Source organism: Pseudomonas sp. Larv2_ips, assembly GCF_963879675.1.
GTDB lineage: Bacteria > Pseudomonadota > Gammaproteobacteria > Pseudomonadales > Pseudomonadaceae > Aquipseudomonas.
Genome location: NZ_CAWOAW010000027.1, coordinates 768222 through 825892 on the forward strand (window position 1 = coordinate 768222; position 57671 = coordinate 825892).

General features: G+C 63.9%; 28 protein-coding genes and 1 riboswitch (1 of these 29 only partly in view). Of the genes, 19 read left to right on the plus strand and 9 right to left on the minus strand.

What is annotated here, in order from left to right; translation table 11 throughout:
* Positions 1-506 precede the first annotated feature (506 nt).
* Positions 507-711, plus strand: a riboswitch (cobalamin riboswitch).
* 93 nt (positions 712-804) lie between these two features.
* The 8 genes from cobW (at position 805) to AACV02_RS20620 (ending at position 35661) form a co-directional block, all read left to right on the plus strand.
* The gene (gene cobW, locus AACV02_RS20585) at positions 805-1872 is read left to right on the plus strand and encodes a cobalamin biosynthesis protein CobW (RefSeq protein ID WP_106580323.1); all 1068 of its coding nucleotides are present in this window, start codon (positions 805-807) and stop codon (positions 1870-1872) included.
* Between the two features lie 3 nt (positions 1873-1875).
* Entirely contained in the window at positions 1876-5637 is a 3762-nt protein-coding gene (gene cobN / locus AACV02_RS20590; RefSeq protein ID WP_119741626.1) for a cobaltochelatase subunit CobN, read from the plus strand.
* A 290-nt stretch (positions 5638-5927) separates the two neighbouring features.
* Complete coding sequence (locus tag AACV02_RS20595; RefSeq protein WP_119741628.1) at positions 5928-6926, plus strand: ATP-binding protein; 999 nt, start codon at positions 5928-5930, stop codon at positions 6924-6926.
* A 53-nt stretch (positions 6927-6979) separates the two neighbouring features.
* Positions 6980-7582, plus strand: a complete 603-nt coding sequence (locus AACV02_RS20600; protein ID WP_106580325.1) for a vWA domain-containing protein — start codon at positions 6980-6982, stop codon at positions 7580-7582.
* A 214-nt stretch (positions 7583-7796) separates the two neighbouring features.
* Positions 7797-20702: a non-ribosomal peptide synthetase gene (locus tag AACV02_RS20605; protein ID WP_119741630.1), complete on the plus strand. Its 12906-nt coding sequence runs from the start codon at positions 7797-7799 to the stop codon at positions 20700-20702.
* Positions 20699-32023 (plus strand): non-ribosomal peptide synthetase, encoded by an 11325-nt coding sequence (locus tag AACV02_RS20610; RefSeq protein ID WP_119741632.1) that lies wholly within the window; start codon positions 20699-20701, stop codon positions 32021-32023. The genes AACV02_RS20605 and AACV02_RS20610 overlap by 4 nt, the downstream gene beginning before the upstream one ends.
* 524 nt (positions 32024-32547) lie before the next feature.
* On the plus strand, positions 32548-33699 hold the full coding sequence (gene macA / locus AACV02_RS20615) for a macrolide transporter subunit MacA (RefSeq protein ID WP_106580318.1): 1152 nt from the start codon (positions 32548-32550) through the stop codon (positions 33697-33699).
* 3 nt (positions 33700-33702) lie between these two features.
* On the plus strand, positions 33703-35661 hold the full coding sequence (locus AACV02_RS20620) for a MacB family efflux pump subunit (protein WP_106580317.1): 1959 nt from the start codon (positions 33703-33705) through the stop codon (positions 35659-35661).
* A gap of 56 nt (positions 35662-35717) precedes the next feature.
* Here AACV02_RS20620 and AACV02_RS20625 read toward each other — a convergent pair whose 3' ends face one another.
* Together AACV02_RS20625 and AACV02_RS20630 are read right to left on the minus strand one after the other, a co-directional pair.
* Positions 35718-36395 carry a response regulator transcription factor gene (locus tag AACV02_RS20625; protein ID WP_119741634.1) on the minus strand — a complete coding sequence of 226 codons (678 nt, stop codon included), beginning with the start codon at positions 36393-36395 and terminating at the stop codon, positions 35718-35720.
* A 232-nt stretch (positions 36396-36627) separates the two neighbouring features.
* Positions 36628-37875, minus strand: a complete 1248-nt coding sequence (locus AACV02_RS20630) for a methionine gamma-lyase (protein WP_119741636.1) — start codon at positions 37873-37875, stop codon at positions 36628-36630.
* A 123-nt stretch (positions 37876-37998) separates the two neighbouring features.
* On the opposite strand from AACV02_RS20630, the gene AACV02_RS20635 reads away from it, so the two are divergent.
* Positions 37999-38469, plus strand: coding sequence for an Lrp/AsnC family transcriptional regulator (locus AACV02_RS20635; protein ID WP_106580315.1), 471 nt, complete (start codon positions 37999-38001; stop codon positions 38467-38469).
* Positions 38470-38590: 121 nt separating this feature from the next.
* Entirely contained in the window at positions 38591-39028 is a 438-nt protein-coding gene (locus tag AACV02_RS20640) for a carboxymuconolactone decarboxylase family protein (RefSeq protein WP_106580314.1), read from the plus strand.
* Between the two features lie 4 nt (positions 39029-39032).
* On the opposite strand, the gene AACV02_RS20645 is transcribed toward AACV02_RS20640, so the two are convergent.
* On the minus strand, positions 39033-39803 hold the full coding sequence (locus AACV02_RS20645; RefSeq protein ID WP_106580313.1) for an AraC family transcriptional regulator: 771 nt from the start codon (positions 39801-39803) through the stop codon (positions 39033-39035).
* A gap of 97 nt (positions 39804-39900) precedes the next feature.
* Between AACV02_RS20645 and AACV02_RS20650 the strand changes: the two genes are divergently transcribed.
* Entirely contained in the window at positions 39901-41031 is a 1131-nt protein-coding gene (locus tag AACV02_RS20650) for an MFS transporter (protein WP_119741638.1), read from the plus strand.
* Here AACV02_RS20650 and AACV02_RS20655 read toward each other — a convergent pair.
* Together AACV02_RS20655 and AACV02_RS20660 are read right to left on the minus strand one after the other, a co-directional pair.
* Positions 41021-43183 (minus strand): TonB-dependent siderophore receptor, encoded by a 2163-nt coding sequence (locus tag AACV02_RS20655; protein WP_119741640.1) that lies wholly within the window; start codon positions 43181-43183, stop codon positions 41021-41023. The two genes, AACV02_RS20650 and AACV02_RS20655, sit on opposite strands and share 11 nt — an antisense overlap.
* 97 nt (positions 43184-43280) lie before the next feature.
* Positions 43281-44177 (minus strand): helix-turn-helix domain-containing protein, encoded by an 897-nt coding sequence (locus AACV02_RS20660; protein WP_106580310.1) that lies wholly within the window; start codon positions 44175-44177, stop codon positions 43281-43283.
* A gap of 139 nt (positions 44178-44316) precedes the next feature.
* Between AACV02_RS20660 and AACV02_RS20665 the strand changes: the two genes are divergently transcribed.
* From AACV02_RS20665 to AACV02_RS20675, 3 genes are read left to right on the plus strand one after another with little or no spacing between them, the layout of a single operon-like run.
* Positions 44317-45675 (plus strand): glutamine synthetase family protein, encoded by a 1359-nt coding sequence (locus AACV02_RS20665; protein ID WP_119741642.1) that lies wholly within the window; start codon positions 44317-44319, stop codon positions 45673-45675.
* 23 nt (positions 45676-45698) lie between these two features.
* A complete protein-coding gene (locus AACV02_RS20670; protein ID WP_106580308.1) occupies positions 45699-46787 on the plus strand; it encodes a polyamine ABC transporter substrate-binding protein in 1089 nt (362 codons plus the stop codon).
* Positions 46784-48079 carry an NAD(P)/FAD-dependent oxidoreductase gene (locus AACV02_RS20675; RefSeq protein WP_119741644.1) on the plus strand — a complete coding sequence of 432 codons (1296 nt, stop codon included), beginning with the start codon at positions 46784-46786 and terminating at the stop codon, positions 48077-48079. Before AACV02_RS20670 ends, AACV02_RS20675 begins: the two co-directional genes overlap by 4 nt.
* 106 nt (positions 48080-48185) lie before the next feature.
* Here AACV02_RS20675 and AACV02_RS20680 read toward each other — a convergent pair whose 3' ends face one another.
* Positions 48186-49079 (minus strand): LysR substrate-binding domain-containing protein, encoded by an 894-nt coding sequence (locus AACV02_RS20680; RefSeq protein ID WP_106580306.1) that lies wholly within the window; start codon positions 49077-49079, stop codon positions 48186-48188.
* 113 nt (positions 49080-49192) lie between these two features.
* Between AACV02_RS20680 and AACV02_RS20685 the strand changes: the two genes are divergently transcribed.
* Genes AACV02_RS20685 through AACV02_RS20695 form a run of 3 tightly spaced genes read left to right on the plus strand, consistent with a single transcriptional unit; the run spans position 49193 to position 51456 of the window.
* Positions 49193-50197 (plus strand): aldo/keto reductase, encoded by a 1005-nt coding sequence (locus AACV02_RS20685; protein WP_119741646.1) that lies wholly within the window; start codon positions 49193-49195, stop codon positions 50195-50197.
* 15 nt (positions 50198-50212) lie between these two features.
* Positions 50213-51010 (plus strand): SDR family NAD(P)-dependent oxidoreductase, encoded by a 798-nt coding sequence (locus tag AACV02_RS20690; protein ID WP_119741648.1) that lies wholly within the window; start codon positions 50213-50215, stop codon positions 51008-51010.
* Between the two features lie 29 nt (positions 51011-51039).
* Positions 51040-51456, plus strand: a complete 417-nt coding sequence (locus AACV02_RS20695) for an SRPBCC family protein (protein ID WP_119741650.1) — start codon at positions 51040-51042, stop codon at positions 51454-51456.
* Between the two features lie 133 nt (positions 51457-51589).
* Here the strand turns inward: AACV02_RS20695 and AACV02_RS20700 are convergent, their stop codons facing one another.
* Positions 51590-52984 carry a sensor histidine kinase gene (locus AACV02_RS20700; protein ID WP_106580302.1) on the minus strand — a complete coding sequence of 465 codons (1395 nt, stop codon included), beginning with the start codon at positions 52982-52984 and terminating at the stop codon, positions 51590-51592.
* Entirely contained in the window at positions 52962-53645 is a 684-nt protein-coding gene (locus tag AACV02_RS20705) for a response regulator transcription factor (RefSeq protein ID WP_010564812.1), read from the minus strand. The genes AACV02_RS20700 and AACV02_RS20705 overlap by 23 nt, the downstream gene beginning before the upstream one ends.
* Positions 53646-53968: 323 nt before the next feature.
* On the opposite strand from AACV02_RS20705, the gene AACV02_RS20710 reads away from it, so the two are divergent.
* Positions 53969-54874, plus strand: a complete 906-nt coding sequence (locus tag AACV02_RS20710) for a hypothetical protein (protein WP_106580301.1) — start codon at positions 53969-53971, stop codon at positions 54872-54874.
* Between the two features lie 102 nt (positions 54875-54976).
* Here the strand turns inward: AACV02_RS20710 and AACV02_RS20715 are convergent, their stop codons facing one another.
* On the minus strand, positions 54977-56188 hold the full coding sequence (locus AACV02_RS20715; RefSeq protein WP_119741652.1) for a multidrug effflux MFS transporter: 1212 nt from the start codon (positions 56186-56188) through the stop codon (positions 54977-54979).
* A gap of 92 nt (positions 56189-56280) precedes the next feature.
* Between AACV02_RS20715 and pdxR the strand changes: the two genes are divergently transcribed.
* A protein-coding gene (gene pdxR / locus AACV02_RS20720) for a MocR-like pyridoxine biosynthesis transcription factor PdxR (RefSeq protein WP_119741654.1) crosses the window boundary here: on the plus strand, positions 56281-57671 show its 5' portion. 31 nt of this gene lie beyond the right edge of the window; the window shows 1391 of its 1422 coding nt (coding positions 1-1391); its start codon is at positions 56281-56283; the stop codon falls past the right edge of the window.

The following is a 57671-nucleotide window of genomic DNA, read 5'->3' on the forward strand; positions in this document are numbered from 1 at the left end:
TGATTGAGTTCAGCCTCCAAGATCAGGCCGGCTGTCAGGCCGCCTCGCGTCCGCTTTTGATCTAACCACTCAGGTCGGCTACTAGGCCGCCGTGCTCTGCTGTTGATCTTGATCTTGATCTGCTTTTGACTTTGATCTTAGGCGCCCCGTTAAACCACGCTGGCCGAACGCAGGTTTGAATCCGTGGGTAACCCGGCAGGACGCCGGGTTAGCCGTGTTGGGCCATGGATGGCCCGTCACGGCGGCCCACGGATTCAAGCCTTCGTTCGGGCACACCGAGCCTAAGCGAGGTGCCGAGTGGTGGGGCAAGAGCCCTTTGGTTACTTTGGGGCTTTTCCAAAGTGACCCGCTGTAAGAGCGGAACCTATAGCCGCCGTGACCGCAGCAACGGATGTGTACACCAACCAACCAACCAACCCAGCCCAGCCCAGCCCAGCCCAGCCCAGCCCAGCCCAGCCCAACCCAACCCAACCCAACCCCATCATTGACCATCCCCCACGCACTGCGTAGCCTTGCACCCTCGAGGTTCTTCGGCCCACGCCGAAGCTAAGAAGGGAACGCGGTCCAAGCCGCGGCTGCCCCCGCAACTGTAAAGGGTTCAACTGCCTGCCACGCCACTGCCATTAACCCATGGCGGGAAGGCGCAGCCAGCGCCGGTCGCAAGACCCGCAAGCCCCAAGCCAGGAGACCTGCCTCGTAACCGATTTTCTACTTCAACCGGGCGGGGTGATCCGGTGACGAAATCCGCTCCTGCGCGCCGCCGCAGGGCCTATCGTCCCGTATGCCCGCCCCAAAGGGCATCCGATGAAAACACTGGCCAAACTCCCCGTCACCATCGTTACCGGCTTTCTCGGCTCGGGCAAAACCACCTTGCTGCGCCACATGCTCGACAACGCCCAGGGCCGTCGCATCGCCGTGATCGTCAACGAGTTCGGCGAGTTGGGCATCGACGGTGAAATCCTCAAGCAGTGCTCCATCGGTTGCACCGAAGAAGAAGCCAACGGCCGCGTCTACGAACTGGCCAACGGCTGCCTGTGCTGCACCGTGCAGGAAGAATTCTTCCCGGTCATGCGCGAACTGGTCGCCCGTCGCGGCGACCTCGACCACATCCTCATCGAAACCTCAGGCCTGGCCCTGCCAAAACCGCTGGTGCAGGCCTTCCAGTGGCCGGAAATCCGCAGCGCCTGCACGGTTGACGCCGTGATCACCGTGGTCGACAGCCCAGCCGTGGCCGCCGGTACCTTCGCCGCGTTCCCGGACCAGGTCGACGCCCAGCGCAAACTCGACCCGAACCTGGACCACGAGTCGCCACTGCACGAACTGTTCGCCGACCAACTGGCCAGCGCCGACCTGGTGATCCTCAACAAGTCCGACCTGATCAGCCCTGAAGACCTGGCCCGCGTGCGCCTGGAAGTCGCCGAAGAGCTGCCGCCCGCGGTGAAAATCATCGAAGCCAGCAGCGGTCGCCTGCCACTGGATGTGCTGATTGGCTTGGGCGCCGGCTCCGAAGAACACATCGACGGCCGCCACAGCCATCACGATCATCACCACGACGGTGAAGACGACCATGACCACGATCACGACGCCTTCGACTCCATCTCCATCGACCTGCCGCAAGCCGACGAAGCGCTGCTGCTCGACGCCCTGACCCAGTTGGTGGTGCAACACGGCATCCTGCGCGTCAAAGGTTTTGCGGCAATCCCGAACAAGCCGATGCGCCTGTTGATTCAGGGCGTGGGCACGCGTTTCGACAAACACTTCGACCGCGCCTGGGGCGCCGACGAAGCGCGCATCACGCGCCTGGTGCTGATCGGCCAGGAACTGGATGCGGCGGGTCTTGAAGCGCAACTGCGCGCCGCCCTCAGCGTTTAACCCATGCACCTGCTCAGGACCCAGCCCGGTGGTTTCGTCTCGGACGACAATATCGCCGACTTAGGCCAAACCCCCGCTGAACTGGTGATCCTGTGCAGCGGCGACTCCAGCCTGGCGCTGCTGGCCGAAGCGGCTCAGCAGTTGCCCGACGACTACCCCAGCGTTCGCCTGGCCAACCCGATGCAGGTGCAAAACCATGCCTCGGTCGACCTGTACGTCGATGAGGTGCTGCGCCACGCCAAGGTCATCCTGATTTCGCTGCACGGCGGCATCGGTTATTGGCGCTACGGCATTGAACGCCTGGTGGAGCTGGCCGAGCGCGGCGTGCAACTGATTCTGGTGCCGGGCGATGATCGCCCAGACCCGGAACTCAGCGGCTTGAGCACCGTAGACGCTCAAGCGCGCGATCGGCTCTGGCACTTCCTGCGCCAGGGCGGCCTGGGCAATGCGCTGGATTTCTATCGCTGCCTGGCGAGCAGCTACCTGGGCCGCGACTACGCCTGGTCCGAGCCGCAAACCCTGCCGCGCACCGCGATTTATCACCCGCATAAAGCCAACGCTCGCCTCAATGATTGGCTGGCGGACTGGCAGACCGATGTTCCGGTGGCGGCGGTGCTGTTCTACCGCTCGCATTTGCAGGCGGCCAATACCGGTTTTATCGACGTGTTCTGCCAGCGCTTGCAGGCGGCAGGCCTCAACCCGTTGCCGATAGCGGTGGCCAGTCTGAAAGAGCCCGGCTGCCTGAAAGTGGTCGAGGACTTGCTGGATGAAGTGCAGGCGGCGGTGATTCTGAATACCACCGGCTTTGCCCAATCCAGCCCCGAAGCGCCGCACCTGCGCCCGTTTCGTCGCAATGTCCCGGTGATCCAGGCGATTTGCGCCCAGGACAACCAGCCCGGCTGGGAGGCCAGCGAACAAGGCCTCGGCCCGCGCGACCTGGCCATGCACATCGCTTTGCCGGAGCTGGACGGGCGCATCATCAGCCGGCCGATCAGCTTCAAGGACCTGGCCTGGCGCAGCGAGCGCAGCCAGTCCGACGTGGTGTGCTACCGCGCCGCGCCCGAGCGCATGGATTTTGTCGCCGAGCTGGCACGGCGCTGGGTCGAGCTGGCGCGGGTGCCGAATGCACAAAAACGTATTGCGCTGATCCTCGCCAACTACCCGACCCGTGACGGCCGCATCGGCAATGGCGTGGGGCTGGACACGCCGGCAGCAGCGCTGAATATCCTGCGCGCGCTGCAAGCCGAAGGTTACCCGGTGCCGAGTGAATTGCCCGACAGCGGCACCGCGCTGATCCATGAACTGCTCGGTGGCGTCACCAATGACCTGGACAGCCTCGACCTGCGCCCGTGTCATCAAAGCCTGGGCCTGGACGACTACGAGGCAATGTTCAAACGCTTGCCCGAGGCCAATCGCCAAGCGGTCATGGAGCGCTGGGGCACGCCGCACAACGACCCGATGTGCCGCGACGGGCGCATGATGATCGCCGGCCTGCGCCTGGGCCAGACCTTCGTCGGCATCCAGCCCGCGCGCGGTTATCAGGTCGACCACAGTGCGGTGTACCATGACCCGGACCTGGTGCCGCCGCACGGCTACCTGGCGTTTTACTTCTGGTTGCGCCACACCTACGGCGCCCACGGCGTGATCCACGTCGGCAAGCACGGCAACCTCGAATGGCTGCCGGGCAAAGGCGTGGGACTGTCGGAAAATTGCTGGCCCGATGCGCTGCTGGGGCCGCTGCCGAACATCTATCCCTTTATCGTCAACGACCCGGGCGAGGGCGCCCAGGCCAAGCGCCGCACCCAGGCGGTGATCATCGACCACCTGATGCCGCCGCTGACCCGCGCCGAAACCTACGGCCCGTTGCGCAACCTTGAGCTGTTGGCGGACGAGTACTACGAGGCGCAATTGCTCGACCCGCGCCGCGCGCTCGAACTGCAAAAAGACATCCTCAAGCTGGTACGCGAAACCCGTATCGACCAGGAACTTGAGCTGGATAACGACGCCGACGCCGCGGTCTGGCTGCCGCGCCTGGACACCTACCTGTGTGACTTGAAGGAGTCGCAGATCCGCGACGGTCTGCATATCTTTGGCGAGTCGCCCGACGGCCGCTTGCGCATCGACACCTTGTTGGCCTTGCTGCGCATTCCGCGCGGCGATGGCCGTGGCTCGCAATCGAGTTTGCTGCGCGTATTGGCCAAGGCCTTCGAGCTGGGTTTTGACCCGCTCGATTGCGCCCTGGCCGAGCCCTGGACCGGGCGCCGACCCGAGGTCTTGCAAAAGATCGATCAACAGTTGTGGCGCACCGCCGGTGATACCCGCGAGCGCCTGGAGCTGTATGCCGCGCGTTTGATCGAACAGGCGCTGGAAGGGCCGCTTGAGCAGCTTGAAGAGCCCGGCTGGGAAGACGTGAAGTCGGTCATCGAGAGCCTGCGCATCGTCGTCGCGCCCCGCCTGGACGCCTGCGGCCCGGCGGAAATGCGCGGCTTGCTGGATGCCTTGAGCGGTCGCTTCGTACCGGCCGGCCCCAGCGGCGCGCCGAGCCGTGGACGCCTGGACGTGCTGCCCACCGGGCGCAATTTCTTCAGCGTGGATGTGCGCAACCTGCCCACCACCACGGCCTGGCGTATCGGCTTCCAGTCCGCCAACCTGATCCTTGAACGGCACCTGCAGGACCACGGCGATCATCTGCGCCAGCTCGGCCTGTCGGTATGGGGCACCGCGACCATGCGCACCGGCGGCGACGATATCGCCCAGGCCATGGCGCTGATGGGCGTGCGCCCGGTCTGGGCCACGGGCAGCCAGCGCGTGGACGACTTTGAAATCCTGCCGATCAGCCTCCTGGACCGTCCGCGCGTTGACGTAACGCTGCGCGTGTCCGGGTTCTTCCGTGATGCCTTCGCCAACCTGATCCGCCTGTTCGACGCGGCGGTGCAGGCGGTGGCGGCGCTGGATGAACCGGATGACATGAACCCGCTGGCGGCCAAGGTGCGTAGCGAACGTGAGGCACTGCTCAGCGCCGGTCTGGATGAGAGCGCCGCTGCAAAACAAGCCGGCTGGCGCATCTTCGGCGCCAAACCGGGGGCTTATGGCGCAGGCGTCCAAGGCGCGATTGACGCACGGCTGTGGCAGAGCCGCGAGGATTTGGCCGAGGTCTACTTGAACTGGGGCGGCTACGCCTACGGTGGTTCCGATGAAGGCACCGCCGCCCGCGAACAGTTCGCCCAGCGCCTGAGCCAGGTGCAGGCGGTCTTGCAAAACCAGGATAACCGCGAGCACGACCTGCTCGATTCCAATGACTACTACCAATTCCAGGGCGGCATGCTCGCCGCCGTGGAAACCCTGAGCGGCGACAAGGCCGCCAGTTACCATGGCGACCACAGCCAGCCTGACTTGCCCAAGATCCGCACCTTGAAGGAAGAGCTGAACCGGGTGATCCGTGCCCGCGCGGCCAACCCCAAGTGGATCGAAGGCGTGAAGCGCCATGGCTATAAAGGTGCGTTCGAAATGGCCGCGACGGTAGACAACCTGTTCGCGTTCGATGCCACCACGGCGCTGATCGATGATCACCAATACGCTTTGCTTGCCGACGCTTACCTGCTTGACGCTGACACCCGAGCCTTCGTGCAGCAGCACAACCCTGACGCGTTGCGCGACATGACCGAACGCATGCTCGAAGCCCAGCAACGTGGCCTGTGGCAAGAACCCGGCGCATACCGCGAGGCGTTGGAAAACCTGTTGCTGGACATAGAAGAAGACAGCTAGCGTACGAGCACCGACTGTTGTCGCGAGCAGCTTTGTTGTGGCAAGCAGACATGTGGCGATCGGGCTTGTGGCAAGCGGGCTTGTTGTGGCGAGCGGGCTTGCCCCGCATTGGGTCGCTAAGCGGCCCCAAAACCGCACGCCCGGTTCTTTCAGAAAAACCGCGTTGTTTGTATTAGGGCTGCTTCGCAGCCCAACGCGGGGCAAGCCCGCTCGCCACAACGAGCGCTAGCCACGATAAGCCCGGCCACCTCAGGGGATTGCCTGTGCCGCAGAATTTAACGAGAACTTGCATGACCGACATTCCACATTTCCCGCTGTCCGCCGTGGTCGGCGCCGATGAACTGAAACTGGCGCTGTGCCTGACCGCCATCGACCCGAAAATCGGCGGCGTGCTGATCGAAGGCCCGCGCGGCATGGCCAAGTCGACGCTGGCGCGTGGTCTGGCGGACCTGCTCGCCAGCGGCCAGTTCGTCACCCTGCCGTTGGGCGCCACCGAAGAACGCCTGGTCGGCACGCTGGACCTGGACGCCGCATTGGGCGAAGGCCGCGCGCAGTTTTCCCCTGGCGTACTGGCCAAGGCCGATGGCGGTGTGCTGTACGTCGATGAAGTCAATTTGCTCGCCGATCACATGGTGGACCTGCTGCTGGACGTCGCCGCCAGCGGCACCAACCTGATCGAGCGCGATGGCATCTCGCATCGGCATTCGGCGCGCTTCGTGCTGATCGGCACCATGAACCCGGAGGAGGGCGAGTTGCGCCCGCAACTGCTCGACCGTTTCGGCTTCAACGTGGCGTTGAGCGGGCAAACCCTGCCCGCCGAGCGTGGGCAAATCATTCGTCGGCGCCTGGATTTCGACAGCGACCCCGCCGCGTTCTGCGCCCAATGGGCCGAGCAGCAAGGCGCCTTGCGTGAGCGTTGCACGCAGGCGCGGGCGCGGCTCGACAGCATTGAGCTGGATGACCGATCCCTGGCGCAGATCACCGAGCGCTGTTTCGCCGCCGGTGTCGACGGCCTGCGCGCAGACCTGGTGTGGTTGCGCGGCGCACGCGCCCATGCCGCCTGGCGTGGCGCGACCGCCATCGCCGAGCAAGACATCGAAGCCGTGGCTGAGTTTGCCTTGCGCCATCGGCGGCAAGAGCAATCCCCACCGGCGAGCCCGCCCAATCAAGGCCAGGCTCCCAAACCTTCCGACTCTTCACCCGGCCAGGGCCAGTGGGGCGACATGCCCGCGCCAGCCTTGCCCACGGGCGCACGCCGGGAAGTGCCTGCCTGGCCAAAAAAGCCTTAGGCATTCGCCCTCGTCCTGACGCGGGGGCGGATGCCCGGCCCAAGGCGGGGCGACTGGACAACGGCAGGCACGGCAAGGCGCGCAGCGCAAAACACGGCACGATCAACTGGCCGGGCACCTTGCTCGGCGGGCGGCCGCACTGCCGTGAGGATGTGCGCTACCACCTGCGCACCCGCGCGGCCCACGAGTTGTGGCTGGTGATCGTCGATGCCTCGGCCTCCACGCGGCGCCATGGTGCGTTGAGCGACGCCAAAGGCCTGCTGGCGCAGCTGTTCGACGATGCCTACCGCCAACGCGCGCGCATGGCATTACTCACGGCCAGCGGGCCGTCGCCCACCTGGCAAGTGCAGGGCTTGAAGGCCGCCAAAGGCTTGACCGGATGGCTGGCGCAACTCGGCGCGGGTGGCGGCACGCCGTTGCTGGCGGCGCTGTCCGAGGCGGGGCATTGGCTGCAGGCGCGACGCCAGCGTTACCCCGCCGAGCGACAGCGTCTGCTGGTGATCACCGATGGCCGGCTCAAGGATATTGCCGGTTTGCCAGCGCTCGATTGCCCGGGGCTGCTGGTGGATATCGAGCGCGGCCCGATCACACTTGGGCGAGCAGCACAGCTGGCGCTGGCGCTGAACCTGGACTATCGGCATATCGACAGTCTGTAGCGTCAATAAAACTGAACTCTGGCCGATTTCCGCTTGTCCCCGCTTCCCATGTCACCCCCCGCCTGCCAAATCCCTTAATTTTCCAAGCCTGCCGGAAGCCTCTTCAGGCTTGCGGCTGCGCCTGCTTTTTATCAGGCGCCCAGCACACCCGATCCTAACGGCAGCTGAAAACGGACTTTCTCCTTCACCGTGACTTATCAGGCAGGTTACCCCCATGCAGTTCAGCGAATTATTGGCAGCGATTTCCACCCACGCGATCCGTCTGCAACTGGAAGAAGGCGACCTGATCATCCTGGGCGACGACGAAGCGCTGGATGATGCGCTGTGGGATCAACTGATCGCGCACAAGCCGCGCTTGCTTGAGTGGGTGGCCGAGCAGGGCGGCGACTGGCTGAGCCCGGCCTACCGGATTACCCCGGACATGCTGCCGCTGGTCAGCCTCGACCAGCCGGCCATCGACCGTATCGTCGCGGCCATCCCCGGCGGCGCGGCGAATGTGCAGGACATCTACCCGCTGGCGCCGCTGCAGGAAGGCATGCTTTACCATCACCTTTCGGCGCAGCAGGGCGACCCTTACGTGCTGCACGCGCAGTTTGTGTTCGACAGCCGCGCACGCCTGAACGCCTTTGCGCAAGCGTTGCAATGGGTCATCGACCGTCACGATATCCTGCGCACCTCCATGGCGTGGGAGCGCCTCGACGAGCCGCTGCAAGTGGTGTGGCGCAAGGCAAACCTGGTGTGCGAAGAAGCGCACTTCAAGGGCGGCGACGCCCTGGCCCAGTTGCTCGCGCGCTACGACGCACGCACCTACCGCATGGACCTTGGCCAGGCGCCGCTGCTGCGCCTGGTGTTTGCCGACGACCCGGCCAACAGTCGGGTGGTGGCGATGCTGCTGTTCCACCACACCATCCTCGACCACACCGCCCTTGATGTGGTGCGCCATGAAATCCAGCTGTACCTGGCCGGCGAGCAAGCCCAGGCGGGTGCGCCGGTCGCGTTTCGCGGCTACATCGCCCAGGTGCGCCACGGCGTCAGCGAGCAGGCGCACGAGGCGTTCTTCCGCGAAATGCTGGCCGATATCGATGAGCCGACCTTGCCCTTCGGCTTGCAGGATGTGCAAGGCGATGGGCAGGGCATCGACGAGGCACGCATCCCCGTGGACAGCGCCCTCAGCCGGCGTCTGCGCAGCCTGGCGCGACCATTGGGCGTGAGCGTGGCGAGCATGATGCACCTTGCATTGGCGCGTGTATTGGGCGTGGTGTCCGGTCGTGACGCGGTGGTGTTCGGCACGGTAATGCTTGGCCGGATGGGCGCCGGCGAAGGCGGTGAGCGGGCCCTGGGCATGTTCATCAATACCTTGCCATTACGCGTGGATGTGGGCGAGCAGGGCGTGCGTGCCGGGGTCAAGGCCACCCATGCGCGTCTGACGGCTTTGCTCAACCACGAACATGCGTCCCTGGCCCTGGCTCAGCGTTGCAGTGGTGTGGCGGCGCCGACGCCGCTGTTCAGCGCCATGCTCAATTACCGTCATAGCGCCGCTACCGATATGGCCGCTGTCATCGACGTGGCCGAAGGCATCCAGGTGCTCGGCGCCCAGGAGCGCACCAACTACCCGCTGACCGTCAACGTGGATGACCTGGGCGAAGACTTTGCACTGACGGTGATGGTCGATGCCGTCATCGGCGCACAACGTGTTGCGGCTTACCTGCACACCGCGCTGCACAGCCTGGCCGATGCGTTGGAGCAGCGACCGGATCAGCCGCTGAGCGGCCTGAACATCCTGCCTGACACCGAGCGCCACCACCTGCTGCACCGCCTCAATCAAAGCCCCGCGCACTACGCCGACACCGCCCTGATCCATCAGCAAGTCGAAACCCATGCCGCCGCCCGTCCCGAAGCCATCGCCGTGCGCTTCGACACTCAGCGCCTGACCTACCGCCAACTCAATGAACGCGCCAACCAGGTCGCCCACCGTTTGCTTGCGCAGGGTGTGCGCCCGGATGACCGCGTGGCGATCTGCGTTGAACGTGGCCCCGAGATGATCATCGGTCTGTTGGGCATCCTCAAGGCCGGCGCCGGTTATGTGCCGATTGACCCGGCCTACCCGCTGGAGCGCATCGCCTACACCCTGGCTGACAGCGAACCGCTGGCCGTGCTGGTGCAAGCCAACACCCACCACTTGGTGGGCGAGCTCGCGCAGATCGACCTCAACAGCCTGCGCGGCGAATCCATCGTCAACCCGCGCATCTCCCTCAGCCCGGCGAACCTGGCCTACGTGATCTACACCTCAGGCTCCACCGGCCTGCCCAAAGGCGTGATGATCGAACATCGCCAGGTCGCACGGCTGTTCACCGCCACTGACCACTGGTTCGGTTTCAATCGCAATGATGTATGGGCGCTGTTCCATTCCTTCGCGTTCGATTTCTCGGTGTGGGAAATCTGGGGCGCGCTGATGCACGGCGGCCAATTGCTGATCGTGCCGCAACTGGTCAGCCGTTCGCCGGATGAGTGCTACGCGCTGATCTGCGACGCGGGCGTGAGCATTCTCAACCAGACGCCCAGCGCGTTCCGCCAGTTGATTGCGGCCCAAAGCGCCCAGTCGCACTCCTTGCGTCAGGTCATTTTCGGCGGCGAAGCCCTTGAGCCCGGCATGCTCAAGCCGTGGTACGCCCGCGCCATCAACGCCGGTACGCAACTGGTCAACATGTACGGCATCACCGAAACCACCGTGCATGTGACCTATCGCGCGCTGGAGGCCGCGGACGCGCAGTTGGTCGGCGTCAGCCCGATTGGCGTGCGCATTCCCGACCTGCAGCTGTACGTGCTGGATGAGCGTCGCGAGCCGTTGCCGTTTGGTGTGGTCGGCGAGCTGTACGTCGGCGGCGCCGGGGTGGCGCGGGGTTACCTCAACCGTGACGCGCTCAATGCCGAGCGTTTCCTGGCCGACCCGGCCACCGGCCTGCGCATGTACAAGACCGGTGACCTCGGCCGCCTGCTGCCCGACGGCAGTGTCGAGTACCTGGGCCGCAACGACGACCAGGTGAAGATCCGTGGTTTCCGTATCGAGCTGGGTGAAATCCAGGCGCGCCTGGCCACCGCCGACGGCGTGCGTGATGCGGTGGTGATTGCCCGTGAAGACGCACCGGGCGACAAACGCCTGGTGGCGTACGTGATCGCCGAGCGTGAACTTGGGGCTGCCGAGCTGCGTGATCACCTGTTGCTCAGCCTGGCCGAGTACATGGTGCCCAGCGCCTTCGTACGGCTGGATCAATTCCCGCTGACCACCAACGGCAAATTCGACCGCAAGGCCTTGCCCGCACCGGACGCCGACGCGCTGGCGCGGCGTGACTATGCCGCCCCGCAAGGTGCGGTTGAAGCCGCCATCGCCAGTATCTGGCAGCAGTTGTTGAAGCTCGACAAGGTCGGCCGCGACGATAATTTCTTCGAACTCGGCGGCCACTCGCTGCTGGCGGTCAAGCTGATCGAACGCATGCGCCAAGTGGACTTGAGCTGTGATGTGCGCGTGCTGTTCGGCCAACCCACGTTGGCTGCACTGGCCGCGGCGGTGGGCGGGCAGCAGGAGGTGCAGGTGCCGGCCAACCTGATCGTCGACCCCTGCGAGCGCATCACACCGGACATGCTGCCTCTGGTGGCCCTGGACCAGGCCGCTATCGACCACATCCTCGAAAGCGTGCCTGGCGGCATTGCCAACGTGCAAGACATCTACGGTCTGGCGCCGTTGCAGGCCGGCATTCTTTACCACCACCTGGCAACCACCGAGGGCGACCCCTACGTGTTGCAGGTGCAGTTGCGCTTTGCCGACCAGGCGGCGGTGGATGCGTTTATCCAGGCGCTGCACAGCGTGATTGAACGCAACGACATCCTGCGCACCGGGATTGTCTGGGAAGGCCTGGATGAACCGGTGCAGGTGGTGTTGTGCCAGGCGCCCTTGGCGGTTGAGCGCATTGACGCGCACGGCCTTGATGCCCTGGCGCTACTGCAACAACGCTTCGATCCACGCCATTATCGCCTCGACCTGTCGCGCGCTTCACTGATGCACTTTGGCTACGCCGAGCAGCAGGGCGGTTACGTCGGCATTCTGCTGCTGCACCACATCCTGCTCGACCACACCGCCTTGCAAGTGCTGGTCGAAGAAATGAGCGCCAGCCTCGCCGGCACCAGCGCGCAGCTGCCGGACGCGGTGCAGTACCGCAACTACGTGGCCCAGGCGCGCTTGGGGGTGACGCAGGCGCAACACGAAGCCTTCTTCAGCGACATGCTGGGCGATATCGACGAGCCGACGCTCGCGTTCGGTTTGCACGACGTGAATGGCGACGGCAGCGGCATCGTCGACGCGCACGTGCCACTGGAGCCGGCGCTCAGTCACGGCCTGCGCGAACAGGCGCGACAACTTGGCGTGAGCACCGCAAGCCTGGTGCACCTGGCTTGGGCCCAGGTGTTGGCCCAGGTCTCCGGCCAGCAGGACGTGGTGTTCGGTACCGTGTTGCTGGGCCGTATGCAGGGCGGCGAAGGTGCCGACCGTGCGCTGGGGATGTTCATCAATACCTTGCCGCTGCGCGTCAGCCTTGGCGCCGTCAGTGTGCAAGCCGGCGTGCGCGCCACCCACGCACGCCTGGCGCAGTTGCTTGGGCATGAGCATGCCTCACTGTCGCTGGCACAGCGTTGCAGCGGCGTACCGGGTTCGTTGCCGCTGTTCAGCACGCTGCTCAATTACCGCCACAGCGCGCCGGGCGAAGCCCCGGGAGACAGCCCGTTCGCCGCGTCCGGGATCGAGATTCTCAGTTCGCAAGAACGCAGCAACTATCCGCTGGTGCTGAACGTCGATGACCTGGGCAGCGGGTTTTCCCTGACCGTGCAGGGCGTGAACAGCCTGGATGTACAGCGCGTAGGCGCCTACATGCTCACCGCGTTGAGCCATCTGGTGACCGCGCTGCAGCAAGCGCCGACCACACCCTTGCAGGCCGTGTCGATCCTGCCGGCTGCCGAACGCCACCAACTGTTGGTGGCGTTCAACGCCACCGCGCGTGACTACCCGTCGCAGCTCACGGTGCACCAACTGTTCGAAGCTCAGGCGCTGGCCCGTCCCGACGCTGTGGCGGCGGTGCAGGGCGCGCTGTCGTTGAGTTATCGCGACATCAATCGCCGTGCCAACCGCTTGGCCCACCACCTGATCAGCCAGGGCGTGCAGCCGGGCGAAAGCGTGGCGATCGCACTGCCGCGCTCGCTGGATTTACTCGTGTGCCAACTGGCGATCCTCAAGTGCGCGGCGGTGTATGTGCCGCTGGACGTCAATGCGCCGGTCGAGCGCCAGGCTTTCATGGTGCAGGACAGCGGTGCGCACCGCGTGCTCAATACCCTGGCCGACCTGAACCTGGACGCGCAGTCGCCGCGCAACCCCGACCTGGCCCAGTCGGCGCAAAGCGTGGCGTACATCATGTACACCTCCGGTTCCACCGGTGCACCCAAAGGCGTGCAAGTGCCGCACCGCGCGATCTCGCGCCTGGTGCTGAACAACGGCTATGCCGACTTCAATGAGCGCGACCGCGTGGCATTCGCCTCCAACCCGGCCTTCGATGCCAGCACCCTCGACGTGTGGGCGCCGTTGCTCAATGGCGGTTGTGTGGTGGTGGTCGAGCATGCGGTGCTGCTGTCCCAGGCGGCGTTTGCCTCGCTGTTGCAGGAGCAAGCCGTCAGCGTGTTGTGGATGACCGCAGGCCTGTTCCATCAATACGCCGATGCGTTGCTGCCGGTGTTCCGCCAACTGCGCTACCTGATCGTCGGCGGCGATGTGCTCGACCCGCAGGTGATCGGCCGTGTGCTCCAGCACGGCAAACCCCAGCACCTGCTCAATGGCTATGGCCCGACCGAGGCCACCACGTTCTCCACCACCTTTGAAATCACCGCGCCGGGTGCGGGCAGTATCCCGATTGGTCGCCCCATCGCGAATGCCCAGGCCTACGTGCTCGACGCGCGCCAGCAACCGCTGCCGCTGGGTGTGGTTGGCGAGCTGTATATCGGCGGCGCCGGTGTGGCCAACGGGTATTTGAACCAGCCGCAATTGACGGCAGAAAAATTCATCCCCAACCCCTTCGGCGAAGGCCTGCTGTACCGCACCGGCGACCTGGCCAGCTGGCAGGCCGACGCTACCTTGCTGTATCAGGGGCGTAACGACCTGCAAGTCAAGATCCGCGGTTTTCGTATCGAGCCGGGCGAAATCGAAACCTGCCTGGCCGCGTTCCCCGGCGTAAAAGACGCGGTGGTGCTGGCCCGCGAAGACGAGCCGGGCGACAAGCGCCTGGTGGCGTATTACACCGCCCAGACACCCTTGGACATCCAGGCACTGCGCGCTCATCTGCAAGGCCGGTTGCCGGACTACATGGTGCCGTCGGCTTACGTGTGGCTGGCACTGTTGCCACTGACCGCCAACGGCAAGCTCGACCGCAAGGGCCTGCCCGTGCCCGATCAGAGCGCGCTGCTCAGCCGGGGTTACGAGGCGCCGGAGGGCGAGGTGGAAACCTTGCTGGCGCAGATCTGGCAGGACGTGCTCAAGCTTGAGCGTGTCGGCCGGCATGACCATTTCTTCGAGTTGGGCGGGCATTCCTTGCTGGCGGTGAGCCTGATTGAGCGCATGCGTCAGGTGGGCCTGAGCGCGGATGTGCGTGTGCTGTTCAGCCAGCCAAGCCTGGCGGCGCTGGCAGCGGCAGTCGGCAGCGGGCGTGAGGTCGAGGTGCCGGCCAATGGCATTCCAGCCGGCTGCGCCCAGATAACGCCGTCGATGCTGACCCTGGTGCAACTCGACCAGGCAGCGATCGAGCGCATCGTCGCCACGGTGCCGGGTGGCGCGGCCAATGTGCAGGATATCTACCCGCTCGCGCCGCTGCAGGAAGGTATTCTTTATCACCATATCAGCGCCGAGCAGGGCGACCCGTACCTGCTGCAGTCGCGCATAGCGTTTGACAGCCTTGAGCGTTTGCACGCCTTCATGGGCGCGCTGCAACAGGTGGCGGCCCGTCACGATATCCTGCGCACCGGCGTGGTCTGGGAAGGTCTGGACAGCCCGGTGCAAGTGGTCTGGCGCGAGGCCCGGCTGGTGGTGCAAGAGGTTGTTCTGGACCCGGCTGAGGGCGGCGTCATCGAGCAACTGCACGAACGTTTCGATGCCCGCCACTATCGCCTGGACATCACCCAGGCGCCGCTGCTGCGCATGGTCTATGCCCAGGACCCGGCGAATAATCGGGTCGCGGCAATCCTGTTGTTCCATCACCTGGCGCTCGACCATACCGCCATGGAAGTGGTCGGCCAGGAGATGCGTGCGTTCCTGTTCAACCAGGCCGAGGCACTGCCCGACGCTGCACCGTTTCGCAACTACGTGGCCCAAGCGCGCCTCGGTGTCAGCGTGGCGGAACACGAGCAGTTCTTTTGCGACATGCTCGCCGATGTCGATGAGCCGACCTTGCCCTTTGGCGTGCAGGACGTGCAGGGCGACGGCCGCGCTATCGAAGAGGCCGAACAGCCGCTGGACGCCGCGTTGGCAATGCGGGTGCGTGAACAGGCGCGGGTGCTGGGGGTGAGTGCGGCCAGCCTGATGCACCTGGCGTGGGCGCAAGTGCTGGGGCTGGTGTCCGGGCGCGATGAGGTGGTGTTCGGCACGGTGCTGATGGGGCGTATGCAGGCGGGTGAGGGCGCTGACCGTGCGTTGGGCATGTTCATCAACACCTTGCCGCTGCGCGTCGATGTGGCGTGCGCTGCTGCGGCGGCCGTCAAGAAGACTCATGCCCGCTTGAGCGCGCTGCTGGGGCACGAGCATGCGTCGTTGGCCCTCGCCCAGCGTTGCAGCGGCGTACCGACGGCCGTGCCGTTGTTCAGCGCCTTGCTCAATTACCGTCACAGCACCCCCGGCGAAATGGCCCGCGATGGCCATGGCATCTGGGAAGGCGTGCAACTGCTGGGCGGTGAGGAGCGCAGCAATTACCCGCTGACCCTCAGCGTCGATGACTTCGGCACAGGCTTTGGCCTGAGCGTGCTGGCACTGCCGCAGATCGGCGCCCAGCGCTTGTGTGGCTACATGCACGGCGCCGTGGAGCAGTTGGTTGCGGCGTTGGAACGCTCGGTGAGCACCCCGCTTAATCAATTGCCAGTGCTGCCGCCGGCAGAGTGCGAAACCCTGCTGCGCGAATTCAACGCAACGGCCGCAGACTTCCCGACCGGGCACACCGTGCACGGCGCCTTCGAAGCCCAGGTCGAACGTCAGCCTCACGCGATTGCCGTGCAGCAGGACGGCGAAGTCCTGACCTATCAGCAGCTCAATCAACGCGCCAACCAGGTGGCCCACCACCTGTTGACACTCGGCGTGCAGCCGGACGACCGCGTCGCGATTTGCTGTCGCCGTGGACCGCAGATGCTGGTCGGGCTGCTGGGCATTCTCAAGGCCGGCGCCGGCTACGTGCCTATCGACCCGGCTTACCCCGCCGAACGTATCGCCTACCTGTTGCAGGACAGCACGCCGGTAGCGGTCTTGGCCGAGGCAAGCACCCGTGACCTGCTGGGCACGCAGGCCACTGTCGACCTGTTCGACGAGTGCTTGCGACACCACGCCGTCAGCAACCCGCAGCTGGCCGGCCTGACCCCGGCGCACCTGGCTTACGTGATCTACACCTCCGGCTCCACCGGCCAGCCCAAAGGCGTGATGGTCGAACACCGCACTGTGGAAAACCTGGTGCACTGGCATTGCGAGGCCTTCGGCCTGGACGCGCGCAGCCACACCAGCAGCGTCGCCGGGTTTGGCTTTGACGCGATGGCCTGGGAGGTCTGGCCGGCACTCTGTGCAGGCGCGACCTTGCACGTGCCGCCTGCGGAGATCGGCAATGAAAACATCGACGAATTGCTCGCCTGGTGGCTGGCGCAGCCACTGGACGTCAGCTTCCTGCCCACGCCAGTGGCCGAGTACGCCTTCAGTCAGAACCTGCACCACCCGACCTTGCGCATCCTGTTGATCGGCGGTGATCGCCTGCGTCAGTTCACCCAGGAGCGGCGCTTTGCGGTCATCAACAATTACGGGCCTACCGAGGCCACGGTGGTCGCCACCTCCGGCCGCGTGCGCGCCGGGCAGGCGTTGCATATCGGCCGACCCATCGCCAATGCCAGCGTGTATGTGCTCGACGCGCAGTTGCGCCCGGTGCCGGTGGGTGTCGCCGGTGAGCTGTATGTGGGCGGCCGTGGCGTGGCGCGGGGGTATTTGAACCGCCCGCAGATGAGCGCCGAACGCTTCCTGCAGGACCCGTTCAACCCTGGGCGCATGTACCGCACCGGTGACCTGGTGCGCTGGCTGCCCGACGGCAATATCGAGTACCTGGGCCGTAACGACGACCAGGTCAAAGTGCGCGGTGTGCGCGTCGAACTCGGCGAAATCGAAAGCCGCCTGGCCGCGCTGGACGGTATCCGCGAAGCCGTGGTGCTGGTGCGCGAGGGGCGTCTGGTGGCCTGGTTCACCGAACACTGGCCGCTGGCGATTGAAACCGTGCGTGCGCAACTGCAGCAACAGCTGCCCGACGCGCTGGTGCCAGCAGCCTACGTCAGGCTCGACACGCTGCCGCTGACCGCCAACGGCAAGCTGGACCGCAGGGCCTTGCCGCAACCCGACCAAGCCGCGTTGCCGAGCCGCGATTACGCAGCGCCGGAAGGCGCGGTGGAAACCACCCTGGCGCGGATCTGGGCCGAGGTGTTGCAGGTGGAGCAAGTCGGCCGGCATGACCATTTCTTCGAATTGGGCGGCCATTCGTTGTTGGCGGTCAGCCTGATCGAACGCATGCGCCAGGTCGGCCTCAGTGCTGACGTGCGGGTGCTGTTCAGCCAGCCCACGCTCGCGGCGTTGGCCACCGCCGTGGGCAGTGGCCGCGAAGTGCAGGTGCCGGCCAACCGCATCACCGCCGACTGCCAGCGCATCACTCCGGACATGTTGCCGTTGGTGGAACTCGACCCCTCAACCCTCGACGACGTCGTCAGCCGCGTGCCCGGCGGCGCTGCCAATGTGCAGGATATCTACCCGCTGGCGCCGTTGCAGGAGGGCATTCTCTACCACCACATCACCGCCGAGCAGGGCGACCCTTACCTGCTGCAATCGCACCTGGCGTTCGACAGCATTGAGCGCCTGAACGCCTTTGCCCAGGCGCTGCAACAGGTCATCGACCGCCATGACATCCTGCGCACCGGCGTGGTCTGGGAAGGCCTGGCGCAACCGCTGCAAGTGGTGTGGCGCAAGGCTGAACTGCCGCGTGAAGAGCTGCACCTGCAAGGTGATGTACTGGCCGGCCTGCATCAGCGTTTCGATGCGCGACGCTACCGCCTGACGCTCAGCCAGGCGCCGTTGATCAGCCTCAAGTACGCCCAGGACCCGGCCAACCAGCGTGTGGTGGTGGTGTTGCTCTATCACCACATCGCCCTCGACCACACCGCATTCGACGTGGTGCTGCGCGAAATGCAGGGCCACTTGCTTGGCCACGCCGCGCCAACAGCGGCGCCGATGCCGTACCGCAACTACGTGGCCCAGGCGCGTCTGGGCGTAAGCGAGCAGGAACATGAAGCGTTCTTTCGCCAGATGCTCGGTGACGTCGATGAACCGACCTTGCCGTTCGGCTTGCAGGATGTGCGCGGCGACGGCAACGCGATCCAGGAACACCGCTTGCGCCTGGACACTGACCTCAACCGCCGGCTGCGCGCCCAGGCGCGCTTGCTGGGGGTAAGCACGGCGAGCCTGTTCCACCTGGCGTGGGGCCAGGTACTGGCGGCCACCTCGGGTCGCCACAGCGTGGTGTTCGGCACGGTGCTGGTGGGTCGCATGCAAGGCGGCGAGGGCGCCGACCGCGCGCTGGGGGTGTTCATCAATACCTTGCCGCTGCGCCTGGACATCGACGCACAAGGTGCGCGCGCTGCGGTGCGGGCCACCCATGCACGGCTTACCGCGCTGCTGGGGCACGAACACGCGTCGCTGGCGCTGGCCCAGCGCTGCAGCGGCGTGGCAGCCCCGGCGCCGTTGTTCAGCTCAATGCTCAACTACCGCCATCGCGGCGCCGCCACGCGGTCGGCCGAGGCGCAGCAGGCCTGGGAAGGCATGCAGACGCTGGTCAACGACGGGCGCACCAACTACCCGCTGACCTTGAACGTGGATGACCTGGGCGATGGTTATGACGTCACCGCGCTGGCGCAAATCGACGCGCAACGCGTGTGCGCTTACATGCAGACCGCTTTGTCAGGGCTGGTTGAAGCCCTCGAGCAGGCGCCGCATCAGCCGCTCAATCGCCTGCCGATTGTGGGCAGTGAGGAACGGCAAAAACTGCTGGTGGAATTCAACGCCACCGACGTCAACTACAACCTCGACCAAACCCTGCACGGCCTATTCGAAGCCCAGGTCGAGCGCACGCCGCAGGCCGTGGCGGTCAAGTCCGGCGATCAGCAACTGACCTACAGCGCGCTCAACGAGCGCGCCAACCGCCTGGCCCATCACCTGCGTGAAAGGGGCGTGCAGCCGGATTCGCGCGTAGGCATCTGCGTGGAGCGCGGCCTGGACATGGTCATCGGCCTGTTTGCGATCCTCAAGGCCGGCGGCGGCTATGTGCCGTTGGACCCGGCCTATCCTCGCGAGCGCCTGGCCTACATGCTGCAAGACAGCGCGCCGGTGGTGGTGCTCGCGCAAGACACCACCCGCGCGTTGCTGGGTGACGTGCCGGTGATCAACCTGGACCACGCCACCTGGCAGCACCAACCGGCTGGCAACCCCCACGTGCCAGGCCTTACCGCCCGGCACCAGGCCTATGTGATCTACACGTCCGGCTCCACCGGCCAGCCAAAAGGCGTGATCAACGAGCACGCCGGGGTGGTCAACCGCCTGCTGTGGATGCAGGACGCGTACGGTCTCAAGGCCAGTGATAGCGTGCTGCAGAAAACCCCGTTCAGCTTCGACGTGTCGGTGTGGGAGTTCTTCTGGCCGCTGTTCACCGGCGCACGCCTGGTCATGGCGCGCCCGGGTGGCCATAAAGAGCCTGAGTACCTGTGCGAAGTGATCGAGGCCGAACAGATCACCACGCTGCATTTTGTGCCCTCGATGCTTGACGTGTTCCTGGCCCACGGCGATGTCAGCCAGGCGAACGGCCTGGTGCGCGTAATGTGCAGCGGCGAAGCCTTGCCGGGCAGCCTGGTGCGGCGCTTCAAGCAGCAACTGCCGGGCATCGGCCTGTACAACCTGTACGGCCCCACCGAAGCGGCCGTGGACGTGACCGCCTGGAACTGCGCGCGTCCCGAGGTGCCGGACAACACGCCGATCGGCAAGCCGATTGCCAACACGCGCATGTACCTGCTGGATCCGCAATTGCAGCCGGTGCCGTTGGGCGTGGTCGGCGAGCTGTTTATCGGCGGCGTGCAAGTGGCGCGTGGCTACTTGAATCGCCCCGAGCTGACTGCCGAACGCTTCCTCAAGGACCCCTTCACCCATGGGCGCCTGTACCGCACCGGCGACGTTGGCCGCTACTTGCCCGACGGCAATATCGAGTACCTGGGCCGCAACGATGACCAGGTGAAGATCCGCGGCCTGCGCATCGAGCTGGGGGAAATCCAGGCGCGACTGCTCGAACATGCGCAGGTCAACGAGGCTGCGGTGGTGGCCCGCGAGGACCGGCTGGTCGCTTACTACACCGGCGTACCCACCGACATCGAGCAACTGCGCGCGCACCTGCTGCAGCACCTGCCGGACTTCATGGTGCCTGCGCTGTTCATGCACCGTGACGCGCTGCCGCTGAGCCCCAACGGCAAGCTCGACCGCAAGGCCTTGCCTGCGCCGGGCATGGACGCGCTGATCGTGCGCGAGTACGCGGCGCCAGAGGGTGATACCGAGATCCTCCTGGCCAGGCTGTGGGCCGAGTTGCTCAACGTCGAGCGGGTCGGGCGTCATGACAACTTCTTTGAACTGGGCGGGCACTCGCTGCTGGCCGTGAGCTTGATCGGACGCCTGCGCCAGGAAGGCCTGGAAGCCGATGTGCGGGCGTTGTTCGAACAGCCGACGCTGGCCGGCTACGCCGCCATAACCGAACGAATGGAGATCGTCCTGTGAGCATTTCTGAGCTGTTGGCGACGCTGAAAACCAAGGATGTGCAACTGGCGCTCAAGGGCGAACAGTTGTCGGTGCAGGGCAATAAACAGGCGCTGAGCGACCCGGCGATTCTTGCCGCGTTGCGCGAGCACAAGCCGGCGTTGATCGAGCTGATCAAGGCCGGTGAGTATTCGCCGACCAAGGCCGGTGAAGTGACGGTGCCGGCCAATGGCATCCCGGCGGGCGCCGAGCGCATCACGCCGGCCATGCTGACCCTGTCGACCCTGAGCCAGGACGAGATCGACCGCATCGTCGCCACAGTTGATGGCGGTGTGGCGAATATCCAGGATATCTACCCGCTGGCGCCGTTGCAGGAAGGCATTCTGTTCCATCATGTCAGCGCCGAGCAGGGCGACCCGTACGTGATGCAGTCGCAGTTTGCGTTCGACAGCCTGGCGCGTTTTGAGGCCTTTGCCCACGCCCTGCAAAGCGTGATGAACCGCCACGACATCCTGCGCACCGGCGTGGTCTGGGACGGGTTGCAGGAACCGTCGCAAGTGGTCTGGCGCCAGGCGCAACTGCCGGTGCAGGTGTTGGCGCTGGACCCGGCTGAGGGCGATATCGCCGCGCAGTTGCACGCGTTGTTCGATGCCCGCCACTATCGCCTCGACGTGACCCAGGCGCCGCTGCTGCGCCTGGTGCGTGCCGAAGATCCGGCCAATCAGCGCATCGTCGCCACCTTGCTGTTTCACCACATGGCCCTCGACCACAGCGCCCTGGAAGTGGTGTGCCATGAAATGCAGGCGTGCCTGCTGGGGCAGGGCGCAGCGCTGGGCCAGGCGGTGCCGTTTCGCAACTATGTGGCGCAGGCGCGGTTGGGGATCAGCGAGCAGGAGCACGAGAGTTTCTTTCGCCAGATGCTCGGCGACATCAGCGAGCCGACCTTGCCATTTGGCCTGCAAGACGTGCAAGGCGATGCCCGCGGGATTGCCGAAGTCAGCCTGCCGCTGGCAGCACAGCTGGGCCAGCGCCTGCGTGCGCAGGCCCGGCAACTGGGGGTGAGCGCCGCCAGCCTGTTCCATATGGGCTGGGCCCAGGTGCTGGGTGTACTGGCCGGTAAAGAGCACGTGGTGTTTGGCACCGTATTGATGGGCCGCATGCAGGGCAGCCATGACACCGATCGGGCACTGGGCATTTTCATCAACACGCTGCCGTTTCGCGTGGACGTGGGCGCCGAGGACGTGCGCGCCGGGGTCAAGGCTACCCACGCGCGGCTGACCACCTTGCTGCGCCACGAACACGCCGCGTTGGCCCTGGCCCAGCGCTGCAGCGGCGTGGTCGCGCCGACGCCGCTGTTCAGCGCGTTGCTCAACTACCGCCACAGCGCCCCGGCCGCCAGCGCCGCTGCCGTGTCGGCCTGGCAAGGTATCGCGGCGCTCAGCGCCGAAGAACGCACCAACTACCCGCTGACCCTGAGCGTGGATGACCTCGGCGAAGGCTTTGCCTTGAGCTTGCTCGCCAGCACCCAGGTGGACCCGCAGCGCGTCTGCGCCTACCTGCAAACCGCGCTGGAAAACCTCGTGACTGCGCTGGAGCAGGCGCCACAGACACCGCTCAATCAAGTCTCGGTCGTGCCCGCCGCCGAACAACAACAAGTGCTGGAGCAGTTCAACGCGACCCACGCCGACTTCCCTCAAGGCACCACGTTGCACGGGCGTATCGAAGCTCAGGCGGCCTGCACGCCCGAGGCCATCGCCGCCGTGCAGCAAGGCCGCCAACTGACCTACGCCGAGCTGAACCAGCAAGCCAACCTGTTGGCCCATCACCTGCTGGCGCTGGGGGTCAAGCCCGACGATCGCGTGGCGATCGTCGCCCGCCGTGGCCTGGATACCCTGGCCGGGTTGCTGGCGATCCTCAAGGCCGGCGCCTGCTATGTGCCGGTGGACCCGTCCCACCCGGCCGAGCGCCTCAATTATTTGCTCACCGACAGCGCGCCGGTGGCGGTGCTGACGCAACAGGGGCTGCTGGACCGACTGCCCGCGCTGCCAGTGCCGGTGATCAACCTGGACCGCTTTACCTGGCAGCATCATTCGGCGAGCAACCCCACGGTCGATGTCACGCCCTCTAACCTCGCCTATGTGATCTACACCTCCGGTTCCACTGGCCTGCCCAAAGGCGTAATGGTCGAACACCACACCGTGGCCAACCTGGTGGACTGGCATTGCCGCGCCTTTGACCTGTGTGCCGGGCGCCACACCGCCAGTGTCGCCGGTTTCGGCTTTGATGCGATGGCCTGGGAAGTGTGGCCGGCGCTGTGTGTCGGCGCGACCCTGCACCTGCCGCCGGCCCATGACGGCACCGAAGACATCGACGCCTTGCTCGCGTGGTGGTGCGCGCAGCCGTTGGACGTGTGCTTTTTGCCCACGCCGGTGGCCGAGTACGCCTTCAGCCAACAGATCGAACACCCGACCTTGCGCACCTTGCTGATCGGCGGTGATCGCCTGCGCCAGTTCGCGCGGGCCCAGCGTTTTGAGTTGATCAATAACTACGGGCCTACCGAGGCCACGGTGGTCGCCACGTCCGGCAAGGTGGAGGCGGGCCAGCCGCTGCATATCGGCAAGCCTGTCGCGAATGCCACGGTGTACTTGCTGGATGAGCAGCAACGGCCGGTGCCGCTGGGGGTTGCCGGCGAGCTGTACGTGGGCGGCAAAGGCGTAGCGCGCGGTTACCTGAACCGCCCTGAGCTGACGGCCGAGCGCTTCGTGCAGGACCCGTTCAACGCTGGGCGCATGTACCGCACCGGCGACCTGGCGCGCTGGCTGCCGGACGGCAATCTCGAGTACCTGGGGCGTAACGACGACCAGGTGAAGATCCGTGGCGTGCGCATTGAGCTGGGCGAGATCGAAACCCAGCTCAACCAATTGCCGGGTATTCAGGAAGCGGTGGTGCTGGTCCGTGAGGATCGGCTGGTGGCGTATTTCACTGAAAACCCGTCGTTCGCGCCGTTGGCGGTTGGCGATATCCGCGCCCATCTGGTGGCGCAGCTGCCGGACTACATGGTCCCGGTTGCCTACGTGAAGCTCGAGGCATTGCCGCTCACCGCCAACGGCAAACTCGACCGCAAGGCCTTGCCCGCGCCGGACATGGCTGCGGTGTTTACCCGCGAGTACGAGGCGCCCCAGGGCGAGATCGAAAGCGTGCTGGCGCAGATCTGGGCCGATGTACTGCACGTGGCGCGCGTCGGGCGTCGCGACCATTTCTTTGAGTTGGGCGGGCACTCGTTGCTGGCAATGCGCATGGTCTCCCAGGTGCGCCAGCGTCTGGGTGTCGAGCTGATCCTTGGCGACCTGTTTGCCAATGCCGAGCTGGCGGCGGTCGCCGAAGTCCTGGCCCAATCGGGGCGCAGCACGTTGCCGGATATTCTCCCGGCCAGCCGCGATGAACCCGTGCCACTGTCGTTCGCCCAGCAGCGCCTGTGGTTCCTCGCACTGATGGAAGGCGCCAACACCGCCTATAACATCCCCATCGGCCTGCGCCTGCGTGGGCAGTTGCATGTCGAGGCGCTGCAACGGGCGCTGGCGCGGATTGTGGCGCGCCACGAAACCCTGCGCAGCCGCTTTGCTCAACACGGCGACGACGCCCAGGTGCTGATTGTGCCGGCCGAAGACGTGCTGCCGCTGCAAGTGCAGGACCTGCGCCGCCACCCGCAACCCCAGCAGGCGCTGGATGCCTTGATTCATGGCGAAGCCTCGGCGCCATTCGACCTGGAGCGCGGCCCGCTGCTGCGCGGGCGGCTGGTGGTGATGGCCGACGATCACCATGTGCTGTTGCTGACCTTGCACCACATCGTCTCCGACGGTTGGTCGATGGGCGTGCTGACCCGCGAGCTGATGGCGCTGTACCAGGCCTTCAGTCACGGCCTGCCCGACCCGTTGCCGCCGCTGGCGATCCAGTACGCTGACTTCGCCGTGTGGCAACGCCTGTGGCTGAGCGGCGACGTGCTGCAGCGCCAGAGCAGCTATTGGCAGCAGGCGCTGGCAGGCGCGCCGGCCTTGCTGACGTTGCCCACCGACCGCCCGCGCCCGGCGCAGCAGGATTACGCCGGCAGCAGCGTCGAAGTGCGCCTGGATGAACGCCTCACCGCCGGGCTCAAGGCCTTGAGCCAACGCCACGGCACCACGCTGTACATGACCTTGATGAGTGCCTGGGCCTCGCTGCTGGCGCGGCTGTCCGGGCAACACGATCTGGTGATCGGTTCGCCGGTGGCCAACCGCACGCGCAGCGAGGTTGAAGGGCTGATCGGCCTGTTCGTCAACACGCTGGCAGTGCGCATCGACACCTCGGGCGAGTTGAGCACCGAGGCGCTGCTGGCGCGGGTCAAGGCATTGACGCTGGAAGCCCAGGCCCATCAGGACCTGCCGTTCGAACAGGTGGTGGAAATCACCCGGCCGCCGCGCAGCCTGGCCCACAGCCCGTTGTTCCAAACCCTGTTGACCTGGCAGGACAGCAGCGCACCGACCCTCGCATTGGGCGACCTGGCTCTGGAAGGCATCGTCGAAAACAGCCACTTTGCCAAATTCGACCTGTCGCTGAACCTTGGCGAAGTGCAGGGCAGCATTCTTGGCGCGCTGGAATATGCAGTGGCGCTGTTTGATGAGTCGACCGTGCAGCGTTACGTCGGCTACTTCACCCGCGTGTTGCAGGCGATGGTCGAAAACGACCAGGCGGTGCTTGAGCATGCGTCGCTGGTCGATGACCGTGAGCGTCAGCACCTGCTGTTTGATTTCAACGCCACCGAGGTCAATTACAACCTCGACCAGACCCTGCACGGGATGTTCGAGGCGCAGGTCAAGCGCACCCCGGACGCGATTGCGGTCAAGGCCGGCGAACGGCAGCTGACTTATGCCGAGTTGAATGGGCAGGCCAATCAGTTGGCCCATCACTTGCTGGCGCTGGGTGTGCAGCCGGATTCGCGCGTGGCCATTTGCGTGGAGCGCAGCCTGGAAATGGTCGTGGGCCTGTACGCCATCCTCAAGGCGGGCGCCGCATATGTGCCATTGGACCCGGCCTACCCGCTGGAGCGTATTGCCTACATGCTGCAGGACAGTGCGCCGGCAGTGGTGTTGGCTCAAGGCTCTACGCGTGAGTTGCTGGGTGCGGTGCCGGTGGTCGATCTGGACCACCCTTGCTGGCAGCACCAGCCGCTGGATAACCCGAAGGCAGTGGGCGTGACGGCGTATGTGATCTACACCTCCGGTTCCACCGGCCAGCCCAAGGGCGTGATCAACGAACACGCCGGGGTGGTCAACCGCCTGCTGTGGATGCAGGACGAATATGGCCTCAAGGCGCAGGACTCGGTGCTGCAGAAAACCCCGTTCAGCTTCGACGTGTCGGTGTGGGAATTCTTCTGGCCGCTGTTGACGGGCGCACGGTTGGTGATGGCGCGCCCTGGCGGGCATAAAGAGCCTGAGTACCTGTGCGATGTGATCGAGGCTGAGCAGATCACCACGCTGCACTTTGTGCCGTCGATGCTGGATGTGTTCCTGGCCCATGGCGATGTGCGCCAGGCGGCGGGGCTGGTGCGTGTGATGTGCAGCGGCGAAGCCCTGCCGGGCAGCCTGGTGCGGCGCTTCAAGCAGCAGTTGCCGGGCAGTGAATTGCATAACCTGTATGGCCCGACCGAAGCGGCGGTGGATGTCACGGCGTGGAATTGCGCGGGCACAGTGACGCCGGACAACACGCCAATCGGCAAACCCATTGCCAACACGCGCATGTACCTGCTCGACAGCCAGTTGCAGCCCGTGCCGTTGGGGGTAGTCGGCGAGTTGTTCATCGCTGGCGTGCAAGTGGCGCGCGGTTATCTGAATCGGCCTGAGCTGACGGCCGAGCGCTTCCTGAATGATCCCTTTACCCGCGGACGCATGTACCGCACCGGTGACGTCGGGCGCTACTTGCCGGACGGTAATATCGAATATTTGGGCCGCAATGATGACCAAGTGAAGATCCGCGGTTTACGCATCGAGCTGGGCGAGATCCAGGCCCGCCTGACCGAGTATCCGTCGATCAATGAAGCGGCCGTCATCGCCCGCGAGCAACGCCTGGTGGCGTACTACACCGGTGCGCACTGCGAAATCGACGTGCTGCGCAGCCATCTGCTGCACCACTTGCCGGAGTTTATGGTGCCGGCGATTTTCGTCCATCTCGACGCCTTGCCACTGAGCCCCAACGGCAAGCTCGACCGCAAAGCCTTGCCGGAGCCAGGCCTGGAGTCGGTGGTGATGCGCGAGTACGAGGCGCCCCAGGGTGATACCGAGATCGCCCTGGCCAGCCTGTGGGCCGAGCTGCTCAACGTGGAACGTGTGGGCCGTCACGACAACTTCTTCGAGCTGGGCGGGCACTCGTTGCTGGCCGTGAGCCTGATGGGGCGCATGCGCCGCCTCGGGTTGTCGGCGGATGTGAAGGTGCTGTTTGGCCAGCCGACCTTGTCGGCCCTGGCGACGGCGCTGGGCAGCGGGCGTGAAGTGGCGGTGCCGGCCAATGGCATCGCACCCGGCTGCACGCACATCACGCCGGACATGCTGCCCCTGATCCAGCTGGATCAGCCGGCCATCGAGCGCATTGTCGCCCGCATTCCCGGCGGGGCGGCCAATGTGCAGGACATCTACCCGCTGGCGCCGTTGCAGGCCGGCATTCTCTACCACCACCGCGCCGTACTCGAAGGCGATGCGTACCTGCTGCAGGCGCAGTTTGCGTTCGACAGCCGGGTGCGCTTGCAGGCCTTTGCCCAGGCGTTGCAGGCGGTGATCCAGCGGCATGATGTGCTGCGTTCCTCTTTCCATTGGGATGGCCTTCATGAACCGGTGCAGGTGGTTTGGCGTGAAGCCTCGTTAAGCGTCGAAACAGGGCCGTTGCCGTCGCGTCTCGATGTGGCTCAAGCGCCGCTGATGCGCCTGGTTTACGTGCAGGAACCGCAGCGCGTGGTGGCGACCTTGCTGTTTCATCACCTGGTGATGGACCACATCGCGCTGGACATCCTGCAGCACGAAATGCAGGCGTTTCTGTTGGGTCGCGACGCGGCGTTGGGCGCTGCAGTGCCGTACCGCAATTACGTGGCCCAGACCCGTTTGGCGGTTAACGATCACGAGGCGTTTTTCCGCGACATGCTCGCTGAGATCGACGAGCCCAACGAGGTCGAAAACCTGGGTGTCGATGAAAAAGCGCATCTGACCATCGACCCTCAGTTGAGCCAGCGCCTGCGCACCCAGGCCCGTCAAGCGGGCGTGAGCGCCGCCAGCCTGATGCACCTGGCCTGGGCCCATGTGCTGGGCAAGGTCAGCGGGCGCGAGCGTGTGGTGTTCGGTACCGTGATGCTCGGCCGTCTGCAGGGCGGCGAAGGCGCCGAGCGCGCCATGGGCGTGTTTATCAACACCTTGCCGCTGCGGGTCGATCTGGGTGAGCACTCGGTGCGTACGGCGTTGCGTGCGACTCATGCTCGCCTGACCCAACTGCTCGGCCATGAGCACGCGCCGCTGGCGCTGGCCCAGCGTTGCAGCGCAGTGCCGGTGGCGACGCCGCTGTTCAGCGTGCTGTTCAACTACCGCCACAGCGCGGCGCAAACCGGCGGCGTGGCGCAGGCCTGGCAGGGCATCGAGTTGCTCAAGGCCGAGGAACACACCACTTACGGGCTGTCGGTGAGTGTCGATGACCTCGGCGACGGGTTCAGCGTGCATGCCATGGGGCAGGGTGCCCGACGTTTGTGTGGCTACCTGCACCAGGCACTCGAACAGGTGGCGCATGCGCTGGAGCACAACCGTGAAATCGCCATCAGCCGCCTGCCGATACTGCCCAGCGCCGAACGCCAACAGCTGGCGGTGTTCAACGCCACCGCGCGTGCATTCCCCCGCGAGCACACGGTACAGCGCCTGTTCGAAGCCCAGGCGCAGGCGCGGCCTGACGCGGTGGCGGCGTTGCATGGCGAGCAGGCAGTGAGCTACGGCCAATTGAACACCCGCGCCAATCGCCTGGCCCATCACCTGCTGAGCCTGGGCGTGCGGCCCGCCGATAACGTGGCGATCCTGCTGCCGCGCTCGCTCGATCTGCTGGTCAGCCAACTGGCGGTTCTCAAATGCGCGGCAGCCTATGTGCCGCTGGATATCCACGCGCCCGCCGAGCGCCAGGGCTTTATGCTGCAGGACAGCGGCGCGAGCTGGCTGCTGACCCGCAGCGACGCGTCCATCGATTACGCCGCCCGGCGTCTGGACCTGGACACCCTGACTCTTGACCCGCAACCGAGCCACAACCCGGACTTGTCACAAGCCTCGGACAGTGTGGCGTACATCATGTACACCTCCGGCTCCACGGGTACGCCCAAGGGCGTGTTGGTGCCGCATCGCGGTATCACGCGGCTGGTGCTCAACAACGGCTACGCCGACTTCAATGCGGCCGACCGCATTGCCTTCGCCTCCAACCCGGCGTTCGACGCCAGCACCATGGACGTGTGGGGCGCGTTGCTCAACGGCGGGCAGGTACAGGTGATCGACCACGCGACCTTGCTCGACCCGGCCGCGTTCGGCAGTGCGCTGCACGGCGCGACTGTGCTGTTCGTCACCACGGCGCTGTTCAACCAGTACGTGCAGCTGATTCCGCGAGCGCTGGCCGGCTTGCGCATGTTGCTCTGCGGCGGCGAGCGCGCCGACGCGGCGGCGTTCCGCAGCCTGTTGGCGCAGGCGCCAGGGTTACGTTTGGTGCATTGCTACGGGCCGACGGAAACCACCACCTATGCCACCACCCATGAAGTGCAGGCGATTGCCGATGACGCCGACAGCGTGCCCGTCGGCCGGCCGATTTCCAACACGCATATTCACGTGCTGGATGCCTGGTTGCAGCCGGTGCCGGTGGGGGTGACCGGTGAGATCTGCATCGGCGGCGATGGCGTGGCCAGGGGGTATTTGAACCGCCCTGAGCTGACCGCTGAAAAGTTTGTCGACGACCCCTTCAACGCCGGTGCCTTGATGTACCGCACCGGTGACCTTGGTCGCTGGACCCAGGAGGGTTTGCTGGAGTGCATCGGACGCAATGACGACCAGGTGAAAATCCGTGGTTTTCGCATTGAGCTGGGTGAGATCGAAGCGCGCCTGGCGACCTTCGCGGGTATTCAGGACGTGGTGGTCCTGGCGCGTGAGGACGTGCCGGGTGACAAGCGCCTGGCGGCTTACTTCACCTGGGCTGACGCACCTGTTGACCTCGACAGCGTGCGGGCGCACCTGCAGGGCCAGCTGCCGGACTACATGCTGCCATCGGCCTATGTACCGCTGGCGCATTTGCCACTGACGGCCAATGGCAAGATCGACCGCAAAGCCTTGCCGGTTCCGGCGCTGGACGCATTGAATCGCCGTGATTTCGAAGCGCCTGGCGATGCGCTGGAACAGCAACTGGCCAACCTGTGGGCCGAAGTCTTGAAGCTGGAGCAGGTTGGGCGACATGACAGCTTCTTCGAGCTGGGCGGGCATTCGTTGCTGGCAATCCGGCTGGTCAATCTGATGGAAGAGGCCGGGTTGCAGGTGTCCCTGGCCGAGCTGTTCCAGCATGCCAGCGTGGCTGGCGTCGCGGCGATGCTGCAGCAGCGCACGCAGGCGCCGGCGCGCGAGACGTCGGTGATTACCGTGCGCAGCAGCGGTTCGCAGCCGCCGCTGTTTCTGCTGCATGAGTTCAGTGGCATGGACGTGTACTTCCCGGCGCTGGGCCAACACCTGCCCGGCGACTATCCCATTTATGGCCTGCCGGGCGCGGCGCTTGGCGAAGCGCATCTGAACACCATGGAAGGCCTGGCCGCGCGCCTGGTCGGGTTGATTCGGGGCATCCAGCCCCACGGGCCCTATCGGCTCGCAGGCTGGTCGTTTGGCGGCGTGCTGGCCTATGAAGTGGCGATGCAATTACTCGGGCTGGATGAGGCGGTGGCCTTCCTCGGCTTGATCGACAGCTATGTGCCGCGCATGACCGATCAGGGCAAGGCGCGCTGGAGCGGGCCGGATGCGCTGAAACGGCATTTGTTGTTGCAGTGCACGGCGTATTGGAAAGCACAGGGAGGTGTGGATGAGCTGGCGAGCCTTGAATACTTGGAGGCGGGCATTGGACAGCTGGACTTTGCGGGTCTGCTGCAACGCTGTCGCGGTCAAGGTTTGCTATACGCGCAAATGGCAGCGGCTGCGGACGCGGACCTCTTGAGTTTTATCGAACGGGAGGTCGGGCATGGGCATGCGCTGGCGCATTACAGCCTGTTCCCGTTGCCGGTCGCGGTGCATTTGTTCAGCGCGCAAGAGCGGCCCACCGAGTTGTCGCGGCGCAGTGTTTCGCTGGGGTGGGAGGATGCGTTGGCGCCTGGGCAGTTGCGCCGGGTGGAGGTGCCAGGCGATCACCAGAGCATGATGCAGGCGCCGCATATTCAGGCGCTGGGGCGAGCGATGAGCGAGGCGTTGGCCGTGTGTTCGCCGGTGGCGCAGGTGGCGCATCAACCGCTGCTGCGCATTCAGAGTGGGCGGGCAGGGTATGCGCCGGTGTTCTGCGTGCCGGGTGCGGGCGATAGCGTCACCGGGTATGTGGGGTTGAGCGAAGCGCTGGGGCGTGACTGGCCGCTGTTCGGCTTGCAGCCGCGCGGGCTCGATGGCCAGGCGGTGCCGCATAGCCAGGTCGAAGCGGCGGCGCAGTGTTATCTGGCGGCGCTTGCACAGGAGTGTCCGCAAGGGCCGGTGCACTTGGTGGGGCACTCGTTTGGTGGCTGGATCGCGTTGGAGATGGCGCTGCGGTTGCAGGCGATGGGCCGTGAGGTGGCGTCGTTGACGGTGATTGACAGCGAAGCGCCGGGCGGCGCCGGGCGGCCTTACACCACCACGGCGGCGATGTTGCGATTGATCGAGGCGATGCAACTGGCCGCCGGCAAGTCGCTGGGTATCGACCGCGTGGACTTTGCCGGGCGTGATGAAGTGGCGCAGCGGCAATGGCTGCATGCGGCAATGGTGGGCGTTGGACTGTTGCCGGGGCGCTCTGCGGTGGATGCCATGGACGGACCGGCGCGCACTTATGCAGCGGCGTTGCGCACGGTGTATCAGCCGCATCAGCGTTACAACGGCGTGGTGCGGTTGGTGTTGGCTGAGGACCCTTCGCTGGATGCGGCGGGCAATCAGCGCGAACAGAGCCTGATGATTGAGGGGTGGCGACGGCAGGGCAGCGGGCTGGAAGTTTGGTATGGGCCGGGGAACCACTTTACGTTGCTTAAAACGCCGAATGTTCAGGGGTTGGCGCAGTGGTGGCTTGAGGGTGTGGTGATTGGGGAGGTGGTGTCGTGAGCGGCATACACCGATCTGAAAGTGGGAGCTGGCTTGCCTGCGACAGCGGTGCGGCAGTGTACCTATCCATTGCTGCGGTCACGGCCACTTATGGTTCCGCTCTTACAGCGGGTCACTTTTGTAAAGACACAAAAGTAACCAAAAGGTCTTCGCCCCACCACTCGGCACCTCGCTTTGGCTCGGTGTGCCCTCATGCAGGCTTTGGAGCGTGGGCCGCCGCGATGGGCCATCCTTGGCCCAACGCGGCTAACCCGGCGTCCTGCCGGGTTACCCACGCTCCAAAGCCTGCGTTCGGCCAGCGTGGTTTAACGGGGCGCCTCAGAGCAAGATCAAGGTCAAAAGCCAATCAAGAGCCGCTCGATCTGTTCCTGACGCGTGGCGCTCCTGAGGTGGGAGCTGGCTTGCCTGCGACAGCGGCGTATCAGCCCGACGTAGGGCGCCAGACACTCAGCAACCACAGGTAATCCAGCGGCCACGCCAGGCCGTTTTCGCTTCAGACCCTCTTCATCTTTTTATGGTCATTTATGGATAAGTCAACGTTTCGCAAACTCGGAATGCTCGCGGTATTGGCGGTTGCCATCGGCCTTGTCGTGTACACGGTGCAAGCGCCCGCCGACACACCGCAATACCTCACCGCCACGGCTGAACGGGGCGATATCGAAAATGCCGTATTGGCCACGGGCGTGCTCGAAGGCATCAAACAGGTTGACGTCGGCGCACAGGTTTCGGGGCAGTTGAAGTCGCTCAAGGTGAAGGTCGGTGACAAGGTCAAAAAAGGCCAATGGCTCGCCGAAATCGACCCGCTGATCCTGCAAAACACCTTGCGCAAAGCCCAGGTCGATGAAGAGAACCTGCAGGCCCAGCGCCGCGCCACGGCGGCGCAGCTCAAGCAGGCCAAGTCCGTCTACGAGCGCTACAAAGGCTTGCAGATCGACGAGTCGGTGTCGCGTCAGGATTTTGAAGACGCGGAATCCACCTTCCAGGTGCAGCAAGCCAACCTGCTGTCCCTGGATGCGCAGATCAAGAGTGCGCACATCCAGATCGACACCGCCAAGGTCAACCTGGCCTATACCCGCATCGTCGCGCCCATTGACGGGGATGTGGTCGGCATCGTCACCCAGGAAGGCCAGACCGTGATCGCCAACCAGCTGGCGCCGGTGCTGCTCAAGCTGGCGGACCTGGACACCATGACCGTCAAGGCGCAGGTGTCCGAGGCGGATGTGATCCACATCAGCCCGGGCCAGCAGGTGTATTTCACCATCCTCGGCGAGGCCGACAAGCGCTACTACGCCAAGCTGCGCGGGACCGAGCCGGCGCCGCAGAACTTCCTCGAAACCCAGACCGCCGGCACGCCCAAGCAGAACACCGCGGTGTTCTACAACGCGCTGTTCGACGTGCCCAACCCTGACCATCGCCTGCGCATCGCCATGACCGCTCAGGTGCGTATCGTGCTCGACACCGCCCAGGCCGCGCTGATGGTGCCGGTGGCGGCACTCGGGTCGCGCAACGCTGATGGCAGCTACCCGCTGCGCGTGCTGGATGCCAAGGGCAAAGCCGTGTCGCGGGATGTGAAGACCGGGATCAACAACAACGTCAAAGTGCAGATTCTGGACGGCCTGGTCGAGGGCGATAAGGTCGTGATCGGTGACGCATCGCCTGTTGCGGCGGGGAACTGACGCATGACCCAACCACTGTTGGAACTCAAGGGCATCACCCGCAGTTTCATGGCCGGCGAGCGCGAATTCATCGCGCTCAAGGGCATCGACTTGACCATCCATGCCGGAGAAATGGTCGCGATCATCGGCGCCTCGGGCTCGGGTAAATCCACGCTGATGAACATCCTCGGAGGCCTGGACTACGCCACCGCCGGCAGCTACAAAATCAATGGCATCGAAACCCGCTCGCTCGGCGATGAGCAACTGGCGGAACTGCGCCGCGATTACTTCGGTTTTATCTTCCAGCGCTACCACTTGCTCGCGCACCTGAGCGCCTTGCACAACGTGGAAATGCCGGCGATCTACGCCGGCACGCCAGAGACGCAACGCCACAGCCGCGCGCGGGATTTGCTCACCCGCCTGGGCCTGGCGGGGCACACCAGCCACCGGCCGAGCCAGCTTTCCGGCGGCCAGCAACAGCGCGTGAGCATCGCCCGCGCGTTGATGAACGGCGGTGAAGTGATTCTCGCCGACGAACCCACCGGCGCCCTCGACACCCACAGCGGCAAGGAGGTGATGCGCATCCTCGCCGAGCTGCACGCCGCCGGACACACAGTGATTATCGTCACCCACGACCCCAAGGTGGCCGCCAATGCCCAGCGCATTGTTGAGGTGTGTGACGGTGAGATTGTCAGCGACAAGGCCAACGACAGCGTCGGCCTGGAGGTGCCCGCTGAGGCGCCCATCGAGACCCGGCGCAGCGGTGCACGGCGTCTGGTGGCGAGCCTGGGGTTGTTCAAGGAAGCATTCAACATGGCCTGGGTGGCATTGATTTCCCATCGCATGCGCACCCTGCTGACGATGCTCGGGATTGTCATCGGCATCACCTCGGTGGTGTCGATCTCAGCCATTGGTGAGGGCGCCAAGCGTTACGTGCTCAAGGACATCCAGGCGATTGGCAGCAACACCATCGATATCTTTTCCGGCACCAGTTTTGGTGACAGCCGCGCCTCCGCCATCGAAACATTGATGCCCTCGGACGTGGAGGCGTTGAACCAGCTGTATTACGTCGACAGCGCCACGCCGGTGGTGGGCCGCAACCTGCTGCTGCGCTTTGGCAATATCGACCTGGATGCGCAGGTCAATGGCGTCAGCGACCGCTACTTCAAAGTGAAGGGATTGAAGCTGGAAGCCGGGATTGCCTTCAGCGAAAGCGACGCGCGGCGCCAGGCCCAGGTGGTGGTGATCGACCACAACACCCGACATCGCTTGTTCGGACCGAATGTGGACCCGTTGGGCCAGGTGATCCTGGTCGGCAATCTGCCGTGCACGGTGATTGGTGTGACGGCCGACAACAAAAACATGTTTGCCGCCAGCAAGGCGCTGAACGTGTGGGTGCCTTATGAGACGGCGGCGGGGCGTCTGTTGGGCCAGCGCCATCTGGACAGCATCACCGTGCGCATCAAGGACGGCCAGCCGAGCAAAGTGGTGGAAGAAAACGTCAATAAACTCATGCTGCAACGTCACGGCACCAAGGATTTTTTCACCAATAACCTCGACAGCATCATGCAAACGGTGCAGAAAACCAGCCGCTCGCTGGCGCTGCTGTTGTCGCTGATCGCGGTGATTTCGCTGCTGGTGGGCGGTATCGGGGTGATGAACATCATGCTGGTGTCGGTGACCGAGCGGACGCGCGAGATTGGTATTCGCATGGCTGTGGGCGCGCGCCAGTCGGACATCCGCCAGCAGTTTCTGGTGGAGGCGGTGATGGTGTGTTTGATCGGCGGGATGATCGGGATCTCGTTGTCCTTTGCGATCGGCTATCTGTTTTCATTGTTTGTGAAGGAATGGGAAATGGTGTTTTCCCTGGGCTCGATCATCACCGCGTTTGCGTGTTCGACCCTGATCGGCATTGTGTTTGGCTTTGTCCCGGCCAGGAATGCGGCGCGGCTGGACCCGATTGAGGCGTTGGCCAGGGACTGACGGCAGCGGTCAAATGTGGGAGCAGGCACGCCAGCTCCCACAGGTTTTTGGGTGATTCACAGGGTGGTGAGCGTGCCTTCCTCGGTCGCGTACATCCACCGCAACAACGAATGCCGCCCGCTGATGCCTAGCTTGATCGCCGCGCGTTTGAGGTAGCTCTCGATGGTGTTGACCTTGAGTGCCAGTTGCTCTGCCAATTGCGGTGCGGTACGCCCGGCCAGCAGGCCGACGCACACTTCGAGTTCGCGGTTGGAAAGCGTCAGGCCCGATTGCACCAGACGTTCTTCAATGCGCCGGCGCAGGGTTTCGATGCCCTGGTTTTCCGGCATCAGCGGTTCGCTGGTCGGGCGGCAAGGCTGGATCGCGGTGATGTGTTTTTCGACCATGGGCAGCAGCAGCGTGGAGAAGTCCTGCAGCATGCTGCGTTCCTGCGGCGAAAAGCTTTCTGACTGGTGCGAGCGGTACACCGACAGCACATAGCGCACATCGTCCCTGCGGCGCGTGAGGTGCAGTTGAGCGGCGGGTTGTTCTTCACCCAATGCGGCTACCGAATCGGTGTAGACCGGGCTGATCCTGCGGCGAGTGTGGCCTTCGGCACTGACCCGCAATTGCGTGATATGGGTGGCGTCCACTGCCAGTTGAGTCAGGATGAGGTCATGCAGCATGCGTGGGAAATGGCGACTGCCGGTGCTGGCGATGACCTTGCCTATATGTGGGAACAGGTGTGAGTTCATCAATTCGTCCATGAGTTTCGAGTGCAGGTATTCAGCCTTATCGCGACGGGATTTAAGAAGGTAACCAGGGTGAATAACCTGCAGTGATAATGCACCCGTCGAGAACCTATGCTAGTACAGCCTGGCGAAAGCATGGGGATCCAATCTGGAAAAAATCAGATTAAAAACGCATAACGATGGTCAGACCAGTCCGACCACCGTTTGTAGGAAAGCGTTGGTGGGTGCCCAAGGATTATTTCACGCTGTGCTCTTCTACCAAGGCCTGGCGGGGTGCGACGGTGCGGGTGCACTTGGCCAGGGCTTGATGGACATCCTCCAGGAGGTCGGCGATGTCCTCCAGCCCGACCGATAAACGCACAAGGCCTTCGCTGATGCCGTGTTGCGCACGTTCTTCGGGCGTGTAGGTGGAGTGGGTCATGCTGGCCGGGTGCTGGGCCAGTGATTCGGCATCGCCCAGGCTGACCGCACGGGTGAACACGTTGAGGGCGTTCATGAAGCGGCGGCCGCTTGCAATGCCGCCCTTGAGTTCAAAGGCGATCATGCCGCCGGACTGCTTCATCTGCCGCGCCGCCAATTCGTATTGTGGGAAAGAGCGCAACCCGGGGTAGGTCACCCACTGCACGGCCGGGTGTGCCTGCAGCGCCTCGGCCACCGCCAGGGCATTGCTGCAATGGCGGTCCATGCGCAGGGCCAATGTCTTGAGGCCGCGCATCAGCAACGACGCATCCTGCGGTGACATCACCGCGCCGGTCAGGTCCTTGAGGCCTTGCAGGCGAATGCGCTGCGCCAGGGCCTGGTTGCTCACGGCGATACCGGCGGTGATATCGCCATGGCCACTGAGGTACTTGGTCGCCGAGTGCACCACCACGTCGGCGCCCAGTTCCAGAGGCCGTTGCAGGTAGGGCGTGCAGTAAGTGTTGTCGACCACCACGGTAACGTTGGGCTGCTGGTGGGCAAGCGCGGCGACCGCCGCAATGTCCACCAGGCGCAAGTTGGGGTTGGCCGGCGTCTCGCAGTAGATCATGCGGGTCGCGGGGCAAAGCGCCGCGCGCAAGGCCGCCAGGTCGGTCAGGTCGACGTGGCGCACCTTGATGCCGAATTCGCCGATGCCATGGTGCAGCAGGGCGAACGTGCAGCCGTAGAGGGTCTGGCTGACAATCACCTCATCGCCGGGACGCAACAGGGTCCAGAACGTCGCGGCAATCGCGCCCATGCCGGAACTGAACGCCACGGCGGCCTCGCCGTTTTCCAGGGTGGCCATGCGCGACTCCAGCAGCGCCAGGGTCGGGTTGGAGATGCGCGTATAGAAGTGGCCGCTGGCTTCACCGGCAAAGCAGGCAGCGCCGTATTCGACCGTGGGGAATGCAAACGTGGCAGACAGATAGATCGGCGGCACCAGGGCGCCGTGGTGGTCCTTGGGGTCATAGCCGTGGTGGATGGCGCGAGTGGAAAAGCCGAATGCAGTTTGTTTATTGTTCATGTCGCACTCTCCTTATTTCCTACGATGCTATGCTCATAACCAAAGATGAACGTTGCAAAGTTTGCTGGTAATGCGCGGGTTAAGGGTCGAAACGTCGATAAAAACAATGAATAGAGGCACATTATGCCCGTGAGTCTGGATCGCACCGATAAAGCACTTTTAAACGCGCTGCAAGGCAATGCCCGGCTGACGGTGGCCGAACTGGCTGACCGGGTGGCGCTGACCACCTCGCCGTGTTGGCGCAGGGTGCGCAGCCTGGAAGAGAGCGGGGTGATCAGCGGCTACCAGGCGATCCTGTCGCCCAAGGCGCTGGGGTATGGGGTGACCGCGTTTGTGAGCATCATGATGGAAAGTCATACTCAGGAAATCGCCCGCGCGTTTGAGCAGCGGCTGTTGGAAATTCCCGAGATTGTGGCGTGCCATAACGTGTCCGGGCGTTATGACTTTTTACTTGAGGTGGTGGCCAAGGACCTCGAGTCGTTCGGGGAGTTTGCGCGCGAGGTGTTGCAAACGTTGCCTTGCGTCAAGGAGATCTATTCGAGCTTTTCGTACAAGTCGGTCAGGCGGCTGCGGGTGATTCCGTTGCCGGGGTGATCGTTTACCTTCCCGCACGGGCGCCACATTGGCCACCCAATCTTCCCCGCAATTGGATATTTCTCCAGGCACTCACGGTGACTACTCTAGCCATCAATCCCCACCGTTCTGGAGTATCACCATGCAAACCCGTACCGATTTCTACACCGCTTCCCCGGATGCCATGAAAGCCATGCTCGCCCTGGAAGCCGCTGTCGGCAAACTGTCCCTGGAACTCCCGCTGCTGGAACTGGTGCGCCTGCGCGTCTCGCAGATCAACGGCTGCGCCTTCTGCCTCGACATGCACACCGCCGACGCCCGCAAGGGCGGCGAAACCGAGCGCCGCTTGTACACCGTGTCGGCCTGGCGTGAAACGCCGTTTTTCACCCCACGTGAGCGTGCCGCCCTGGCCTGGGCCGAAAGCCTCACCCTGATCAGCCAGACCCACGCCGCAGACGAAGACTACAATGCGCTGGCCGCCGAGTTCAGCGCCCAGGAGCAGGTCGATTTGAGCGTGGCCATCGCCACCATCAACAGCTGGAACCGCTTGGCCGTGGGCTTTCGCAAGATGCCCAAGTAAGCCTTCAGCTTGATTTGAAATACCCACGTGGCGTGGTGCCGGTCATGCCCTTGAAAAAGGCGATCAACGCACTGTCACTGGCAAAGCCCAGCGCGAAAGCGCAGTAACCCAGGCTGCGCCCGGTGGCGAGCAGTTCGATGACCCGCATCAAGCGCCACTGCTGGCGCCATTGCTGATACCCGAGGCCGGTTTCCCGCAGGAAAATCCGGCCGATGGTCTTGGTGCTGGCGCCAATTTGTTTTTCCAGCGCTTGCAGCGTTGGCGGCAACCTGTCGAGATCGGCCAGCAACGGGGCCAGGCGCTTGTCCTGCGGCAAGGGCAGGAGCATCGGTTGCTCGGCGGCTTGCTGGATTTCATCCAGGCACAACCCCAGTAGGTGGGCATGCCGACCGGCGTGCCAATCGGTCTCGAACGGCGCCATTGCCATGGGCTCCAGCACCGCCCGCAGCAAGGCGCTGACTTCGATGACCCGCACCTGCTTGGGCAACTGATCAGCCAATGCCGGGCTCAGGTAGACCGACCGGTAATCCACGGTTTTGTGCATCACCGCGCGATGGGGCACACCGCAGGGGATCCATGCCGCGCGGGAGGGCGGCAGCAGGCACAGTTGGTTGTCGAGGGTGATGCGGGTGCAACCCTGTTGGGTAAACAATAGTTGCCCGCGCTGGTGGCGATGCAGGCCGGAGTCGTGGTCGCCGAGCAGCGCGGCGATGCCGATGACCGGCGCCGGGAGGCGGTCGGGGTCGAAAGACGCGTCGGCGGCAAGCCAGGCCATAGGTTGTCCGATTTGATCGATAAAATGGCGAAGTTTGGATAATACCCCAGTTGCCAGTCCTTAAACTCCTCGCGTTGTTCATACGAGGGAGTCGTCAATGAAAGTTCAAAACCTGCTGGTGCTGACCGTGGCGTTGCTGATGTTTCCGCAATTGGCCCAGACCCTTTACAGCCCGGCACTGGGTGATATCGGCGAAGCGTTTGCGGTGGGCCCCGAACGGGCAGGGCAGACCCTGTCGGTGTATTTCCTGGCGTTTGCATTCGGGGTGGTGGTGTGGGGCCGGCTGTGTGATCGCCGGGGGCGGCGGCCGGTGATGTTGGCCGGATTGGCCTTATATGTGGCGGCGTCGGTATTGGCCTTGAGTGTGACCACGTTCAATGCCTTGTTACTGGCCCAGGCGCTGGCGGCGTTCGGTGCGGCGGTCGGCTCGGTGGTGACGCAGACCGTGCTGCGCGATCGTTTCCACGGTGCGCAGTTGGCCCAGGTGTTTTCGATAATGGGCATCGCTCTGGCTGCGAGTCCTGCGCTGGGTTTGTTCAGTGGCGCGACGCTGGTGCAGTACTTCGGTTATCGCGGCATGCTGGCCGGGTTGCTGCTGGCGGCGCTGACGTTGTGGGGCTGGTGCCTGTGGGCCTTGCCCGAGACGCGTCCTGCCTCAGTGTCGACGGCGTCGCTGCCCGAAACGCTGGGCCTGATGCTCAGGGACGCAGGAATCTGGCGCTCGGTCGGTCTGGTAGCGGCGTTCAATATTGCGCTGTTCGGCTATTACAGCGTGGGGCCGTTTATTTTTGCGCGGCTGGGTTTGTCCGCTGCCCAATTCGGTTACAGCGGCGTGCTGCTGGCGCTGGGTTCGGGGCTTGGGGCGTGGCTGAACAAGCGATTGCTCAAGCGTGGCATGAACGGTGAGCAGTTGGTGCTGACCGCCGCCGGCCTGGCGGCACTGGGGGGCTTGCTCGTCGTGCTGCTGCAAGGCAGCTGGCTGTTTGTATGGCCGATGCTGTTGGTGGTGCTGGCATTCGGCATGGCAATCCCGAATGTGCTGGGTGCCGCACTGGTGCGCTATCCCGACCGGCTTGGCACGGCCGCCGCAGTGTTCGGCTTGCTGTATTACTTGATGATCGGCGCCGGGCTTGGGCTGGTGGCCTGGGCCCAGAACCTGGGCTGGAGCCTGTTGATCTGTGGCTTCGCGGCGCTGTGTCTGGCAGCGCCGCGAGTGTTCAGAAGTTGACCGAAGCACTCAGGCGCGCCGTCAGCGGCGCGCCCTGGAACAGGTAGTCATCGCCCATGTATTCGCCGGCGTCGCGCCAGTAACGCTTGTCGAACAGGTTGTCGACGCTCAGGCGAAACACGGTTTCATAGCCGTCGACTTTGGTGGTGTAGCGGCTACCGACATTGACCACTGCATAATCCCCTACCTCAACATTGCCGGTGCGGTTGGCGTATTTCTTGGCGCTGTATTGCACACCACCGAGCAGCGCCAGACCGTTCACCCACGGCAACGCGTAGTCGGCGTACACGCTGGCGCGCAATGTGGGCACGTTGATCGCCTGATGGCCTTCGTATTCCGGCGTGCCGCTGTTGCTCACGCGCGCGCGAATCGCCGCCACGCTGGTTGCGATTTGCAGGCGGTCGGTGGCCCAGCCGTTGGCCGACAATTCCAATCCGGTGTTCTTCTGCTCGCCCTGTTGCACGTAGGTGAACAGACCGGCGCCGTCGGGCTTGGCGTATTGGTAGGCTTGGCGTGTCTGGAACACGGCGGCGGCGAAACTGATGCGGCGCCAGTCGTATTTGACCCCGGCTTCGATTTGCCGTGAGACGGTTGGAGCCAGAGTTTCGTCGGCGTTTTCAGCGAACCAAGGCGCCGTGCCGCCCAGCGACAGGCCTTTGCTGTAGCTGGTGTACAGCGAGATGTTTTCCACTGGTTTGTAAATCAACGAAGCTTGAGGAAGGAACACGTATTGCTGGGTGTGGCGAGCCTGGTTGCCATTATCGTCATAGGCTTTTTCATCCAGGCGCACTTCACGGCCGCCAAGAATGGTTTGCCATTGCTCGTTGAAGCGAATTCGGTCGGTGACGAACAGCCCGTACTGGCGGCTGTCGAGGTTGCGGTGGCTATCATTGAGCGGCACGTCAGTGGGCGCGAATGTCGATGAGTCGGCGTCGATGTTGCTGGTGCCAATGGACTCATTGACCGATTTGCGCTTGTCGATCACCCGGCGAAACGCGCTGGTGCCCAAGGTCAGCTCATGGCCGATGCCTGCGGTGTCGAACAGCCCGGTCATCGCCGCCTGCACTTCATCGTCGCGGCGGGTGTCGTCGGGGCTGCGATAGTCGTAGACGTCGTAGTTGCCTTCGGGGCTGAAATGGTTGGGCACGCTCGATGAACTACAGCTGGTCGAGCCATAACAGCCCCAGGCAAACGCGCTGTAGTCATCAATCACCACCTTGCTGCGCGCGGCGCTGAGAGTGCCTTTCCACTGATCGCTGAAACGGTATTCGAACTTGCCGTTGAGGTTCAGCGAGTCGATGCCCACCTGTTTGGAACCACTCTGGTGCCCCAGCAGTTTTTTCGGCGAGGCATCGTGGGGCACCTCGGTTCCGCCCAGCAGTTGATAACCCGGCACCGAGCGCTGTTGCTTGTTCTGGTATTCCGCATCCAGTTGCAGCACGGCGTCGGGGCTGATAGTCCAGTCGAACGCCAGGGACACGAAATCGCGCTGGCCATTGGCGTGCTCCACATAGCTGTTGAGGTCTTCATGGGCCACGTTGGCGCGCAGGCCAAACTGCTGCTCGCTGCCGAACCAGCCGCCGACATCGGTGGCGATGTAACCGCTGCCGCGATCGTCGGTGGACACCGTGACCGAGCGCACGTCTTGCGGGCGTTTGGTCACGTAGTTGATCACTCCGCTGGGCTCGGCAATGCCGCTCTGCAAACCGGCCAGGCCCTTGAGCACTTCCACTTGCTGTTTGTTTTCGAGGGCGACGTTCTGCTCGCCGGTGATGGTACGCCCATTGATCTTGTAGCTGCTTGCCGCATTGAGCGAGAAGCCGCGCACCACGAAGTTTTCGTAATAACCAATCGGTGCATAGCTGTCGCCGACCGAGGCATCGTTGCGCAGCACTTCGCTGAGCAGGCGCGCTTGCTGGTCCTTGATCAGCGCGGCGTTGATCACCGTGATCGAGGCCGGGGTGTCCAGCAACGGCGCCTCATCGAAGCCGCCGACCGATGCGGTTTCACTGCGGTAGCCGGACTCGTCCTGGCCCTGGACGTTCACCGCCGGCAGCTCAATTTCAGCCGCCAGGCTGCTACCGATGCCGCCGCTGAGCAGCAGGCCGAGGGCGAAACGTGAGTGAACGGCAGGACGAAAACGCAAAACCATGGAGGCAGGGCCTTATAGCGCAGGACGAGGGGCGCATAAGCTAGGGGGAAGTGCGGGGTTTTACAAGTTACTGAGAACGGTTCTGTCGTCCCATCTTTCAGCTGGAGCGCTTCAGGGTTTCACTGGGCAGTTCCTTGAACAATGCGCGGTAGCTATTCGAAAACCGCCCCAAATGCCAGAACGACCAGTTCATCGCGACTTCGGCCACGGTGGTGTCGGCTGCGGTTAACAGCTCGCGCCGCGCCCCGTTCAAGCGGCGCAGCCGCAACCACTGCGCCGGGCTCATTCCGGTGTAGGTCTTGAAGCCTTGCTGTAACTGGCGCAGCGGCACACCGGCGATTTGCGCCAACTCCAGCAAGTTGACGGTTTCATCCGGCGCATCCGCTGCCCACTCGCCGATGCGCGCCATCAGCAGGCGTTCCTCGCTGCGTCGCTGCAATGAGCCGCGGTCCAGGCACACGCAGGCGTTGTCGAGGATGAACAGGCAATCGTCGAGCAACTGCTGGGTGAGGGCATCGCGGCTGATCGGGTCGAGTGTGGCAGACAACCGCGTCAGGGTGCCGCTGAGCCAACGGGTGAACAGCGCATTCTGCTGACAGGTCAGCGGGGCCATGAACAGGCCTTCGAGTTTGGCCACATCCAGGCCATGGCGCTGCACGAACTGCGGGCCGAACACCACGGCCACTTCGCGGTAGTTTTCCGGGGTGATCCAGGTGTTGCGGCTTTCGCCATTGAGCAGGTACAGCGCGTTGTCGCTGCCATCGAAACAGAACGCCAATGCACCGGGCGGCGCGTTGAAGTTCTGCTCCACGCGCGTGTTCATGCACTCTTCGTACACCTGCACGCCTTGCAGGTCGAGGTAACGGATCTGCCCGGCAAAATGCCCTGGGGACATCTGCTGATACTGCTGCACCCAACCGGGTGTCGCACTGCATTGAGCGGCCACATCACCGGTAGTGAAAGCCTGTACGCGCAAAGCTGTTGCCTGTGTCATGGGTAACCTGGGCGCACTCTATTGGTGCGTTGTGGTTGGTGCAAAGTGGATAGATGCCGCAGGGCGGCGGCATCAAGATAGACCTCAATGCGCCGCGAGTACAAGCCGGCGCATGCACCCAACCCATGACGAGGTCCTTATGAACGCCCCCTTCGATCAGCTGTCCGCCTGGCTGAAAGAACACAAGATTACCGAAGTCGAATGCGTGATCAGTGATTTGACTGGCATCGCACGCGGCAAGATTGCGCCCACCAACAAGTTCCTGCATGAGCGAGGCATGCGCCTGCCGGAAAGTGTGTTGCTGCAAACGGTGACCGGGGACTTTGTCGACGACGATATCTATTACGACCTGCTCGACCCGGCCGACATCGACATGATCTGCCGCCCGGTGTCCAACGCCACGTACGTGGTGCCGTGGGCTATCGAGCCCACCGCGATTGTGATCCACGACACCTATGACAAGCAGGGCAACCCGATTGAGCTGTCGCCGCGCAACGTGCTGAAAAAGGTGCTGCAGCTGTATACCGAGCAAGGCTGGCAGCCGATTGTGGCGCCGGAAATGGAGTTCTACCTGACCCAGCGCTGCGAAGATCCGGACCTGCCGTTGAAAACCCCGGTGGGCCGCTCCGGTCGCGCCGAAACCGGCCGCCAGTCATTTTCCATCGACGCCGCCAACGAATTCGATCCGCTGTTCGAAGACGTCTACGACTGGTGCGAGCTGCAGGGCCTGGACCTCGACACGTTGATCCACGAAGACGGCCCGGCGCAGATGGAAATCAACTTCCGCCACGGCGATGCCCTGCACCTGGCCGACCAGATCACCGTGTTCAAACGCACCCTGCGCGAAGCCGCGCTCAAGCACAACGTGGCCGCCACCTTCATGGCCAAGCCGGTGGCCGACGAGCCCGGCAGCGCCATGCACCTGCACCAGAGCGTGGTGGACATCGCCACCGGCAAACCGGTGTTTGTCGATGCCGACGGCACGATGAGCCAGCTGTTCTTGCACCACATCGGCGGGTTGCAGACGTACATCCCAAAGCTGCTGCCGATGTTCGCGCCGAACGTGAATTCGTTCCGCCGCTTCCTGCCGGACACCTCGGCGCCGGTCAACGTGGAGTGGGGCGAAGAAAACCGCACCGTCGGCCTGCGCGTGCCCACTTCCAGCCCCGAGGCAATGCGCGTGGAGAACCGTTTGCCGGGCGCGGACGCCAACCCATACTTGGCAATTGCGGCCAGCTTGTTGTGCGGCTACCTGGGCATGATCGAAAAGATCGAGCCGAGCGCCCCGGTGGAAGGGCGCGCCTACGAGCGCCGCAACCTGCGCCTGCCGTTCACCCTCGAAGACGCGCTGGCGCGGATGGAGGATTGCGACACGGTCAAGCAATACCTGGGCGAGAAGTTCGTGCGCGGCTACGTGGCAGTCAAACGCGCCGAACATGAGAATTTCAAGCGGGTGATCAGTTCCTGGGAACGTGAGTTCCTGCTGTTGAGCGTCTAAAAAAACTCAAAAGGGGTGTCGATATGCGTCTTGTGAAAAAGCTTCTCCCGCTGGCCCTGGTGGCCGCGTTCAGCAGTGCCAGCCAAGCCGCGCCGACGGTCAGCGTCTACAACTGGACCGACTACATCGGTGAGACCACCTTGGCTGATTTCCAGGCCAAGACCGGGATCAAAGTGGTCTACGACGTCTTCGATTCCAACGAAACCCTGGAGGGCAAGTTGCTGGCGGGGCGCACCGGCTATGACGTGGTGGTGCCGTCCAACCACTTCCTGGCGCGCCAGGTGAAGGCCGGCGCGTTCCTCAAGCTCGACCGCTCGCAGCTGCCGAACTTCAAGAACCTCGACCCCAAACTGCTCAAGCTGCTGGAGAAAAACGACCCGGGCAATGCGCATTCGGTGCCCTACCTGTGGGGCACCAATGGTATCGGCTACAACGTCGACAAGGTCAAGCAAGTGCTGGGCATCGACCATATCGATTCGTGGGCGGTGCTGTTCGAACCCGAGAACATCAAAAAACTCCACGAGTGCGGCGTCGCCTTCCTCGATTCGGCGGACGAGCTGTTCCCGGCGATCCTCAATTACATGGGCAAGGACCCGCGCAGCGAGAACCCCGAGGACTACAAACAGGCCGAAGCCAAGCTGCTGACACTGCGCCCGTACATCACGTATTTCCATTCCTCCAAGTACATCTCGGATCTGGCCAACGGCGATATCTGCGTGGCCTTCGGGTATTCCGGCGACGTGTTCCAGGCCGCCAACCGCGCCAAGGAAGCCAAAAACGGTGTGAACATCGCCTACTCAATTCCCAAGGAAGGCTCCAACCTGTGGTTCGACTTGCTGGCGATTCCGGCCGATGCCAGCAACCCGAAAGAAGCCCACGCGTTCATCAACTATTTGCTCGACCCCGAAGTGATCGCCAAGGTCAGTGCCTCGGTCGGCTACGCCAATGCCAACCCCGCCGCCAAGCCGTTCATGGCGCCGGAACTGGTGAACAACCCTGAGGTGTACCCGTCGCAGGAAGTGCTCGACAAACTCTACATTTCCACCACGCCGACCCCGGCGACCATGCGCCTGATGACCCGCGCCTGGAGCAAAGTGAAGACCAACAAATGATTTCATCCAGTGACCACGCCCGGTCCTATTACCGTGCTTCGGCCAATGCCATGCCTGAGCGTCCATCGCTGGGCACCGACCTGAGCGCCGATGTGTGCGTGATCGGCGGCGGTTTTACCGGGGTCAACACGGCCATCGAGCTGGCCCAGCGCGGGCTCTCGGTGATTCTGCTGGAGGCCCGGCGCATCGGCTGGGGTGCCAGCGGGCGTAATGGCGGGCAGTTGATTCGTGGCATCGGCCATGACGTGTCGGGGTTCGCCAGGTACGTAGGCGAGGAGGGCGTGCGTTACCTGGAGCGGGCCGGGATTGATTCGGTGGCGCTGGTAGGCGAGCGCATTCTTCAGCACAGCATTGACTGCGATCTGCGCTGGGGCTTTTGCGAACTGGCCAATACCACGGCGCAATTCGCTGCGTTCAAGGGCGAGCAGCAACGCCTTGCGGCGTTTGGGTATGCCCATGAAACTCGGCTGGTCGAAGCGCAGGACATGCAGCAGGTGGTCGGTTCGATGGTCTATGCCGGTGGCTTGGTGGACATGGGCTCTGGCCACCTGCACCCGCTGAATCTGGTGCTCGGCGAGGCGCAGGTGGCCGAGTCGCTGGGGGTGCGGATTTTCGAGCGCACCCAGGTCGTCGAACTGATCCACGGCGACACCGTGCAAGTGCGCTGCGCCGCTGGCACGGTGCGCGCCGCCCACTTGGTGCTGGCGTGCAATGCGCACCTGGATGAACTGGAACCGCGCTTGAGCGGCAAGGTGCTGCCGGCGGGCAGCTACATTATCGCCACCGAGCCGTTGTCCGAGGCAGTCGCCAAGCAATTGATCCCGCAGAACCTGGCGCTGTGTGACCAGAAAGTCGGGCTGGATTACTACCGACTTTCCGCCGACCGCCGACTGTTGTTCGGCGGTGCGTGCCATTACTCCGGGCGTGATCCGGTGGACATCGCCGCGTATATGCAGCCCAAGATGCTCAAGGTATTCCCGCAGTTGGCGGGTACCGCCATCGAGTTCCAGTGGGGCGGCAAGATCGGCATTACCGCCAACCGCTTTGCGCAAGTCGGGCGGCTCAAGCAGCACCCGAATGTGTTCTATGCCCAGGGCTATTCCGGGCATGGACTGAACGTGACCCACTGGTGTGCAACGCTTTTGGCCGAAGCCATTCATGCGGGCCACAGCCAGGGCCTGGATATTTTCAGCCAGGTGCCGCACATGACGTTTCCGGGCGGCAAGGCCTTGCGCTCGCCGCTGTTGGCGCTGGGGATGTTGTGGTTGCGCCTGCGCGAGAGGTTTGGCTGACCCGGGTGGGAGCGGGCTTGCTCGCGAAAACAGGGTGTCAGGCGATGCATGTGCTGGCTGACCCACCGCGTTCGCGAGCAAGCCCGCTCCCACCTTTAAGGCATTGTCAGCCTTCGGGTTCGGTGAGCACTTTGCGGAAGGTTTCCACCAGCGGGCGCAGGTTGACCCGATGCCATGCCGCCCACAACGGTGTGGTGTAAGTCATCCACGGCAGCTCGCGCAACACCACGCCGGGCGGGGCATTGCGGCTCAAGCCTTTTTGCACCATGGCCACGCCCAAGCCCGAGGCCACCAGGCCCAATGCGGTGAACGGCTCGCTGGCTTCCATCGGGATTTGCGGGGTAAAACCGGCCCGAATGCAGGCCGCGACGAAATCATCGGCAGGGTTAGCGCCGGCTTTGCGTTGCACGCCAATCCATTCCTGATCGGCCAGATGTTCGGGCAGCAGTTCGTTGTGTTTGGCCAGCGGATGATGCTCAGGCAGGGCCAGCAGCATGGGGTCGTCCAGCACTTGCAACGCGGTCAGGTCCGGGTCATCGGCGGCCGGTGGCTCGCTGACCAGGGCGATATCCAGGCTGCGCTGGCGCAGGCCTTCGAGCTGTTCGAGCGACGGCAAGTTGTACAGCTTGATATGCACGGTGGGGCGGTCGTCTCTCAACACGCGCAAGGCGTTGGGCAGCACACCGGCGTGCATGGCGTTTTCGATATAGCCGATGCACAAACCGCCTTCTTCACCGCGGCCCAGGCGTTTGCCCAGGGATTCCAGGCGATTGGCGTGGGTCAGCAGCGCCTTGGTTTCGGCCAGAAACGTCTGGCCGTCGCGCGTCAGGCGGATGCGCTGCTGGCTGCGTTCGAACAGGGTCAGGCCCAAACGCTCTTCGAGCTGGGCGATCTGCCGGCTCAAGGGCGACTGGGAGATATGCAACCGTTCGGCGGCGCGGCCGACGTGTTCTTCTTCGGCAACGACTTCGAAGTAGCGCAATTGGCGCAGATCAATCATGTAAGACCTCGCAGGACTCAAGTTGGTCGCAGTATGTCTTGGACGGTCCGATCTATGCAATCTAGGATCTGCTCAACGGTCACAGCGACCCTGAACCCGATTGAGGATCCACCATGAGCTTGAAAGACAAACTGCCCGGCCAACTGGGCTTTGGCACCGCACCGCTGGGCAACATGTTCCGCGCCGTTCCCGAAGACGAAGCCCAGGCCACCGTCGAGGCCGCCTGGAACAGCGGCGTGCGTTATTTCGACACCGCGCCGTTCTACGGCTCGGGGCTGTCGGAAATCCGCCTGGGCCAGGCCCTGTCGCAGTACAACCGCGATGACTTCGTGCTCAGCACCAAAGTCGGCCGCGTGATTCTCGACGAAGTCGAAGAAAGCGCCCGCGACCTCGGCGAAAAAAGCGGTGTGTTCGAACATGGCCGCCCGAACAAGATGCTCAACGACTACAGCGCCGACGCCACCCTGCGCTCTATCGAAGACAGCCTGAAGCGCCTGCAGACCGACCGTCTGGACATCGTGTGGATTCACGACATTGCCCAGGATTTCTACGGCGACCAGTGGCTGGACTACTTCAACCAGGCCCGCACCGGCGCCTTCAAAGTGCTGACCCGCTTGCGTGAAGAAGGCGTGATCAAAGCCTGGGGCCTGGGCGTGAACCGCGTCGAGCCGTGCGAGCTGACCCTGGACCTGAGCGAAGCGCAGCCCGACGGTTTCCTGTTGGCCGGCCGCTACACCCTGCTGGACCACGAGCGTGCCCTGCAACGCCTGATGGATGCCGCACTGGCGCAGAACGTCGAAATCGTCGTTGGCGGCCCTTACAGCTCGGGGATTCTGGCCGGCGGTGCGCACTTCGAATACCAGAAGGCCAGCCCGGCGATTATCAGCAAGGTCGAGCAGATCAAAGCGATTGCCCAGGCGTTTGGCGTGAGCGTGAAGGCTGCAGCGCTGCAATTCTCCCTGGCCCACCCGGCGGTGGCCGCAGTGATTCCAGGTGCCAGTCGTCCGGGGCGGATTGCCGAAGACGTCGCGGCGTTGTCAGAGAAGATTCCGGCAGCCTTCTGGCAGGCCTTGCGCGACGCACAGTTGATTTCGGCCCGCGCACCTCTGCCGCTTTAACCCGAGGATTCAACCATGAAAATTGATGTGAGCGGCAAAGTAGCCATCGTCAGCGGCAGCACTGCCGGGATCGGCCTGGGCATCAGCCAGGCGCTGGCGCAATCCGGCGCCACCGTGGTGGTGATCGGGCGTGAGTCGGGCAAGGTCGACGACGCCCTGGCGAGCATTCGCCAGGCGGTGCCGAACGCTGACCTGCGCGGGCTGGTCGCGGACCTCGGCACAGCTGAAGGTGCCGAAAAACTGTTCGCTGCCGAACCGCGCGCCGACATCCTGGTCAACAACCTGGGCATCTTCAACGATGTGGATTTCTTCGACGCACCGGACAGCGAGTGGACGCGCTTCTACGAGGTCAATGTGATCTCCGGCGTGCGCCTGGCGCGCCATTATGTGCCGGGCATGGTTGAGCAGGGCTGGGGGCGGGTGATCTTCCTGTCTTCGGAGTCCGGGGTGGCAACGCCGGCGGACATGATCAACTACGGCGTGACCAAAAGTGCCAACCTGGCGGTCTCCCATGGTTTGGCGAAGCGTCTGGCCGGCACCGGTGTGACGGTCAATGCGGTGCTGCCGGGGCCGACCTTTACCGACGGCCTGGAGCAGATGCTCAAAGACGCAACCGCCAAGTCCGGGCGCAGTGCGCGGGAAGAGGCGGACGTGTTTGTGCGCAATGCGCGGCCCACGTCGATCATCCAGCGCGCGGCAAATGTGGATGAAGTGGCCAACCTGGTGGCGTACATTGCTTCACCCTTGTCTTCTGCAACCACGGGCGCCGCATTGCGCGTCGACGGTGGTGTTGTCGACAGCATGGCGATCTGAATTCCTGTCATTTTTTTGGAGTATTTATTGTGGCGACAGCTTCTTCTGTGATTGAGGTTCCGGTTTCGGCCGATCAGGTCTGGCAATTGATTGGCGGCTTTAACACGCTGCCCGATTGGCTGCCGTTTATCGTCAAAAGCGAGGCGAGCGACGGCGGGCGTGTGCGTCACTTGCAAACCGCGGACGGCGGTGTGGTGGTCGAGCGCTTGCAGAGCTTTGATAACGTGGCACGCACTTACAGCTACACGATCGAGCAGTCGCCGTTTCCGGTGAGTGCTTACCTGGCGACGTTGCAGGTTGAGGCGTTGACCGATGCGTCGGCGAAAGTGACGTGGTCCGGCGTGTTCACCCCGGCGGCGGGGACCACGGACGCGGCGGTGGAGGAGTTGTTCACCGGCGTGTACAGCGGTGGGCTTGAGGCGCTGCGCGCCAACTTCCCGGCTTGATCTGCCAGGCCCCACAGGCCCAATGTGGGAGCGGGCTTGCTCGCGAAAGCGGTGGGTCAGTCGATGAATCTGTTGACTGACACACTGCATTCGCGAGCAAGCCCGCTCCCACATTTTTTGACCGGGGTTTTCTTCAGGCTTCAGGCATCAATTGCTGCCGACACTCCAGCAGCAGGCATGCACCCCCGCATTGGCTGTTGCCGACTTCCAACTTGAACCCATGCAGGTTGATGATCGCCGCCACAATCGACAAGCCCAACCCGAACCCGCCTTGCTGGTCGCTTTCATCCACGCGGTAGAAGCGCTGGAACACTGCGTCGCGCTCCGCCGCCGGAATGCCCGGGCCGGAGTCGTGCACTTCGATACGCGTGCTGCCGGCATCATTGACGCCACGCAGGATCACCTCACCGTTGGGTGGCGAGAACTTGATCGAGTTGCTCAACAGATTGGCCAAGGCTTCGAACAACAGTGCGCGGTCGCCGGTGATCCACGGCAGCGAGTCGGGCACTTCGAGGCGCAGCTGCAATTCGCCTTCTTCCGCCAGGGGCAGGTAAAAGTCATGCAGTTCGCGCAACAGCGGCAGCGGGTCCATCACCAGGAAACCCGAACGGCGCTGGTGGTCTTCCAGCTCCGAGATGCGCAACAGCCCGCGAAAGCGCGCCATCAGCGTATCGGTTTCGGCAATCGCATCGTCCAGTTTCACTGCGTAGACGGAGTTTTCCTCTGCCTCTTGTTTGATGCGGTAAAGCTGCGCGCGCAAGCGCGTCAGCGGCGTGCGCAGGTCGTGGGCGATGTTGTCGCACACGCCCTTGACCTCGTTCATCAGCTTCTCGATGCGATCGAGCATGGCGTTGACGATGGCGGCGAGCATGTCCAGTTCGTCGCGTCGGTCAGACAACGGCAGGCGGTGTGTCAGGTCACCGGCGACGATGGCCTCGGCGCTGGCCTGTATGCCGCGGATGCGCCGCAGCGGGCGACGGCGTAACAAATGCCAACCGGCAGCACCGGGGATAATCGTCAGGGAGAGTGCCCACAGCAGCGCATGCCAGATGATCCGGGTCACGCCAAACAGTGAACCGTTGGCGCGCACGAGTACCAGCCAGCGGCCGTCTTCGGTGTGGGTGGCCACTGCATCGCAGCTGTCCTTGGGCAATTTAGGGTCGTCGGAGTCGACACAGTTGGCCAGGGCGTGGATCTTGCCGTCCAGCGGCAGGTCCGGTGGCACTGCGCGGATCGGCCCGCTCAAAGGGCGAAATTGCTCATCGAACAGGCCATAGGCGTCCACGCCTTTCATGTCGAAGGTCATGCTGGTGGTGAGGGCTTCCACCAGTTCTTCACCGTCGAAGCGTTGAAACAGGTGCTGGCGCTGCATCAGCGAGTGACGCGACAGGTCACCCAGGTAACCCGAGACCTCGTAATACAGCACCCCCATGAGGATGCAGCTCCAGGCCACGAACAACGAACTGTAAAGCGCCAGCAAGCGGCTGCTGGAGGAGCGCCAGCCTTTAGAGGGGTTCAGCAATGACATAACCGGAACCTCGTACCGTGCGGATCAGCGGCGTGAGGCCCGGCGGGTCGATTTTTTTGCGCAGGCGACCGATGTGCACGTCGATCAGGTTGGTGCCCGGGTCGAAGTGATAACCCCAGACTTCTTCGAAGATCATCATTCGCGAGAGGATCTGCCCGGTATTGCGCATCAGGAATTCGAGCAGTTTGTATTCGGTGGGCAGCAGGCTCAACGGCTGATCGGCGCGGCTGGCTTCGCGGCTGATCAGGTTCAGTTCGAGGTCGGCCACGCGCAGGGCGGTTTCGAACTCCTTGACCGTGCTTTTGCGCCGCAGCAGCACTTCGACGCGGGCGGCCATTTCGTCGGACGCAAACGGCTTGGTCAGGTAGTCATCGCCGCCGGCCCGCAGGCCGCGTACCCGCTCGTCGACATCGGAGAGGGCGCTGATCATCAGGATCGGCGTCGACACCCCAATGGTACGCAGGGTCGTGACGATGGCCAGGCCATCGAGTTCCGGCAGCATACGGTCGAGGGTGATCAGATCGTAATCACCACTCACAGCGCGGACCAGGCCTTCACGGCCGTTGTCCACCCAATCTACATCCAGTCCATGGCTACTCAGCTCGGCGACGATCTCGCGGGCTGTAACGGCGTCATCCTCGATGGTCAAAATACGGGTCATAGGATTACCTGGTGAGCGATTCACACTAGAAGTGGGGGCATTTTGCCAAGAAATGCCTGAACGCTTCCTAAATTAAACTTCATCTTGGCAAAACTGACACAACTTTCATGCCGGCCAGCGCCCACACGGGCCATGGGCGTTGGGGGATTGCATAAAGCACGCTGTTTTCGATCATTTCTTGCAACTTGCATGGTTTAAGTTAGTTCAATTTTTGTATCTTGTTGAAATATAACGGATTTATTTTTTCGCCCGCCTGGCATGGTGCCTGCACTGTCCCTTTTGAGAGTTGTAACACTATTTTTCCTGCCGGGAGCAAAACAACAATGATCACATCGTCATCAACGCTGCAAGAATCGAGCTCGCACTCTGGGGTTTCCTGGGGGGCGATTTTCGCCGGGGCCGCTGCGGCGGCCGCACTGTCGCTGATCCTGGTGCTGCTGGGCTTCGGCCTGGGCTTTTCGGCGGTGTCGCCGTGGGCCGACAGCGGTATCAGCGCCAAGGGGCTTGGCATTTCCACAATTGTCTGGCTGGCGTTCACCCAGATCGTCGCTTCGGGCCTGGGCGGCTACATTGCCGGCCGCTTGCGTGTGAAGTGGGCCAACATGCACGGTGACGAGGTGTACTTTCGCGACACCGCCCATGGTTTCCTCGCTTGGGCAGTCGCTACGCTGGTGACCGCGGTACTGGTCGTCGGCTCGGTGAGCAGTGTGGTCAGCGGCGGCGTTAAAGCCGGCGCCGGTGTCGCCTCGAGCGCCGCCAGTGGCCTGACTCAGGCAGCCGGCAGTGCAGCCAAAGGCGCCAACAGCGGCGACTTTGACTACTACGTCGACAGCCTGTTTCGCGATGATCGCCCAGCCGCCGTCAGCGATGACGCCGTGCATGGCGTTGTAGCGCGCATCTTCACTCGCACCCTGAGCAACGATGGCCAACTGGCCCCTGAAGACCGTACCTACCTCGCTCAGCTGATCAGCCAGCGCACCAACCTCAGCCAGGCTGACGCCGAAGCGCGTATCGACAAGGTGTACGGCGATGCCCGCAAAGCCATCGAAGACGCCAAGGTCAAAGCCAAGCAAGCTGCCGACACTGCCGCCAAAGTGGCTGCCTACACCTCGCTGTGGACCTTCATTGCGCTGTTGATCGGTGCCTTCTTTGCCAGTTTTGCTGCCACCTTCGGCGGTCGTCGTCGTGACGCCGTGGTGTACGTCGAAACTGAAAACTACGTTCGTTAATCAAGGAGAACAACATGCGCTCATTACTGCTTTGGTTCCTCGGTGTGCCTATCCCGGTCATCATTCTGATCGCGATCTTCATGCACTGATCCTGATCGCGCTTCACCCAAGCCGCGCCTGACCCACAGGCGCGGCTTTTTGTTGCAAGGCCCACCAACCTGCAATCAGCAATGCGCTCGCCACTGACGTCATGATCACCAGGGGTTGCGAGGTGCCGTCCGAGAGCCACCCGGTGGCCCAACTGCTCACGGCCGTCAGGAACATCTGGATAAAGAAGAACAACCCCGACGCCGTCCCGGCAATCGCGCCGTAAGGCTGCAGCACCGACAGCTGGCAGGCCGGAATCACCATCCCCACCGACACCATGATCACCACCATCGGCAGCACAATCGCCAGCCAGGTCTGCGGCAGGGCGACCGTGGCCCCTGCGAGCATCACGCAACCCAGTACATTCAAGCCGATGGCGGCACTGATCAACTGATCGGCTTCAACGCGCAGCACGAGTCGGCGGAACAGGTTGGCGCCGAGCATGTAGCCACTGATCGTCGCGGCAAACACCAGCGCGTAGGCCGTGGCAGACAGGTGAAAGCCGCGTTGCAGCAGAGCCGACGACTCGCTGATAAATGGGAAATACGTGCTGTACACGCAGCCGATCGCCAGGGAGTACCGCAGAAAATAACGGTCGCGCAGCAGCTGGCCGTAGAGGCGCAGCAGGTTGCTCGGCGGCGCGGCGGCGACTTCCGGTGGACGGGTTTCCGGCAGCCGGCGAAACACCACCAGGCACAGCGCCACGCCGATCACGGCCAATACGATGAACAGGCCGCGCCAATGGATGAACGGCAGCATCAGGCTGCCCAGCACCGGTGCGGCCATCGGCGAAATCGCCATGGCCATGGAGATCAGGCCAAGCAGGCGTGCCTGTTCATCGCGGGCGAAGTAATCGCGCACGATCACCCGGCCGATGACCGTGGTGCAGCAGCCGCCGAGGGCCTGGAACAGGCGGGCGACGATCAGCACACCAATGCTGTCGGCCAGCGCGCAGGCCACGGTGGCGACCGCGTACACACACAACCCGCTCAGCAGCACCGGGCGGCGCCCGAAGCGGTCGGTCAACGGGCCGCTGACCAGCAAGGAAATGGCCGAGCCCAGGGCGTACAGCGTGACGGTCAGCTGCAACTGGCTGTCGCTGGCATGGAAGTCGTCGGCCATGGCGGGCAGGGCTGGCAGGTGCATGTCCAGGGTGATCCGTGGCAGGCCGATGAGTACGGTCAGTAGCGCCAGCCAGAACCCGGAGGAGAGGGTGCGTTGCGTCATGGGAAGCTTCTTCGCAGGGAGTCGAGTTCGAACTCTAGCGGGGATGTGGTTTAATCCTCAGGGCCACTTGTTCCTATAACCAATGGACCACTATGAGCCGGGGAAAAGCCGCCGCCCACCTGGACCTGCCGCGTCCCGATAGCCTGGACGCCGGCAAGCAGCAGGGCGCCTACGACGCATTGCGCGCCGCCATCCTGAATCGGCAATTGCCCGCCGGCAGCCGCTTGCCGTCGACCCGCAGCCTGGCCGAACGCTGGCTGGTGTCGCGCGGCACGCTTGAAGCGGCGTTCGAGCGCTTGCACAGTGAAGGTTACGTGCAGCGCGTGGCGGGTTCGGGCACGCGCGTCAGCGCGGTGATCCCCGAGCAATTCATTGCGGCGCCGGCGCCCAGCGCAGGTCCACGCCGCGCGGCCATACCGGATCAGCCCGACGCGGGCGTGCAAAGCCACGTCCCTTTTGTCGCGCGACGCCCGGACGCCAGCCTGTTCGACCTCAAAACCTGGGCGCGGTGCATCTCCCGAGGCTTGCTGTCTGCGGGGCCAGGGGTATTGGAGGCCGCCCACCCGGGCGGCTTGCCCGCGTTGCGTGAACAGATCGCCGACTACGTGCGCAGTTATCGCGGCATGCACTGCGAGGCGGACGAAATCATTGTCACCACCGGTATTCGCCATGGCCTGGACCTGATCGCGCGCACGCTGCTCAAACCCGGTGACACCGCGTGCGTGGAAGATCCCGGTTATACACCGGCACGCCGCCTGTTCAGCCTGGCCGGTGCGCAGGTCGTGCCGGTCCCGGTGACAGCCGAAGGCCTTGATACCGCGCAGCTCCCCGACACGGCGCGCCTGGCCTATGTGACACCGGCGCATCAGGCGCCGCTGGGCATGACCCTGTCGGTGTCACGCCGCCTGGCGCTGCTGGATTGGGCCGTCCGCGCCGACGCCTGGGTGATCGAAGACGACTACGACAGTGAATACAACTACAACAGCGCGCCACTGGCGGCGCTCAAAGCCCTGGATTCCGGCGACCGGGTGATCTACTGCGGCAGTTTCAACAAGAACCTGTTCCCGGGCCTGCGCGTGGGTTTCATGGTGGTGCCCAAGGCGTTGCGCCCCGCGTTGCTGCGCACCCTGCAACTCACCGGGCATTCGGTGGGCGCGACGGATCAGTTGGGGCTGGTGGAGTTTCTCGCCAGCGGCGCGTTTGTGCGGCACCTGCGGGCTTCGCGCCAGGCTTATCAGGCGCGTCGCGATGCGCTGCTCGGCTGCCTGCCGGACGAATACCCGGTGAGCGGCCAGCAAGCCGGTCTGCACTTTGTGCTGTGGCTGCCAAGCGGCGTCGAGGAAGCCGAATTTTGCACCCGCGCCGCCGCCGCCGGGCTGACCTTGCAGCCACTGGGCAAGTTCTGCGTCGCGGCGAGCTTGCCGCCGGCGGTGATCATCGGCTACACCGCGCTGACCCTGGCGCAGATTCGCTATCACGGCCG

Coding starts and splice junctions, on each gene's coding strand:
- AACV02_RS20595 (WP_119741628.1), top strand. CDS start 5,928: ATGACCGACATTCCACATTTCCCGCTGTCCGCCGTGGTCGGCGCCGAT.
- AACV02_RS20670 (WP_106580308.1), top strand. CDS start 45,699: ATGCGTCTTGTGAAAAAGCTTCTCCCGCTGGCCCTGGTGGCCGCGTTC.
- AACV02_RS20715 (WP_119741652.1), bottom strand. CDS start 56,188: ATGACGCAACGCACCCTCTCCTCCGGGTTCTGGCTGGCGCTACTGACC.
- macA (WP_106580318.1), top strand. CDS start 32,548: ATGGATAAGTCAACGTTTCGCAAACTCGGAATGCTCGCGGTATTGGCG.
- AACV02_RS20650 (WP_119741638.1), top strand. CDS start 39,901: ATGAAAGTTCAAAACCTGCTGGTGCTGACCGTGGCGTTGCTGATGTTT.
- AACV02_RS20625 (WP_119741634.1), bottom strand. CDS start 36,395: ATGAACTCACACCTGTTCCCACATATAGGCAAGGTCATCGCCAGCACC.
- AACV02_RS20660 (WP_106580310.1), bottom strand. CDS start 44,177: ATGACACAGGCAACAGCTTTGCGCGTACAGGCTTTCACTACCGGTGAT.
- AACV02_RS20680 (WP_106580306.1), bottom strand. CDS start 49,079: ATGATTGATCTGCGCCAATTGCGCTACTTCGAAGTCGTTGCCGAAGAA.
- AACV02_RS20710 (WP_106580301.1), top strand. CDS start 53,969: ATGATCACATCGTCATCAACGCTGCAAGAATCGAGCTCGCACTCTGGG.
- AACV02_RS20640 (WP_106580314.1), top strand. CDS start 38,591: ATGCAAACCCGTACCGATTTCTACACCGCTTCCCCGGATGCCATGAAA.
- AACV02_RS20605 (WP_119741630.1), top strand. CDS start 7,797: ATGCAGTTCAGCGAATTATTGGCAGCGATTTCCACCCACGCGATCCGT.
- AACV02_RS20685 (WP_119741646.1), top strand. CDS start 49,193: ATGAGCTTGAAAGACAAACTGCCCGGCCAACTGGGCTTTGGCACCGCA.
- AACV02_RS20620 (WP_106580317.1), top strand. CDS start 33,703: ATGACCCAACCACTGTTGGAACTCAAGGGCATCACCCGCAGTTTCATG.
- cobN (WP_119741626.1), top strand. CDS start 1,876: ATGCACCTGCTCAGGACCCAGCCCGGTGGTTTCGTCTCGGACGACAAT.
- AACV02_RS20645 (WP_106580313.1), bottom strand. CDS start 39,803: ATGGCCTGGCTTGCCGCCGACGCGTCTTTCGACCCCGACCGCCTCCCG.
- AACV02_RS20665 (WP_119741642.1), top strand. CDS start 44,317: ATGAACGCCCCCTTCGATCAGCTGTCCGCCTGGCTGAAAGAACACAAG.
- AACV02_RS20700 (WP_106580302.1), bottom strand. CDS start 52,984: ATGTCATTGCTGAACCCCTCTAAAGGCTGGCGCTCCTCCAGCAGCCGC.
- AACV02_RS20675 (WP_119741644.1), top strand. CDS start 46,784: ATGATTTCATCCAGTGACCACGCCCGGTCCTATTACCGTGCTTCGGCC.
- AACV02_RS20690 (WP_119741648.1), top strand. CDS start 50,213: ATGAAAATTGATGTGAGCGGCAAAGTAGCCATCGTCAGCGGCAGCACT.
- AACV02_RS20655 (WP_119741640.1), bottom strand. CDS start 43,183: ATGGTTTTGCGTTTTCGTCCTGCCGTTCACTCACGTTTCGCCCTCGGC.
- AACV02_RS20635 (WP_106580315.1), top strand. CDS start 37,999: ATGCCCGTGAGTCTGGATCGCACCGATAAAGCACTTTTAAACGCGCTG.
- AACV02_RS20630 (WP_119741636.1), bottom strand. CDS start 37,875: ATGAACAATAAACAAACTGCATTCGGCTTTTCCACTCGCGCCATCCAC.
- AACV02_RS20705 (WP_010564812.1), bottom strand. CDS start 53,645: ATGACCCGTATTTTGACCATCGAGGATGACGCCGTTACAGCCCGCGAG.
- cobW (WP_106580323.1), top strand. CDS start 805: ATGAAAACACTGGCCAAACTCCCCGTCACCATCGTTACCGGCTTTCTC.